At 74.3% G+C, this 55,397-nt stretch carries 53 protein-coding genes, 2 pseudogenes and 2 riboswitches (2 of these 57 running past the window's edge); of the genes and pseudogenes, 32 read left to right on the forward strand and 23 right to left on the reverse strand.

Annotation, left to right across the window (positions count from 1 at the left end; genetic code table 11):
• Positions 1-137: the 3' portion of an isoamylase early set domain-containing protein gene (locus C7M71_RS01755; RefSeq protein WP_111490137.1), read on the forward strand. It extends 139 nt beyond the left edge of the window; 137 of the gene's 276 nt are visible here — the last part of the coding sequence; the start codon falls outside the window, past its left edge; its stop codon occupies positions 135-137.
• A 90-nt stretch (positions 138-227) separates the two neighbouring features.
• Here the strand turns inward: C7M71_RS01755 and C7M71_RS01760 are convergent, their stop codons facing one another.
• Positions 228-1,856: a putative glycoside hydrolase gene (locus C7M71_RS01760; RefSeq protein WP_111490138.1), complete on the reverse strand. Its 1,629-nt coding sequence runs from the start codon at positions 1,854-1,856 to the stop codon at positions 228-230.
• A gap of 216 nt (positions 1,857-2,072) precedes the next feature.
• Here C7M71_RS01760 and C7M71_RS01765 point away from each other — a divergent pair, with 216 nt between their 5' ends.
• Positions 2,073-3,116 carry a polysaccharide deacetylase family protein gene (locus tag C7M71_RS01765; protein ID WP_111490139.1) on the forward strand — a complete coding sequence of 348 codons (1,044 nt, stop codon included), beginning with the start codon at positions 2,073-2,075 and terminating at the stop codon, positions 3,114-3,116.
• 90 nt (positions 3,117-3,206) lie between these two features.
• On the opposite strand, the gene C7M71_RS32445 is transcribed toward C7M71_RS01765, so the two are convergent.
• The 3 genes from C7M71_RS32445 to C7M71_RS31315 form a co-directional block, all read right to left on the reverse strand.
• Entirely contained in the window at positions 3,207-3,914 is a 708-nt protein-coding gene (locus C7M71_RS32445) for a thiaminase II/PqqC family protein (RefSeq protein WP_111490140.1), read from the reverse strand.
• Positions 3,915-4,170: 256 nt separating this feature from the next.
• Positions 4,171-5,133 carry a DUF2382 domain-containing protein gene (locus C7M71_RS01775; RefSeq protein ID WP_111490141.1) on the reverse strand — a complete coding sequence of 321 codons (963 nt, stop codon included), beginning with the start codon at positions 5,131-5,133 and terminating at the stop codon, positions 4,171-4,173.
• Between the two features lie 110 nt (positions 5,134-5,243).
• Positions 5,244-5,417, reverse strand: coding sequence for a DUF6401 family natural product biosynthesis protein (locus tag C7M71_RS31315; protein WP_229758471.1), 174 nt, complete (start codon positions 5,415-5,417; stop codon positions 5,244-5,246).
• On the opposite strand from C7M71_RS31315, the gene C7M71_RS31320 reads away from it, so the two are divergent.
• On the forward strand, positions 5,397-5,801 hold the full coding sequence (locus C7M71_RS31320) for a hypothetical protein (protein ID WP_229758472.1): 405 nt from the start codon (positions 5,397-5,399) through the stop codon (positions 5,799-5,801). The genes C7M71_RS31315 and C7M71_RS31320 overlap by 21 nt on opposite strands.
• A gap of 74 nt (positions 5,802-5,875) precedes the next feature.
• Here the strand turns inward: C7M71_RS31320 and C7M71_RS01790 are convergent, their stop codons facing one another.
• Both C7M71_RS01790 and C7M71_RS32450 read right to left on the reverse strand, forming a co-directional pair.
• Positions 5,876-6,538, reverse strand: a complete 663-nt coding sequence (locus C7M71_RS01790; RefSeq protein ID WP_111490142.1) for a winged helix-turn-helix domain-containing protein — start codon at positions 6,536-6,538, stop codon at positions 5,876-5,878.
• Positions 6,539-6,627: 89 nt separating this feature from the next.
• Positions 6,628-6,756 (reverse strand): hypothetical protein, encoded by a 129-nt coding sequence (locus tag C7M71_RS32450; RefSeq protein WP_265737709.1) that lies wholly within the window; start codon positions 6,754-6,756, stop codon positions 6,628-6,630.
• 471 nt (positions 6,757-7,227) lie between these two features.
• Here C7M71_RS32450 and C7M71_RS01795 point away from each other — a divergent pair, with 471 nt between their 5' ends.
• Both C7M71_RS01795 and C7M71_RS01800 read left to right on the forward strand, forming a co-directional pair.
• Positions 7,228-9,321, forward strand: coding sequence for an FUSC family protein (locus tag C7M71_RS01795; protein ID WP_229758473.1), 2,094 nt, complete (start codon positions 7,228-7,230; stop codon positions 9,319-9,321).
• A 495-nt stretch (positions 9,322-9,816) separates the two neighbouring features.
• Entirely contained in the window at positions 9,817-10,215 is a 399-nt protein-coding gene (locus tag C7M71_RS01800) for a hypothetical protein (protein WP_114914129.1), read from the forward strand.
• Between the two features lie 12 nt (positions 10,216-10,227).
• On the opposite strand, the gene C7M71_RS01805 is transcribed toward C7M71_RS01800, so the two are convergent.
• On the reverse strand, positions 10,228-11,469 hold the full coding sequence (locus C7M71_RS01805) for an acyl-CoA dehydrogenase family protein (RefSeq protein WP_111491849.1): 1,242 nt from the start codon (positions 11,467-11,469) through the stop codon (positions 10,228-10,230).
• Positions 11,470-11,551: 82 nt separating this feature from the next.
• On the opposite strand from C7M71_RS01805, the gene C7M71_RS01810 reads away from it, so the two are divergent.
• Positions 11,552-12,211 carry a TetR family transcriptional regulator gene (locus tag C7M71_RS01810; protein ID WP_229758474.1) on the forward strand — a complete coding sequence of 220 codons (660 nt, stop codon included), beginning with the start codon at positions 11,552-11,554 and terminating at the stop codon, positions 12,209-12,211.
• On the opposite strand, the gene C7M71_RS01815 is transcribed toward C7M71_RS01810, so the two are convergent.
• The gene (locus C7M71_RS01815) at positions 12,190-12,798 is read right to left on the reverse strand and encodes an RNA polymerase sigma factor (RefSeq protein WP_229758475.1); all 609 of its coding nucleotides are present in this window, start codon (positions 12,796-12,798) and stop codon (positions 12,190-12,192) included. The two genes, C7M71_RS01810 and C7M71_RS01815, sit on opposite strands and share 22 nt — an antisense overlap.
• 329 nt (positions 12,799-13,127) lie before the next feature.
• On the opposite strand from C7M71_RS01815, the gene C7M71_RS01820 reads away from it, so the two are divergent.
• Entirely contained in the window at positions 13,128-14,903 is a 1,776-nt protein-coding gene (locus C7M71_RS01820) for an ABC transporter ATP-binding protein (protein ID WP_111491851.1), read from the forward strand.
• 334 nt (positions 14,904-15,237) lie between these two features.
• On the forward strand, positions 15,238-16,827 hold the full coding sequence (locus C7M71_RS01825; protein ID WP_111491852.1) for a fused response regulator/phosphatase: 1,590 nt from the start codon (positions 15,238-15,240) through the stop codon (positions 16,825-16,827).
• Positions 16,828-17,129: 302 nt separating this feature from the next.
• Here the strand turns inward: C7M71_RS01825 and def are convergent, their stop codons facing one another.
• Entirely contained in the window at positions 17,130-17,687 is a 558-nt protein-coding gene (gene def, locus C7M71_RS01830; RefSeq protein ID WP_111491853.1) for a peptide deformylase, read from the reverse strand.
• Positions 17,688-17,906: 219 nt separating this feature from the next.
• On the opposite strand from def, the gene C7M71_RS01835 reads away from it, so the two are divergent.
• From C7M71_RS01835 to C7M71_RS01855, 5 genes are all read left to right on the forward strand, one after another.
• A complete protein-coding gene (locus C7M71_RS01835) occupies positions 17,907-19,175 on the forward strand; it encodes a MurT ligase domain-containing protein (protein WP_111491854.1) in 1,269 nt (422 codons plus the stop codon).
• Positions 19,176-19,222: 47 nt separating this feature from the next.
• Positions 19,223-19,957, forward strand: a complete 735-nt coding sequence (locus tag C7M71_RS01840) for a type 1 glutamine amidotransferase (RefSeq protein ID WP_111491855.1) — start codon at positions 19,223-19,225, stop codon at positions 19,955-19,957.
• A gap of 345 nt (positions 19,958-20,302) precedes the next feature.
• A complete protein-coding gene (locus C7M71_RS01845) occupies positions 20,303-21,328 on the forward strand; it encodes a 6-phosphofructokinase (RefSeq protein WP_111491856.1) in 1,026 nt (341 codons plus the stop codon).
• Positions 21,329-21,479: 151 nt separating this feature from the next.
• Entirely contained in the window at positions 21,480-22,448 is a 969-nt protein-coding gene (locus C7M71_RS01850; RefSeq protein ID WP_111491860.1) for a cytochrome c oxidase assembly protein, read from the forward strand.
• Positions 22,449-22,622: 174 nt separating this feature from the next.
• The gene (locus C7M71_RS01855; RefSeq protein WP_111491857.1) at positions 22,623-23,024 is read left to right on the forward strand and encodes an SSI family serine proteinase inhibitor; all 402 of its coding nucleotides are present in this window, start codon (positions 22,623-22,625) and stop codon (positions 23,022-23,024) included.
• Positions 23,025-23,033: 9 nt separating this feature from the next.
• Here C7M71_RS01855 and C7M71_RS01860 read toward each other — a convergent pair whose 3' ends face one another.
• A complete protein-coding gene (locus tag C7M71_RS01860) occupies positions 23,034-23,663 on the reverse strand; it encodes a DUF1707 SHOCT-like domain-containing protein (RefSeq protein ID WP_229758476.1) in 630 nt (209 codons plus the stop codon).
• A gap of 754 nt (positions 23,664-24,417) precedes the next feature.
• A riboswitch (cyclic di-AMP (ydaO/yuaA leader) is annotated at positions 24,418-24,610 on the forward strand.
• Between the two features lie 2 nt (positions 24,611-24,612).
• Here C7M71_RS01860 and C7M71_RS01865 point away from each other — a divergent pair.
• Positions 24,613-25,200 (forward strand): C40 family peptidase, encoded by a 588-nt coding sequence (locus C7M71_RS01865; RefSeq protein WP_111491858.1) that lies wholly within the window; start codon positions 24,613-24,615, stop codon positions 25,198-25,200.
• Positions 25,201-25,270: 70 nt separating this feature from the next.
• Here C7M71_RS01865 and C7M71_RS01870 read toward each other — a convergent pair.
• Positions 25,271-26,490: pseudogene (locus C7M71_RS01870) on the reverse strand (8-amino-7-oxononanoate synthase).
• Positions 26,491-26,578: 88 nt separating this feature from the next.
• On the opposite strand from C7M71_RS01870, the gene C7M71_RS01875 reads away from it, so the two are divergent.
• Both C7M71_RS01875 and C7M71_RS01880 read left to right on the forward strand, forming a co-directional pair.
• Positions 26,579-27,877 carry a cytochrome P450 gene (locus C7M71_RS01875; RefSeq protein ID WP_114914130.1) on the forward strand — a complete coding sequence of 433 codons (1,299 nt, stop codon included), beginning with the start codon at positions 26,579-26,581 and terminating at the stop codon, positions 27,875-27,877.
• 112 nt (positions 27,878-27,989) lie between these two features.
• Positions 27,990-30,494 carry a DEAD/DEAH box helicase gene (locus C7M71_RS01880; protein WP_111494065.1) on the forward strand — a complete coding sequence of 835 codons (2,505 nt, stop codon included), beginning with the start codon at positions 27,990-27,992 and terminating at the stop codon, positions 30,492-30,494.
• A 57-nt stretch (positions 30,495-30,551) separates the two neighbouring features.
• Here the strand turns inward: C7M71_RS01880 and C7M71_RS01885 are convergent, their stop codons facing one another.
• Complete coding sequence (locus tag C7M71_RS01885) at positions 30,552-31,361, reverse strand: hypothetical protein (protein ID WP_162824103.1); 810 nt, start codon at positions 31,359-31,361, stop codon at positions 30,552-30,554.
• Between the two features lie 190 nt (positions 31,362-31,551).
• Here C7M71_RS01885 and bioB point away from each other — a divergent pair, with 190 nt between their 5' ends.
• The 3 genes from bioB to bioD are packed head-to-tail and all read left to right on the forward strand — an operon-like array spanning position 31,552 to position 34,829.
• The gene (bioB, locus tag C7M71_RS01890; RefSeq protein WP_111494069.1) at positions 31,552-32,754 is read left to right on the forward strand and encodes a biotin synthase BioB; all 1,203 of its coding nucleotides are present in this window, start codon (positions 31,552-31,554) and stop codon (positions 32,752-32,754) included.
• A complete protein-coding gene (locus tag C7M71_RS01895; protein ID WP_111494073.1) occupies positions 32,751-34,055 on the forward strand; it encodes an adenosylmethionine--8-amino-7-oxononanoate transaminase in 1,305 nt (434 codons plus the stop codon). Before bioB ends, C7M71_RS01895 begins: the two co-directional genes overlap by 4 nt.
• 18 nt (positions 34,056-34,073) lie before the next feature.
• On the forward strand, positions 34,074-34,829 hold the full coding sequence (bioD, locus tag C7M71_RS01900) for a dethiobiotin synthase (RefSeq protein ID WP_114914131.1): 756 nt from the start codon (positions 34,074-34,076) through the stop codon (positions 34,827-34,829).
• A 104-nt stretch (positions 34,830-34,933) separates the two neighbouring features.
• On the opposite strand, the gene C7M71_RS01905 is transcribed toward bioD, so the two are convergent.
• From C7M71_RS01905 to C7M71_RS01920, 4 genes and pseudogenes are all read right to left on the reverse strand, one after another.
• Positions 34,934-35,254, reverse strand: coding sequence for a hypothetical protein (locus tag C7M71_RS01905; RefSeq protein ID WP_111494755.1), 321 nt, complete (start codon positions 35,252-35,254; stop codon positions 34,934-34,936).
• A gap of 91 nt (positions 35,255-35,345) precedes the next feature.
• On the reverse strand, positions 35,346-35,780 hold the full coding sequence (locus C7M71_RS01910) for a GNAT family N-acetyltransferase (RefSeq protein WP_111494757.1): 435 nt from the start codon (positions 35,778-35,780) through the stop codon (positions 35,346-35,348).
• Between the two features lie 65 nt (positions 35,781-35,845).
• Positions 35,846-35,956, reverse strand: a pseudogene (locus C7M71_RS01915) (FAD-dependent monooxygenase); the annotation flags it as partial.
• Between the two features lie 252 nt (positions 35,957-36,208).
• On the reverse strand, positions 36,209-38,566 hold the full coding sequence (locus tag C7M71_RS01920; RefSeq protein WP_111494760.1) for a M4 family metallopeptidase: 2,358 nt from the start codon (positions 38,564-38,566) through the stop codon (positions 36,209-36,211).
• A gap of 446 nt (positions 38,567-39,012) precedes the next feature.
• Here C7M71_RS01920 and C7M71_RS01925 point away from each other — a divergent pair, with 446 nt between their 5' ends.
• Together C7M71_RS01925 and C7M71_RS01930 are read left to right on the forward strand one after the other, a co-directional pair.
• Positions 39,013-40,260: a type ISP restriction/modification enzyme gene (locus C7M71_RS01925; RefSeq protein ID WP_162824512.1), complete on the forward strand. Its 1,248-nt coding sequence runs from the start codon at positions 39,013-39,015 to the stop codon at positions 40,258-40,260.
• Between the two features lie 371 nt (positions 40,261-40,631).
• Entirely contained in the window at positions 40,632-41,309 is a 678-nt protein-coding gene (locus tag C7M71_RS01930) for a class I SAM-dependent methyltransferase (protein WP_229758477.1), read from the forward strand.
• On the opposite strand, the gene C7M71_RS01935 is transcribed toward C7M71_RS01930, so the two are convergent.
• The gene (locus C7M71_RS01935) at positions 41,195-42,292 is read right to left on the reverse strand and encodes a DMT family transporter (protein ID WP_111493715.1); all 1,098 of its coding nucleotides are present in this window, start codon (positions 42,290-42,292) and stop codon (positions 41,195-41,197) included. The genes C7M71_RS01930 and C7M71_RS01935 overlap by 115 nt on opposite strands.
• Before the next feature lie 77 nt (positions 42,293-42,369).
• Between C7M71_RS01935 and pdxR the strand changes: the two genes are divergently transcribed.
• From pdxR to C7M71_RS01950, 3 genes are all read left to right on the forward strand, one after another.
• The gene (gene pdxR / locus C7M71_RS01940) at positions 42,370-43,824 is read left to right on the forward strand and encodes a MocR-like pyridoxine biosynthesis transcription factor PdxR (RefSeq protein ID WP_111493717.1); all 1,455 of its coding nucleotides are present in this window, start codon (positions 42,370-42,372) and stop codon (positions 43,822-43,824) included.
• Between the two features lie 27 nt (positions 43,825-43,851).
• Positions 43,852-44,715: an aspartate aminotransferase family protein gene (locus C7M71_RS01945; protein WP_111493719.1), complete on the forward strand. Its 864-nt coding sequence runs from the start codon at positions 43,852-43,854 to the stop codon at positions 44,713-44,715.
• Between the two features lie 211 nt (positions 44,716-44,926).
• Positions 44,927-46,087 (forward strand): ROK family protein, encoded by a 1,161-nt coding sequence (locus C7M71_RS01950; protein ID WP_111493723.1) that lies wholly within the window; start codon positions 44,927-44,929, stop codon positions 46,085-46,087.
• A gap of 64 nt (positions 46,088-46,151) precedes the next feature.
• Here C7M71_RS01950 and C7M71_RS01955 read toward each other — a convergent pair whose 3' ends face one another.
• A complete protein-coding gene (locus tag C7M71_RS01955; RefSeq protein WP_111493725.1) occupies positions 46,152-46,925 on the reverse strand; it encodes a GntR family transcriptional regulator in 774 nt (257 codons plus the stop codon).
• A 213-nt stretch (positions 46,926-47,138) separates the two neighbouring features.
• Between C7M71_RS01955 and C7M71_RS01960 the strand changes: the two genes are divergently transcribed.
• Complete coding sequence (locus C7M71_RS01960; RefSeq protein WP_111493721.1) at positions 47,139-47,537, forward strand: SseB family protein; 399 nt, start codon at positions 47,139-47,141, stop codon at positions 47,535-47,537.
• 89 nt (positions 47,538-47,626) lie between these two features.
• The gene (locus C7M71_RS01965) at positions 47,627-48,466 is read left to right on the forward strand and encodes an NUDIX domain-containing protein (protein ID WP_111491989.1); all 840 of its coding nucleotides are present in this window, start codon (positions 47,627-47,629) and stop codon (positions 48,464-48,466) included.
• A gap of 183 nt (positions 48,467-48,649) precedes the next feature.
• Here C7M71_RS01965 and C7M71_RS01970 read toward each other — a convergent pair whose 3' ends face one another.
• Entirely contained in the window at positions 48,650-49,132 is a 483-nt protein-coding gene (locus tag C7M71_RS01970; protein ID WP_111491990.1) for an SRPBCC family protein, read from the reverse strand.
• The gene (locus tag C7M71_RS01975) at positions 49,132-49,563 is read right to left on the reverse strand and encodes a VOC family protein (RefSeq protein WP_111491991.1); all 432 of its coding nucleotides are present in this window, start codon (positions 49,561-49,563) and stop codon (positions 49,132-49,134) included. Before C7M71_RS01975 ends, C7M71_RS01970 begins: the two co-directional genes overlap by 1 nt.
• A gap of 107 nt (positions 49,564-49,670) precedes the next feature.
• On the opposite strand from C7M71_RS01975, the gene C7M71_RS01980 reads away from it, so the two are divergent.
• Positions 49,671-50,198 (forward strand): gamma carbonic anhydrase family protein, encoded by a 528-nt coding sequence (locus C7M71_RS01980; protein ID WP_111491992.1) that lies wholly within the window; start codon positions 49,671-49,673, stop codon positions 50,196-50,198.
• A 28-nt stretch (positions 50,199-50,226) separates the two neighbouring features.
• Here C7M71_RS01980 and sugE read toward each other — a convergent pair whose 3' ends face one another.
• Positions 50,227-50,547 carry a quaternary ammonium compound efflux SMR transporter SugE gene (gene sugE / locus C7M71_RS01985; RefSeq protein WP_111491993.1) on the reverse strand — a complete coding sequence of 107 codons (321 nt, stop codon included), beginning with the start codon at positions 50,545-50,547 and terminating at the stop codon, positions 50,227-50,229.
• A gap of 36 nt (positions 50,548-50,583) precedes the next feature.
• Positions 50,584-50,649, reverse strand: a riboswitch (guanidine-III (ykkC-III) riboswitch).
• A gap of 113 nt (positions 50,650-50,762) precedes the next feature.
• Here sugE and C7M71_RS01990 point away from each other — a divergent pair.
• From C7M71_RS01990 to C7M71_RS02000, 3 genes are all read left to right on the forward strand, one after another.
• A complete protein-coding gene (locus tag C7M71_RS01990) occupies positions 50,763-51,551 on the forward strand; it encodes an SGNH/GDSL hydrolase family protein (protein WP_111492006.1) in 789 nt (262 codons plus the stop codon).
• 73 nt (positions 51,552-51,624) lie between these two features.
• Complete coding sequence (locus C7M71_RS01995) at positions 51,625-51,987, forward strand: VOC family protein (protein ID WP_111491994.1); 363 nt, start codon at positions 51,625-51,627, stop codon at positions 51,985-51,987.
• A 58-nt stretch (positions 51,988-52,045) separates the two neighbouring features.
• A complete protein-coding gene (locus tag C7M71_RS02000; protein WP_175607618.1) occupies positions 52,046-52,498 on the forward strand; it encodes a GNAT family N-acetyltransferase in 453 nt (150 codons plus the stop codon).
• 54 nt (positions 52,499-52,552) lie between these two features.
• Here C7M71_RS02000 and C7M71_RS31325 read toward each other — a convergent pair whose 3' ends face one another.
• Positions 52,553-52,747 carry a bifunctional ornithine acetyltransferase/N-acetylglutamate synthase gene (locus C7M71_RS31325; protein WP_407675845.1) on the reverse strand — a complete coding sequence of 65 codons (195 nt, stop codon included), beginning with the start codon at positions 52,745-52,747 and terminating at the stop codon, positions 52,553-52,555.
• A 476-nt stretch (positions 52,748-53,223) separates the two neighbouring features.
• Here C7M71_RS31325 and C7M71_RS02010 point away from each other — a divergent pair, with 476 nt between their 5' ends.
• The gene (locus C7M71_RS02010; RefSeq protein WP_111491995.1) at positions 53,224-53,754 is read left to right on the forward strand and encodes a DUF1990 family protein; all 531 of its coding nucleotides are present in this window, start codon (positions 53,224-53,226) and stop codon (positions 53,752-53,754) included.
• Between the two features lie 67 nt (positions 53,755-53,821).
• Positions 53,822-55,216, forward strand: coding sequence for a GNAT family N-acetyltransferase (locus C7M71_RS02015; RefSeq protein ID WP_111491996.1), 1,395 nt, complete (start codon positions 53,822-53,824; stop codon positions 55,214-55,216).
• A gap of 76 nt (positions 55,217-55,292) precedes the next feature.
• Here C7M71_RS02015 and glmS read toward each other — a convergent pair whose 3' ends face one another.
• Positions 55,293-55,397, reverse strand: partial view of a glutamine--fructose-6-phosphate transaminase (isomerizing) gene (glmS, locus tag C7M71_RS02020; protein WP_111491997.1) — the 3' end only. 1,722 nt of this gene lie beyond the right edge of the window; the window shows 105 of its 1,827 coding nt (coding positions 1,723-1,827); the start codon falls outside the window, past its right edge — the gene reads right to left on this strand; the stop codon is at positions 55,293-55,295.

Consider the following 55,397-nt stretch of genomic DNA (forward strand, 5'->3'; position numbering starts at 1 on the left):
ACGGCAGCCGGGCCGTGACGGTCGCGCTGCCGGCCAAGGAGCGGTTCGGCTTCCGGTACCTCGCGGACGGCGGCCACTGGTTCGACGAGGAGCACGCGGACGAGCACGACGGCCGCAACAGCTACCTGCTGACCTGACCCGACCCGACCCGTGCCCGTGCCCGTGCCCGTGCCCGGCACGCCGCCGCCCCCGTCCACCGAGCGGACGGGGGCGGCGGCGCGTGCGGGTCAGTGGATGACGGCCAGGGCGTCGCCCTGGTACTTGGCCCCGGCGTTCCAGAGCAGGAAGGAGTGCATGCCGTCGTCGGCTGCGGCGCGGATCTCGGCCTTGACCTCCTCGGGCCCGTAGTGGACGCCCAGCGAGAAGTCCTGCAGCCACGGGATGACCATCGACTCGCTGCCCTGGGTCTTGCGGGCGAAGTCCGCCAGCGAGCGCTGCACGATCTCGTAGGGCTGGGAGTTGGGGCTGGCGACCTTGTACTCGCCCGGCCCCCAGTGGGACGGGTAGACCATGGGCGCGATGTAGTCCGCCTGCTGGGCGAGCAGCCCGATGTCCTGGGCGATCTCGCGCGGCCGGGTGGCGGCCACGCCGAAGACCGAGACGCCGAGGAAGGCGCCCTTGGGGCGGACGACGGCGCGGGTCTCGGCGACGAAGTCGGCGATGCTCTTCTCCGGGGTGGTGGTGCCCAGGCCGACGAAGTTCATACCGGAGAGCGCACCGTCGGGGCGGCGGACGTAGTCGTAGAGGACGTCGTCGAAGCCGAGCGAGGCGGCCTCGGAGGCCAGGTCGATGTTGTACTTGCGGACCGTGGGGTCGGCGAAGTTGGTGAAGGCCAGCGACCCGTAGTTGCCGCCGCCGTACGGTTCGCCGCCGGGGGTCTGCACCACGGCGGAGCGGTGGTTGGTCCGCCAGGCGGCGTTGGCGAGCAGCGGGTCGCGGAAGGCGACGATCCGGCCGATGACCTGCGCGCCCAGCTTGTGGATCTCCTGGATGGCCTTGCGGGCGTCGTAGTAGCCCTTGGCGGCGCCGATCTGCCGGGCCAGCGGCACCTGGGAGGCGTAGCCGACCTCGCCGTCCTCGTCCTTGATGTCCAGTTCGACGGCGTTGAGCTTCTTCTGCCGGATCAGCTCCAGGACGCCCTCGCGCAGTTCGTTGGAGGTCCAGCCGATGGCGGTGAGGTGGGCGGCGCGCATCAGCGGGTGCCTGACCACCGCGTGCACATCGCCGGTGGTGGTGTTGCCGGCCTGGTCGGTGGCGGTGACGGTGACCCTCGGCGGCGGGTTGTCGACGATGGTGGAGAAGGAGCCGTCGGAGTCGAGCTTGACCTCGTGGCCGTCCACCTCGACCTTGCTGGCGCCCTTGGCGGTGCCCCTGACCGTCACCGGGGCGTGCAGCGACTTGGCCTCGGCCCTGGCCAGCCGGAGGGTCGGCGGGGTGGTGTCGACGGTGAAGGTACGGCTGGTCCGGGGGCTGGTGAAGGGGATCGAGCCGCCGGCGCCCTCCACCGAGAGGCGGTGCCGCCCCTCGCTGAGCCGGGGCGGCTGGATCTCCAGCCGGTTGCCCACGAGCCGGGTCGGTACCGGCCGCCCGTCGAGGGTGACCTTGAGCTTGCGCAGCAGCGCGGTGTCGTCGGCGGTGACGGACATCGCGAGGTTCTTGGCGTGCGCGGCGTTCAGTACCGAGTCGGTGCCCAGCCCGCGAACCGTCAGCTCCGGTGTCAGCGCCTGGACGGTGAACGCGCCGGCCGCCCCGCAGGCGACCACGACTCCGACGGCGAGCGCCACCCGGCCCTTGCGGGTGCGCAGGAAGGAGCGTTTCCGGGTCGCGGCGGCCCGGCTTGCTGATGCAGGAGACATTCGACACCAACCTGATCGATGACTGACCGTCGATGAGTCATTGACCAAATAGAGTCAGATAATCCTCTTAATCGCGGTATATCACCCGGACGGATCGGAGATTCCCACCCCCGCACCCGGCAGCGGGCAATCCTTGAGCCGTTCGGCCGCACATCGGTTGTGACGGCCCGCCGCAGCGGCAACCTCTTGCCTGTCCACCACCATCCGGGAGGTCCCGTGCGTCGCTCCGTTCCTGTCCTTTCCGCACTGCTCGTCGGCCTGCTGGCCACCTCCTGCTCCGGAGGCGCGGCCACCGAGGCCGGGGCTCCGGCGGCCACCGGGGCGGGTGCCCGCCCTGCCGGGGACGTGCGCTCCCCCGCCGCCCAGGGTGCCAAGGACCCCGCGTCCGTGCACGCCAATGAGCTCGGCGCCGTCCCGGTCATGATGTACCACCAGCTCAGCGACCACCCCGCGAGCGTCTACGACCGGACCCCGGCCGACTTCCGCGCCGAACTGGAGCGGCTGGCCCGCGAGGGGTACGTGCCGATCACCGCCGCCGAGTTCACCAGCGGGCGGATCGACATCCCGGCCGGCGCCCACCCGGTGGTGCTGACCTTCGACGACTCCACCAACAGCCAGGTCCGCCTCGGCGCGGACGGCCAGCCCGTCCCGGACAGCTCCCTCGGCATCCTGCTGGACGTCGCCCGGCGCCACCCCGGCTTCCGCGCCACCGGGACCTTCTTCGTCAATGACGACCCGTTCTCGGCGACCGGCGGCAAGAAGGCGCTGAGCTGGCTCCTCGCGCACGGCTTCGAGGTCGGCAACCACACGCTGAACCACGCCAACCTGCGCTCCATGGGCGCCGCCGAGGTCCAGCACGAGATCGCCGACAACCTGAAGGCGATCAAGCAGCTGGTGCCCAACGCCTCCGTGGTCTCGCTGGCGCTGCCCTACGGCTCGATGCCGCAGCCGGGCTCGCTGGCCGTACGCGGCGCGTCGGCGGGCGTCGCCTACCAGAACCGGGGGGTCTACCTGGTCGGCGCCAACCCGTCCGTCTCCCCCTTCGCCGCCTCCTTCGACGCCTCGGCGATCCCGCGCATCCGCTCCGAGGGCGCCCACGGCGAGGAGGCCGAGTACGGTTCCACGGCCTGGCTCGACAAGCTGGCCAAGAACCCGTCCGGCCGCTACACCTCCGACGGCGACCCCAACACGATCGCCTTCCCCAAGTCCGAGGAGTCGCGGCTGGCGCCCGCCTACCGCAAGCAGGCCCGCGCCTACTGACCGCCGGCAGGCCGGGGCCCCGGGCATTGTGCCTGCGGCCCCGGCCTGCCGATCCGGTCCTCACCCGCCGGGCCCTCAGCCGTCGGGCCCTCACCCAGCGGGCTCGGGGGTGCCGGGCAGCAGGTCGGCCAGGGTGTTCCAGAACATCAGCTCATAGCTCTCCAGCAGTCGGCCGTAACGCTCGCCCCGGGCGACCGCCCGCGCCGGATCGGGGGCCTCGCCCAGCAGCGCGGCATCCTCCGCCGTGTGGTCGGCGGGGACCTCGGTGCCGCCGGGGCGGGCGGATGGGGCGGGGCGGGCGAAGAAGTCGAAGAAGCCGCAGGACGCGTCGTCGAAGCCGTAGTGCGTGCGCAGCGCGACCGCGACGGCCGCGCAGTAGCCGCCCCAGGCGGCGGCGTTGGCACGGAACGCGAGGACGACGGCGGTCGGTTCGCCGTTGAGGGCGAGCCAGGCCAGGTAGGCGGGGTATGCCTGGCATCCGGCCAGCGGCTCGCGGCTGCGCAGTGCCTCGCCGTCGAGTCCGCAGGCGGCGCCGTAGCGGGCCAGCCGGACCAGCGCCTCCTCCTCGCCGCCGGCGAGGTCGGCGAAGTACCGTCCGGTGCGGGTGCCCGCGCAGCGGGTGGCGAGCAGCAGCAGGCTGCGCAGATCGCTGCGCACGATGTGGTGCTCCTGGGCCGCCAGCTCGGCCAGCACGCCGATCGGGGCACGCCCCTCGGTGATCAGTGGCAGCAGGCGGTTGACGCCTGGTTCGGGGCCGGTCCGGGCGTGGTCGGCCGGGTCTCCGGGAATGGTGACCATCGCGTCCTCCTGGGGTTCGGCGCAGGAGTGACCGCACAGCCGAAGGCGCGGCCGGGCCGGGTCGGCCCACGGCGCTTCCGCGGCCCGATGGGCGACGGACGGGCGGGGCGATGGTGGCGGAGCGGCGGCGGGTGGCACCGCCGACCGGGACCCGCGGCGACGCGGCGGCGGCCGCAGACCGCCCGGGGAGGGCGGCCCTGCGACCGCCGGCTGACACGGCCGCCGACGGGCGGGCCGATCCAGGGCCGTCCAGGGGTCACTCCAGGGGCCGGCGGCCCTCCTTGGGCGTCTCGGCCTCGATGCGCTCCTTGCGTACCCGGCCGCTGACGGTCTCCTGCTCGATGTGCGCCTCGGTCCTCAGCCGCACCCGCTCGACCGGCACCGTCTCGGTCTCGGCGACCACCCGCTCCTCGTGCAGCACGACCTCGCGCTCGTCCTCGGAGAGCTCCAGGCCGGACATGGCCTCGTCGCGGTTGGCGTCCGTGATGGGCTCGCGCTCGATCCGGACCTCCTCGTGGCGCACCGGGACGGTCATCTGCTGCTCCTCGGTGACCACGAACCTCCGCAGCCGGGCGCGTCCGCTCTCGTGCTGCTCGGTGGAGACGCGCAGCCGCTCCTCCGAACGCGTCATGACGGCTTCGCCGGCTTCGGCGGTCTCGGGCTTCCCGATATTGCGCATGCCCTTCTCACGGCCGCCGGCCGTCTCGGGCTTGCCCGTGCGGCGCGTGTCCTTCTCGCCGGGGGCGGCATAGCCGGTGCCCGCGACTCCGGCGGCACCGGCGGCACCGGCCGCTCCGGCCGCGTAGCCGGTACCGGTACCCGCTCCGGTCCCGGTGTCCTGCTGGCCGGACCGCGTCCAGTCGCCCTGACCGGACCGCTGCGCACGGGCCCAGGTCTCGTCCCAGTCGATGCCGTAGTAGTCGTAGAGGCGGTGCTCCTCGCTCTCCGACAGGTGGCCGCCGGCGTCGACGTCGACGGTGGGTGCGTCCTTGACCTTCTCCTTGGGATACGCGACCTGCAAGTGGTCCTCCACCAGCGTCGCGTCGTGGATCGGCACGAACGACTCGCTGGTCCCCAACAGCCCGGTGCGCACGCTCACCCACTCGGGACGACCACTGGCGTCGTCCAGGAAGACGTGCTTGGCCTCGCCGATCTTGTTCCCCTGGACGTCGTAGACGGGGTGGTCCAGCACCGTGGTGATCTGCTGTCTGGTGATCATGGGCGATCCCCTTTCGCGTTCACCGGTCGCATTACCCTCACAAGTCGGGCGAAACGGCTTGAACTGGTTTGATTCGCCCGCGACCGCGCGACACGCCGCAGCGGCGCCCCTCAGGCCAGGGAGCCGCCCGCCGGGAGGAAGCCGGCCCGGTCCGCGAGCCAGCACAGGGCGAGCAGCCGCACCGCCGGATAGAGCTCGGGGCCATGGGGCCGCCAGCCCTGGTCGTGCAGCTCGTAGAGGAAGCCGATCAGATAGTCGGCGAGATGCCCGGGATCGAGCGGCACCGCGTCGCGCAGAGCGGCGGCGTGCTGATCGACGGCGGCGACCAGACCCGGTTCCCGCTCCAGGCGGGACAGCTCGGGGCCGTAGACAGAGGTCAGCCAGGCCAGCGGGTGGCGATCACCGTCACCGTTCCGGTGCTGATCACCGTGCTGGCCACGCTCGGCGGCATCATGGTCGTCGGCATCGGCGGCGGGCTGATCCGGCCCATGCAGCAGCGCTGGGAACGCTGGCTGAGCAGCGCGGAGGAGCAGAGCGGAGCCGCCCGCAGCAAGATCGAGGCATACCAGCGCGGTCGGCTGGACGCCCGGGGAGCCGTCTCCCCGCAGACCACCGGCGGCGCCACCAGCACCGAGCACCGGGAGCAGCCGCCCGAGGCCGGGCGCTGACCGGTGAGGCACACCGTGCCGAGGCCGGGCCGGACCCGTTCCACGGGTGGGGCCCGGCACCGGCACGGCGACGCTCAGCGGCGCACCTGGGGCGTGTACTTGTAGCCCACCCGGCGCACCGTCACGATGGAGCCCCGGTAGGCCGGACCGAGCTTGCGCCGCAGCCGGGCGATATGGACGTCCACCGTCCGCCCGTCGCCGACATACCCGTATCCCCACACGGACGAGACCAGGTGGTCGCGGGAGTGCACCCGGTGGGGATGCGCCGTGAGGTGGGCGAGCAGTTCGAATTCCAGGTAGGTCAGATCCACCGGCGCACCGTCGACATGGGCGGTGCGGCGGTCCGCGTCCAGCACGATCCCGGTGGGCGCCACCGGCAGGGTCGACGGGGTCGCTGCGGGCGGGATCACTGCGGGCGGGGCTGCCGTGGGCGGAGCTGCCGCGACCGGCTCGGCGGTCCCGGCGGGCACCAGCACCAGATAGCCCACCATCGGCGCACCGGGGCGGTCGCCGACCACGTCGGCGTACTGCTCCAGCAGGTGTTCGGGCAGCGCCGTCTGCGGCAGCGCGGCCAGCACGGTGGCGCCCTCGGGCAGCCGGTGCGGGAAGGCCGCCCAGGCGGGCTCGGCGGTGGTGCGGGGCTCGGCGGTGTGCGGGCGGACCGCGCGCAGGCGCGGGACGGCGGGCGGGGCGGACGGAGTGAGCGGGGTCACCGGCAGAGTGGAGACGATCGACATGGTTCGGTTCCTTCGCGCGAGACGGGATGCGGGGCGGCGTCTGCGCGCGGTCCGGACACGGCGGCCTGACCCCGGGGCTCTGCTCCGGGTCAGGCGGCGGCGTGCCCGCGCGCGCCGAATGCGCGGCGACACGCCCGGTCGAAGTGGTGGGGCTGCCGGGACGGCCAGAACGGCTCCAGGTCGTGGCGACCCAGGGCTCCGTCCGTGGTGATGTCCATGTGTCCCATTCAACCAGAGGAACTCCCACCGGAGGAACGGGGCTGCCCGCTCTCCCGATGCGCGCCCGGTGGGGCACCGCCCCGTACGCCGGAGCGGCGCCCCACCGGGCGGACGCGTCGTCAGTTCATCGACGGCGGCGGCGGATCCGGCGCCGGGACGGGTTCCGGATCCGGGACCGGGCCCGGTGCGGGCGGCCTGGGGACGGGCTCGGGACCGGGCAGCGGGCCCGGCCGGGGCGGCGGCGTCGGCTTGGGCGGCACCGGGTCCGGGCGGACCGGGTCGGGCACCGGGATGGGGGGCACCGTACCCACGGCGGCGTCCCCTCCTCGCGAGGCTGCGCTGGTCATCGTCCTCTCCTCCGCTGGTCTCGTCGGGTCGCGCTCGGGTCGGGCCGGAACCGGCAGGCCACCGGCCGTCCGCGCTGGCCGCCTACCCGGCGGACCGGGGGCTACCCGCCGTACGGTGGTCCCGTGATCCGGCCCGCCCGCGCTCGCTCCGTGCCCTGGTCCGCCGCGCTGCGGCAGTCCGTACGGTCGGGGCTGCGGCTGGAGCGGGCGGTGAACTCGCCGACGGAGGCGGCGCGCGGTGCGGTCGGCGTGGCGGCGGTGCTCTTCCCCGCGCTGGCGGTCGGCTCCCCGGCCACCGCGACCTCGGCGGCGCTGGGCGCCTTCATCGCGGGCACCGCGACCTTCCAGCGCAGCTTCCGGCCCCGCCCGACCCTGGCACTGGGCGCGGCGGCCGCCCTGGGGGCGAGCACCTTCACCGGCTTCGCCGCCCTGACGGTGCCGGGCCTCTTCACGGTGGTGCTGGGCTGCTGGGCGTTCCTGGCCGGGCTGGCCTGGGCGTTCGGCCCGACGGCGGGGGTGGTCGCCGCCACCAGCGTGTCGGTGATGCTGGTGGTGGTGCAGCTGCCGGTGGGCCTGTTCGGGGCGCTGGTGCACGCCGGGGTCATCGCGCTCGCCGGGCTGGTCCAGGCCGTACTGATCATGATCTGGCCGGTGCGGCCATGGGGTGCGCAGCGGGACGCCCTGGCGGACGCATACGCCTCGGTGGCCGACTACGCCCGGCGGCTGCGGCACGACCCGGTGGCACCGTTCGACGCGGCGCCGCTGATGGTGGCCCGGACCGCCGCACAGCTGACGCGGCGGCAGGCCCGGCGCCGTCCGCAGGAGCTGCACGGCCTGCGCGGACTGGCCGAGCGGATGCTTCCGCTGATGGCGGCGCTCGCCGATCCCCGGGTCGGCGCCGCCGCCGAGGGACCGGAGCGGGACCGGGCCCGGGAGATGCTGGCCGCGGCGGCGCAGATGCTCGACGCGCTGGCGCGGGCGGTGCGCCGTGGCGAGCGGCTGCGGGTGCCGCCCGGCGTGGCGGGGGTGCTGGCGGCGCCGTCGGGCGGCCCCGCCTTGCAGGGCGCCGCCCGGCGGGCCGGGTCGCGGCTGGCGGCGCTGCTGGGCGAGGCGGCGGACGCGGTGGACTCCCCCGGCAACGGCGGCGGCGGGTATCTGCTGCAACCGAGCGGGCTGGACATGGTGCGGGCGGCGGTGCACACCGTGCGCTCCCGGCTGCACTGGTCGTCGCCGGTGCTGCGGCACGCCGTGCGGCTGGCGGCGACCGTGGTGGTGGCGGACCTGGCGGGGCGGCTGCTCGGCATCCCGCACAGCTACTGGGCGGCGCTGACGGCGGCGGTGGTACTGCGCCCGGACTTCGCGCAGACCTTCAGCCGGGGGGTGGCCCGGGTCGCCGGCACGGTGGCGGGGGTGGCCGCGGCGACCGGGGTGGCGGCGGTGTCGCACCCCGGTCCGTGGGCGTGTGCGGTGCTGGCGGTGGCGTTCGTCGCGGCGATGTACCTGACGATGCGTTCCGGGTTCGCGGCGGCGAGCGTCTTTGTGTCGGGGTATGTGGTCTTCCTGCTGGCCATGTCGGGGACCTCGCTGGAGTCGACGGTGCGGTCCCGGGTGGAGCTGACGCTGCTGGGCGGGGCGCTCGCCATGGTGGCGTACGTGGCGTTCCCGGCCTGGGAGACGGTGCGGCTGCCCGACCGGCTGGCGGAGCTGACGGCGGCGTGCGGGCGGTATGCCGGGGCGGGGGTGCGGGCCTTCGGCGACCCGGCCGGCTGCGACGGGAGCGGGGTGCGCTCCGCGCTGCTGGCGGTGCGGGAGGCCCGGACCGCGCTGGCGGCTGCGGAGCAGCGGGCGGCGGTGGAGCCGGTGCGGCAGCGGGGGCTCGGGGCGGAGCGGCTGTCGCGCGCCGAGCGGGCCCTGGTCGCGCTCGGCCGGGTGGCCATGCTGCTGGAGGCCCATCGGCCGGACCGCTCGGCGCCGCCGGTGCCGGGGGCTGTGGAGTTCGCGGGGGCGCTGGAGGCGACGGCGGCGGAGGCGGCGGCGGCCGTACGGGCGGGGCAGCCGCTGGCGGTGGGCGGTCTGCGCGAGGCGTACGAGGCATGGCAGCAGCAGTCGCAGGAGCGGGACGGGGAGCCGGGCGGCCAGCGGGAGGCGCTGGTGCACGCCGGCGGCCGACTGGCCGTGGAGGCCATGGAGGAACTGGCAGCAGCCCTGGAAGGCTGAGCCGCTCCCCGTACGGGGCAGTCGCAGGAACCAAGCGGCCGGGGAAAGCGCTGGGCGGCGGCCGGCGGCGGTGGACGGCCCGCACGAGACGTACGAGACACGGCAACGGCAGTCACGCGAACCGGACGGGGAACCAGCCAGCCCCGCAGGAGGCCCTACGGGCGGGACGGCCGATGGCGGAGGGCGGTCTTGCACAAGGCGTACGAGGCACGGCAACGGCAGTGACAGGAACCGAGCGGCCTGGGAAGGCGCTGGGCGGCGGTGGGCGATCCGCACGAGACGTACAAGGCCTAGCAACGGCAGTCACGCGTACCGGACGGGGAACCAGCCAGCCCCGCAGGAGGCCCTACAGGCGGGACGGCCGATGGCGCGGAGACGTACAAGGCACGGCAACGGCAGTCACGGAAACCGGGCCGGGCGACTTGGCGGCGGAGGCCAGGGAGGGCCCTGGGAAGCCGGGTAGCGCGCGGTGGGTGCGGGGTCCACGGTGGAGGGGTGAGCGATGAGGCCCGCCCGCACGCCGCGCCGCCCGGATGGCCCCCGCCGGTGCCGCCGCCGGGCGCGGAGGGCTGGGAGCGGGAGGCGCAGCGTTGGCTGTGGGAGCTGCTGCCGGTCGCGTACCGCCGCTACGAGCTGCTGCATCGGCAGCCGGTGCTGCTGGCCCGGCAGGTGCTGCTCCAGGTGGAGGCGGAGCTGGTGGCGCTGCGCAAGGGCTACCGGTCGGCCCGGGTGGACCTGGCGGGGCTGGAGATGGAGCCGGCCGTGGTGGAGGAGGCGCTGCGGCTCTACGCGGCGGAGAGCGACCGGCTGCATGAGTTGGCCCGCCAGGCGCGGACGGTGACGGACGCCCTGGTGCACGGCGCCGCGCAGCCCGGGCCGGGTGGCCCGGGCTAGGGGGCGGGCCGGTCAGCGGATGGGCAGCCCGGAGAGGGTGCGGGCGATGACCAGCCGCTGGATCTCCGAGGTGCCCTCGAAGATCGTGTAGATGGCGGCGTCGCGGTGCATCCGCTCCACCGGGTACTCGCGGGTGAAGCCGTTGCCGCCGAGGATCTGCATGGCCTGGGCGGTGACCCACTTGGCGGTCTCGCCCGCGTAGAGCTTGGACATCGAGCCCTCGGCGGCGGTGAAGGGCCTGTTGTTGGCGGCCATCCAGGAGGCCCGCCACACCAGCAGCCGGGCGGCGTCGATCCGGGTGCGCATGTCGGCGAGGGTGAAGGCGATGCCCTGGTTGTCGATGATGGGGCGGCCGAACTGCACGCGGGTCCTGGCGTAGTCCAGGGCGACCTCGTACGCGGCGCGGGCGATGCCCACAGCCTGGGCGCCGACGGCGGGGCGGGACGCCTCGAAGGTGGCCATGGCCGCGTTCCTCCCCCGCTGCCCGGCGTCGCCGCGAGACTCGGCGGCGGCGCGCTCGCGGGCCCGGGCGAGGCGTTCCTCCAGCTTCTCGCGACCGCCGAGCAGGCAGTGGCCGGGCACCCGGACGCCGTCCAGGACGACCTCCGCGGTGTGCGAGGCGCGGATGCCGTGCTTCCTGAACTTCTGGCCCTGGCTGAGGCCCGGGGTGTTCGGCGGGATCACCAGGGATGCCTGGCCTCGGGCGCCCAGGGCGGGGTCGACGGTGGCGACCACGACATGGACGCCGGCGATGCCGCCGTTGGTGGCCCAGGTCTTGGTGCCGTCGATCACCCACTCGTCCTTGGCCTCGTCGTACACGGCGCGGGTGCGCATCGCGGAGACGTCGGAGCCGGCGTCGGGCTCGGAGGAGCAGAAGGCGGCGACCTTGACGTCGTCGGGGGTGCCGAACATCTGCGGGACCCAGGTGCCGATCTGCTCATCGGTGCCGTTGGCGAGGACGCTGACGGCGGCGAGGGTGGTGCCGACCAGGGAGAGGCCGATGCCGGCGTCGCCCCAGAAGAGTTCCTCCATGGCGATCGGGATGCCCAGGCCGGAGGGGTCGGCGTACTGCTGAGCGTAGAAGTCCAGCGAGTAGATGCCGAGCCTGGCGGCCTCCTGGATGACCGGCCAGGGGGTCTCCTCGCGCTCGTCCCACTCGGCCGCCGCCGGCCGGATGACCTCGGCTGCGAAGCCGTGCAGCCAGTCGCGGACGGTGACCTGGTCGTCGTCGAGTTCGAGCGTGAAGGCCATCAATCTCTCCGGTGGAATCCGAGCGCCGTGGTGTTACCTCGGGTAACCTCGGACGCAGTCTGTTACCGGTCAGTAGGAGATGTCAATGGCGAGCGGCGCGGGCGGAGCGGCCGAGGGGCGCAGAGAGCAGTTGCTGGATGCCGCCGACCGGGTGATCCGCCGGGACGGCCCCGGGGCCAGCATGAACGCCATCGCGGCCGAGGCCGGGATCACCAAGCCCATCCTCTACCGGCACTTCGCCGACAAGCACGGCCTCTACCAGGCGCTGGCGGAGCGCCATATGGCCGGGCTGCTGGCCTCCGTACGGGCCGCGCTGGCGCTGCCGCTGGAGCGGCGGGACCTGGTGGAGGCGGTGCTCGACACCTATCTGGCCGCCATCGAGGCCCGGCCGCAGGTCTACCGGTTCCTCACCCACCCCGAGGCGGGCGACGGGCTGGGGCCGGGCGGTCCGCTGGCACCCGCGCTCCAGCGGATCGCGGACGAGATCGCCGATGCCGTCCGGCTCCAGGTCGATCTGGGGGCGGAGGCCGGGCTGCTGTCCGAGACGTGGGGGCGCGGCATCACCGGGATGGTGCTGGCCACCGGCGACTGGTGGCTTGAGCAGCGGCCCTGCTCGCGGGAGGAGATGGTCCGGGCGCTGGCCGACCTGCTCTGGGGCCGGCTGGCGGCGGCGGGGAGCCGCCCGGTCGCGGCCTCGGACGTACGGACCGGGTCGGACCCGGCTCAGCCGGGCCCGACGCCCTGACCGACCAGCACCGCGCGCACCTTGCCCATGGCCAGGCGGATGCGCGTCTTGGCCGTGCCCAGCGGGATCCGCTCCGACTCCGAGACCTCCCGGGCGGTCATCCGGTAGAGGCCCGCCATCACCAGCGCCCGCCGCTGCTCATGCGGCAGCGCGGCGACGGCGGCCCGGCAGAGCCGGGCGGACTCCCTGGCCAGCGCCTGCTCCTCAGAACTCTCCGTCAGGCTGTCCCCGAGCACCGCCAGCACCTCCGGGTCCACCGGCACGGACCAGCGGCGGGAGCGGACGATGTCCACCGCCAGGTTGTGCGCGATGACATTGATCCAGCGGCGTACGCTCCCCCGGCGCGGGTCGTAGCCGTGTGCATGCCGCAGTGCCTGCTCGAAGGTCTGCTGCACCACGTCCTCGGCCAGCGGCGGGTTGTGCAGTACGGAAGCCGCTGCGCCCCAGATCCCGGCGCGGAAGCGGCGTACGAAGACGGCGGCGATCTCGGGGTCGCGGGCTGCCAGCCCTGCCAGCAGTGCCTCATCCGACAGGTTCTCCGCTGCGGCGGCGGCCACGTACCGGGACGCTGTGCTCTCCGACGACACGGGCGACTCCTCGGTTCGGCGGGGATCCGAAATCCAGCCCCAACAAACGTGCCATGACGGATCAAATCGGGCAAATCCCTTTCGACCCTTCCGCCGTACATACTCCGGAGGTTCACCTCCACTGAGCCGTAGAAGGGAGGTCCACCATGAGCGTCTTCGCGCTGTTCGGCGGCAACCACGGTCCCGGCAGGCGGCACCACCGGCGCCACCGCAGGCACCACCGTCGGTACCGCTACTAGGCACAACCCACACACAAGATCCTCACTGCGAGGGTCGGCGGTCACTCCGCCGACCCTCGCTCCAGGTGGCAGACGTGCCAGGAGGCGCAGATGGCGGAGGAGCCGCTCCGGATCGCCGACGACATCGCCGACGACGACGACCGGAGTCCGGTGGAGCTGGCGCCTGCGGTGCCCGCCCGCGAGGTCTTCCGCCGGTTCTGGCCGTGGGTGCGCCCCGACCGGCGCTGGCTGCCGGTGAGCACCGCCCTGATGGTCGCCGGGTCGGCCGGTGAGGTGGCCTCGGTGTGGCTCTTCAAGAACCTCATCGACGACGTCCTGGTACCCCGGCGCTTCGGGGCCTTCTGGCCGCTGGCCGGAGCCATGGTCGGCACCGCCCTACTCTCGGCGCTGCTCACCTTCCTCGGCCAGTACAGCGCCACCCGGGTCGCCGAGCGCTTTCTGCTGCGGCTGCGGACCGAGGTCGTCTCCCATCTGCACACCCTTCCGCCCGACACCCTGCGGCGGCGCTGGCACGGCGATGTGGTGGCGCGGCTGACCACCGACATCGACCAGATCGAGCAGTTGGTGGCCTCCGGGGTGATCGAGGCCGCATCGGCACTGATCAGCCTGGTCTTCTTCGCGGGCGCCGCGTTCTACCTCAGCTGGCCGCTGGCGCTGGCGGCCTTCGCCGCCGCCCCGGTCTTCTGGTTCACCGCCCGCCGCTTCGGGGCGCGCATCCAGCAGCTCTCCCGCGAGGCCCGCCGCTGCGAGGGCGGGGTCACCGCCGTGGTGGAGGAGAGCCTCGCCAACTCCGACCTCGCGCATGCGTACAACCAGCAGGACCGCGAGGTGGAGCGGGTCCGGCGGGAAGGCCGGTCGCTGCTGCGCGCCGAACTCGCCACGGCCCGGGTCGCCCACGCCTATCCGCCGCTGCTCAATGTGGTCGAAGTCATCGGCGGGCTCATGGTGGTGGGCCTCGGCGCCTTCGAGCTGACCCGCGACGCGCTCACCCTCGGCGGGCTGCTCGCCTTCGCCGCGTTCCTCGCCCAGCTCTTCGAGCCCGCGCAGCAGCTCTCCGGGCTGGCCACCGTGATCGGCTCCGCCGGGGCCGGCGCCGAGCGGGTGATGGAGCTGCTGGCGACCGAGTCGCCCATCCGGGACCGGCCCGGCGCCCGCGACCTGGAGGCGGTCCAGGGCAGGCTGAGCTGCCAGGACATCCGGGTCAGCTACCCGGGCCGGCACGACCGGCCCGCCCTGCGCAGCGTCACCTTCGACGTGGAACCGGGGCAGGTCCTCGCCGTGATGGGGCCCAGCGGCGCGGGCAAGTCGACCCTGGCCAAGCTGCTGGTCCGGTTCATGGACCCGGATCCGGAGACGGGCGCCATCCGGCTGGACGGGGTCGACCTCAGGGACGTCACAGCGGCCTCCGTACGGAACGCCGTCACCCTGCTCCCCCAGGATCCGCACCTCTTCCACGCCTCGGTCCGCGACAACATCGCCTACGGCAGGCCGGAGGCGACCGAGAGCGAGGTGCGCCAGGCCGCCGTGGACGCCGACGCGCATGACTTCATCAGCGCGCTCCCCCACGGCTACCAGACCGTGCTGGGCGAGGACGGGCTCCAGCTCTCCGGCGGCCAGGGCCGCCGGATCGCCATCGCCCGCGCCTTCCTACGGGCGACGCCGGTGCTGGTCCTCGACGAACCCACCGCCGGGCTGGACGCACCGGCCGCCCGGCGGGTACTGGACCCGCTGCGCCGTCTGATGGCAGGGCGCACCACCGTGCTGATCACCCATGACCAGGCGCTCGCCCGGCAGGCCGACCTGGTCTGCCGCCTCTCGGCGGACGGCGTCGGCCGCTGCGAGCACCCCGAGGGGTGCTCCGTCTGAACTCCGGGCCGATACCGGCCGGGACGCCCTCGCCACCCGTTCGGGCCCGACTGCCCGGCTGCCGGTCGGCCGCTGCGGCCTGGTGTGGCCTGGGCGGAGACCGCCCATGACGCCGCACCGCGCGGCCCCGGCGGCGGGCCCCTCGGACGCACGCACGGGGGGCAATGGGCGTACCGGCGCTGGCGCGCGGCCCCGGGTTGGGCGAGGATCGCAAGCATGAGGCGGCGGTCACGGTGATCGGGGCAGCGGTGGGTGTACACCGGCACGCCCGGCGGGCGGTGTACGCCCCGGGCAGCAGGCCGCCCGCAGCCAGGCGGACGGGCGGCGCGGCCCCGTGAACGGGACCGGCCCCGCGACGGTCCTGGTCGTGGACGGCACCCGGGCGGGCCGCTGCGCCATCGCCGCCTGGCTGCGGCACGCCGGGCACCAGGTGGTCGAGGCCGTGGACGGCGCCCAGGCCATCGCCCTCCTCGCCGATCCGCAGGACCTGCCCGACGCGGCCATCGTCGATGTGCGGTTGCCCGACATGAGCGGCTACGAGGTCTGCGAGTACATCAAGGGCCACCCCGGCACGGCGGCGCTGCCGGTGGTCCACATCTCCGCCACCGCGACGGCGGCGGCCGACCGCACCCAGGGGCTGGACCGGGGCGCGGACGCCTACCTCACCGAGCCCATCGCCCCCGAGGAGCTGCTGGCCACCGTCGCCGCCGTGCTCCGGTACGCGCGCGCCCGGCGGCGGGCCGAGCGGCTGGCGGCCCGGATGACCCAGCTCAACCAGGCGACCCTGGCGGTGTACGGGGCGACCCGGGTGGACACCCTGGCGGCTGCGGCGGCCCGTGGCGCGGCACGGCTGATGACCTCGCCGTCGAGCGCCGTGGTGCTGGCCCCCGACGGGCGGGTGCTCCGGATGGCCTCCGCCTCGGCGACGGCCCACCCCGAGCCCCGGATGGCGCACGCGGGGCTGCTGCACTGGCTCTCCGGCTGGGCGCTGGGCGAGCGGACCGGCGCCGACCTGGCGGTGGTGCCGCACCGCGACTGGAAGGAGCAGCTGCCCGACACCGAGATGTGCGGCGATGTGTGCATGGTGCTGGCCCGTACCAAGCGCGCCCGCCCGCCGCTCTGCCTCGCGGTGGAGGCGGCCTCCGTGGAGGACGGCGAGGACCGGGAGCTGCTGAACCAGCTGGCGCACGGCTCGGCCATGGCGGTGGAGGCGCTGCGCACGTACTCCGAGGAGCACTCGCTGGCGCTGACCCTCCAGCGGAGCTTCCTGCCCAGTCGCTTCCCGCAGGTGCCGGGGGTGGAGTTGGCGGTGCGGTATGTGCCGGCGTCCTCCCAGGCGGAGATCGGCGGCGACTTCTACGAGGCGGTGGAGACCGGCCAGGGACTGCTGCTGGCCATCGGGGACGTGGCCGGGCACTCGCTGGAGGCGGCGGCCGTGATGGGCGAGCTGCGGCACGCGCTGCGCGCCTACGCGGCCGAGGGGCATGGGCCCCGCGAGGTACTGGACCGGCTGGACGCGCTGCTGGTGCGGTTCCAGCCGGGGGTGACGGCGACGGTCTGCCTGGTGCTGGTGGAGCCGGGCGGGCACCGGGTCCAGGTGGCCAATGCCGGGCACATCCCGCCGCTGCTGCTCGACCCGGCCGGCCCGGCCCGGTACTCCACGGCCCGGGGCACCCTGCTGGGGCTGGGCCTGCGCCACCCGGAGCCACTGGCCGAGCCGGTGTCCCCGGGCACCCGCGTGCTGCTGGTCACCGACGGCCTGGTCGAGGTCCGGGGCATCGACCTGGGCGACAGCCTGGCAGAGCTGCGGCGGGCGGCGGAGCTGGGGCCGACCGACCTGGAGCGGCTGTGCGACGCGCTGCTGAGCGCCTTCGGCGAGGACAAGGGCGACGACATCGCCCTGCTGGCGGCCCGCTGCTACTGACGGCCATGGGGACCGAGCGGGTTGCGGGTAGAGGGTCGGAACGCGCACCAGCGGAGTGGGGCGCAACCGGGCGGGCACGGGAACGCGGCGCGGGCGAAAACGGCGCGAGGCGCAAGCACGGGTACAGGGCACGGACGGGCCCTGGACAGGGTGCGACACCAGCGGAACGGGACACGACCGGGCGGGCACGGGAACGCGGCGCGAGGCGCGAGGCGCGAGCGGGGCCAGCAGGGCGGGGACGGGACAACGCCGCGAGCACCAGCCTGGCGAGGCGCGGGCGGGGCGTAGCAGGGCTGGGCGGGTCAGGGGGTGGGGAGGCCGGTGCGGCGGGCGGTGCGGAGGGCTCGGCGGCGGCGGAGGCCGGTGAGGTGGTCCAGGAAGACGCCGCCGTCGAGGTGGCCCGCCTCGTGCTGGAGGCAGCGGGCGAAGAAGCCGGTGCCCTCGACCCGCAGCGGCTGCCCGGCCAGGTCGAACCCCTCCACCACGGCGCGGTCGTGGCGCGGCGTGCCGGCCCGGACGCCCGGTACGGAGAGGCAGCCCTCCTCCCCCGTGACGGTCACCCCGTCGGCGGCGGTCAGGACCGGGTTGACGATGCTGCCGAGGTGCCGGACGTCCTCGTCGTCGGGGCAGTCGTAGACGAAGACCCGCAGCGGCACGCCGATCTGGTTGGCCGCCAGGCCGACGCCGTCCTCGGCGTACATGGTGGCGAACATGTCCTCCACCAGACGGGCGAGTTCCGCGTCGAACGCGGTCACCGGCGCACAGGGTTCGCGGAGCACCGGGTCACCCAGCACGCGCAGCGGATGGACGCTGCCCGAACTGCCGGGAATGCGGACGCGTGCGGTGCCGGGTGATGCCATGGCCCAAGCCTAGGCGGTGCGCCCGGATGCCCTGCGGGGGCGGTCGGCGAACGGGTGGTGAGGCACCGTACGGAACCGGATCCGGTGGATGCGAACGATCTCTGGGGGGTGCGGCGCGCGGCACCCGCAGCAGGAGTCGGTAGGCTGACGGCGTCCCTGTTGCCCCAGCGGCCGCGATGCGGCCCCGGGTGGCGCCGCACCGAGGAGGAACCACTGACGATGCCAGGCACCGGTTCGGAGGCCACGGCGCAGGGCGGGCGCGACGCGTCGCTGCCCGCGCGGGCGAAGATCGCCGTCACAGCGGGCCGGGTGGCGGCCGCCGTCTCCCGCACGGCGGGTCGCGGCAGCGGCTCGGTCATCGGCGGAAAGGTCGCGCTCCGGCTCGACCCCGACCTGCTGGCCAAGCTCGCCGAACACCTGGACGTGGTTCTGGTGAGCGCGACCAACGGCAAGACGACCACCACCCGGCTGATCGCCGAGGCGCTGCGCGCCGCCGGTCCGGTGGTCTCCAATGCGCTCGGCGCCAATATGCCGGCGGGCATCACCGCCGCGCTGGCGGGCGGCGGCGAGTCCCGCTTCGGCGTGATCGAGGTGGACGAGAAGTACCTGGCCGGGGTGGCCCGGGACACCCGTCCCAAGGCGATTGCGCTGCTGAACCTCTCGCGTGACCAGCTGGACCGCGCGGCGGAGACCCGGATGCTGGCGGAGCGGTGGCGCGAGGGCCTCCAGGACACCGAGGCCGTGGTGATCGCCAACGCCGACGACCCGCTGGTGACCTGGGCGGCGTCGTCCTGCCGCCGGGTGGTGTGGGTGGCCGCCGGGCAGGCGTGGAAGGAGGACGCCTGGTCGTGCCCGGCCTGCGGCGGTGTGATGCAGCGCCCCGGGGACGACTGGTTCTGCGGGGAGTGCGGCTTCCGCAGGCCGCAGCCGCACTGGGCGCTCTCCGGCGACCATGTGTACGACCCGCAGGGCGCCGCCTGGCCGATCCAGTTGCAGCTGCCGGGCCGGGCCAACCTCGCCAATGCGGCGACCTCGGCCGCGGTGGCGGCCGTCTTCGGGGTGGCCCCGCAGATGGCGCTCCAGCGGATGCAGTCGGTGACCGCCGTGGCCGGCCGGTACGACGTGGTGACATACGAGGGCCGGGAGCTGCGGCTGCTGCTGGCCAAGAACCCGGCGGGCTGGCTGGAGACGTTCTCGCTGATCGACGGGCCGCCCACGCCGGTGCTGCTGTCGGTGAACGCGCTGGACGCGGACGGCACCGACACCTCCTGGCTGTGGGACGTGGACTATGAGCGGCTGGCGGGGCACCCGGTCTTTGTGATGGGGCAGCGCAAGCTCGACCTGGCGGTCCGGCTGGAGGTTGCGGGCCTGCACTTCCAGGTGGTCGACTCCTTGGCGGAGGTGGCCCGCTCGGCGCCGCCCGGCCGGATCGAGGCGATTGCCAACTACACCGCGTTCCAGCAGCTGCGCCGCGCGGTGGCGGGTTGAGGCCCGGCCGACGGCCATCGGATGACCTGGGAAGATCGAGGACGAGCATGAGTGACAGCAGCCTGCGCCTGGTGTGGGTCTACCCGGACCTGCTGAGCACGTACGGCGACCGGGGCAATGTGCTGGTGGTGGAGCGGCGGGCGCGGCAGCGCGGCCTGGACGTCACCCGTATCGACGTCCGTTCCGACCAGCCGGTCCCCACCAGTGGCGACATCTACCTGATCGGCGGCGGCGAGGACCGGCCGCAGCGGCTGGCCGCCGAGCGGCTGCGGGTGGACCCGGGGCTGCCGCGTGCGGTGGAGAACGGCGCCATCGTCTTCTCGGTCTGCGCGGGCTACCAGATCCTGGGCCATGAGTTCATCAACGACCTGGGGCAGCGCGAAGCGGGTCTGGGCCTGCTGGATGTGCACAGCACCCGGGGCGAGGGCGCCCGCAACGTCGGCGACATCCTGGCGGAGGTCGACCCCCGGCTGGGGCTGCCGCCGCTGACCGGATTCGAGAACCACCAGGGCATCACCCACCTGGGGCAGGGCGTGTCGCCGCTGGCCACCGTGCAGGTGGGCGGCGGCAACGGCACCGGCGACGGCACCGAGGGCGCCTGGCGGGACACCGTCTTCGGCACCTATCTGCACGGCCCGGTGATGGCCCGCAACCCGGCGCTGGCCGACCTGCTGCTCAAGCTGGCACTGGATGTGAGCGCTCTGCCGCCCACCGACACCACCTGGTACGACGCGCTGCGGTCGGAGCGGATCGCGGCGACCCGGCAGCAGCAGAACGCCTGACGGCCGACCCGCCGTCGGAGCCCTCCCGTACGCTGGGCAGGGCTGCGCGGGACAACCGCGTGACACCTGCATGGACATCTTCATACGGAGCGTCGGTGTGACCCACCGGCGCCCCGTGTCTCCTCCAGCGCGGGGGCGCCGACGGCGCCGCCTCCGCGTCCGCCCCTGTCTGGCCGGACGCCGGGGCCGGTATGATCGGCTCGGATGACTGTGATCCGGTCCGATGCTTCCGTCACCTTGCGGCAACCTCCTCGCCAGACCGGCGTCGGAGTGGCCCGCTAGGCTGGCGGGGTCGTTCCAATGTGGTAGTCCGGCCGTCCGGTTCTGCTCGGGAGTTGCAAAGCGATGCGTATTGGTGTGCTGACCAGCGGCGGTGACTGCCCTGGTCTGAACGCCGTGATCCGTTCCGTGGTCCACCGCGGAGTGGTCGACCACGGTGACGAGATCATCGGGTTCGAGGACGGCTGGCGGGGCCTGCTGGAGGGCAGCCACCGCCCGCTCACGCTGGACTCGGTGAGCGGCATCCTCGCCCAGGGCGGGACGATCCTGGGCTCGACCCGGGTCCAGCCCAGCCATCTGCGCGACGGTGTGGCGCGGGCCCGGCAGTACTGCGAGGACCTCGGCCTGGACGGGATCATCCCGATCGGCGGCGAGGGCACCCTCAAGGCGGCGCGGCTGCTCAGCGACGGCGGGCTGCCCATCGTCGGAGTGCCCAAGACCATCGACAACGACATCGCCTGCACCGATGTCACCTTCGGCTTCGACACCGCCGTCTCGGTGGCCACCGAGGCGCTGGACCGGCTGAAGACCACGGCAGAGTCGCACCAGCGGGTCATGGTGGTGGAGCTCATGGGGCGCCACACCGGCTGGATCGCGCTGCACGCCGGGATGGCGGCGGGCGCGCACGCCATCGTGGTGCCGGAGCGGCCGTTCAACATCGAGAAGGTCACCGAGGTCGTCCGCGAGCGCTTCAACCGGGGCAAGAAGTTCGCCATCGTGGTCTGCGCCGAGGGCGCCAAGCCGGAGCCCGGCACCATGCACTGGGAGGCGGGCACCACCGACATCTACGGCCACGAGCGCTTCACCGGCGTGGCCACGCAGCTCTCCCGCGAGCTGGAGCACCGCCTCAACAAGGAGGCCAGGCCGGTCATCCTCGGCCATGTGCAGCGCGGTGGCACCCCCACGGCGTACGACAGGGTGCTGGCCACCCGGTTCGGCTGGCACGCCGTGGAGGCGGTGCACAAGGGCGCCTTCGGGCACATCACCGCACTCCAGGGCACCGACATCAACCTGGTGCCGCTGGCCGACGCCGTCGCCGACCTCAAGACGGTCCCGGCGGAGCGCTACGCGGAGGCCGAGACGGTCGTCTGAGCCACCCCCGCCCCCCCGGCTGCGGGACGGCCGGGGGGCGGATCTACCCTGGTGCGGACGAAAGTCGGACGAAGCGGACCAGGGTTGTGCCCCGCTTCGCCGCCGGTGCGAGGGAAAGCGGGATCCGCCCATGGGTGACGGCATGGCAGGGATGCACCACCACGGGGGGGTGCTCGCACCGTACTCGCTGTCGACCGCCCTCTCCTGGTCGCCGGACTGGGTCTTCCTGCTGGGCAGCCTGGTGGCGCTGCTGCTGTACGGCGCCGGAGCGGTCCGGCTCTGGCGGCGCGGCGACCGGTGGCCGGTGGGCCGGGCGGTCGCCTGGCTCTCGGGCGTGGCCACGCTGGTGCTGACCACCTGCACCGGGCTCAACGACTACGGGATGGTGCTCTTCAGCGCCCATATGCTCCAGCACATGGTGCTGAGCATGCTCTCGCCGATCCTGCTGCTGCTGGGCGCCCCGATCACGCTGACGCTGCGGGCGCTGCGGCCGGCCGCCAAGGGGCGCAAGGGCCCGCGCGAACTCGCGGTGGCGCTGCTGCACAGCCGGTACCTCCGGGTGGTCTCGCACCCGGCGTTCACCATCCCGCTCTTCATCGCCAGCCTCTACGGGCTCTACTTCACACCGCTGTTCGACTTCCTGATGGCACACCGGGTGGGCCACATCGCGATGATGGTGCACTTCCTGGCGGTCGGCCTGGTCTTCTTCTGGCCGATCATGGGGGTGGACCCGGGTCCGCACCGGCCGGGCTATGTGATGCGCATCCTGGAGCTCTTCATGGGCATGCCGTTCCACGCCTTCTTCGGCGTGGCGGTGATGATGGCCAACCACCTGCTGGTCCGCACCTTCGCCGACCCGCCGGCCGCGCTGGGCACCAACACCCTGGCCGACCAGCAGATCGCGGGCGGCATCACCTGGGCCTTCGGTGAGATCCCGACGGCGATCGTGCTGATCGCGCTGGTCTTCCAGTGGGCCAGGTCGGAGGAGCGGCAGGCCCGGCGCCGCGACCGGGCGGCGGACCGGGACGGCGACGCCGAGCTGGTGGCGTACAACGCGTACCTCGCCTCGCTGGAGGCACGGACCCAGGGCGCCGCCGGCGCCGCCCAGCAGGCCGGCTGAGCGACGCTTCGTCCGCCGCTTCGGGCGGCGCACGGACGGGGGCCGGGCGGGTACGGGCGGGCGGGTACGGGCGGGCGGCACGCCCACGAACGGGTGATCAGACGCGCTCCGGACGGCGGACTGCGGTAGGTCTGGCTCCGACGTACGCGGACCCGCCCGCCCTGGAGGAACACCATGCCCTGGACCCACGCCCTCACCGCCGCCGGGCTGGCGGTGGCAGCCGCGCTGGGGCTCCCCGCCCAGGAGGCCGTTCCCGCCGCTTCCGGGTCCCGGCTGGTCCTCACCCTGCACAGCGGGGAGAGCACCTCGGGGCGGGTGCAGGGCTCGGTGGTGCTGGAGTGCGACCCCGACGGCGGCTCGCACCCCCACCCGGCCACCGCCTGCGCGGCGCTGCGGGCGGCCCGGGGCGACCTCTCGGCGGTGCGGGCGACGCGCGGGGTGATGTGCCCGATGATCTACGCCCCGGTCACGGGCGAGGCCCGGGGCGACTGGGGCGGCCGCACGGTGCGGTTCACCCGGACGTACGGCAACCGCTGCTCCGCCGCCGGAGAGTCCGGGGGCGTCTTCGGCTTCTGAGGTCCCCGGTCAGCCCAGCCAGTGGTGGGCGTCGTACTCCGAAACGACCCGGATATGGCCCAGGACGCTGCGGCCGGTGATGCGGATCACCGGGCCGTCGGCCGCCGCCGGGGACCCGCCGACCGGGGTGGACCGCTTGCCGAGCAGCACCGTGCCGGTGTCGTACACCCGGGCGCCGTCCGGGACGACCAGCTCGACCTTGCCGCAGAAGGAACTCGCCTCGATCACCACCTCCTGCCGGGTGAAGACGGCATGCCGCAGGTCCAGCACGACCGCGCCGAACCGCGCCCGGAACGCGCTCCTCGGCGGCACCGGCCACTGGCCGCCGCGCCGCAGCTTGCTGAGGACCGCCACCACGGGCTCGGCGGCCGTCCACGGCCGCGCGGCGGTGCCGTCCGAGGGCCCGCCCGCGCCGGGCTGGTCCACGGCGGGCAGATCGCGGGTCAGCGGGGCGAGCTCGGCGAGCGTACGGGCGGCGTAGGCCGCCTCCAGCCGCTCCGCGTGCTCCTCGGGGGCCAGCCGGCCGTGGGCGAGGGCTTCGGCGAGCACGGCGGCGGTGCGGTCGCGGTCCTCGTCGGCGGCGCGCATCTCCACGGGGGCGGCGGGGGCCAGGCTCTGGGCGGGTACGGAAGCGGTCACCGGTCACTCCTGCGGCTGCGGGCGGGCTCGCGTCCAGAACACGATATATCGCGTGATGCGCGGGGGTAAACGCGCTACCGCGACCCAGTCGCGAGTGGCAACCCGGACTCCGCTTGCGGCGAGCGCGCATGGAGGCGCCCACAGCGCACAGAAGCAGAAGGAGCGCGAACCCACGCGCGGAGACCCTGGGACGGGCCGCTACGGGCGTCGTGGGGACAGCGGGGACTGCGGGGGCTGCGGGTGGCGCATCGGGCGAGCGCATCGGTCGGCGTCGAACAGCTGACCCGGCCTCACTCCCCCAGCGCGGATGCCTCCCCTGACAACGCGTCGGCGCGCGATGCGTGACGGGGTCAACCTCCGCAGCGCCCCGGACGGGTGAACGGACCACCCGGACGGACCCGGATCCGGCGTGTCGCCCACCTGATGGAGTTGACTACCCCGAATGCAGGAACGGAGCGTTCCGGAAGGGCCGTCAGACGGGGTCGGAAACCCCCGCTCGGAGCCCTCGCAAGGGGGCGCATAAGCGCAGGTGAAACGCGGGTTTTCGATTTCTTCGGACCCTTCCGGGAAGGGCTCCGACGCGATGGCGCGAACTGGCCTTCAAGCTACCGATCGGCCGGGTGACAAGAGTCACAATCCCCGGCCTCAAGATGAAGATGGCTCAGAAATCTGCCAATACTGGCCGCCGAACGCGACAAGTCCCCGTCACCATGGCGGGGCGGTCCGGCCGGACGCCTAATCTCGCCACCGGTCCGGACGCCAGGCGCGAACTCGATTTCGGCGAGAGCGGGAGACCCGAGCACGGCGGGGTGGGAGAGCCTCCGTCGCGGCAGTGCCGCGGCAAGGGCCCATCACCACCCCTTGGGGTGAAGCCACTTCGGTGGCCGGGCAGCTTTCGGTGCCCGAATCCGACAGGTCATCTTTCGCAGGCGGTTCCGGAAGGACTCGCATGTCTGCGACACCTCGCACCCATGCCCCCGCGCACCACGGCGCCCAGGCCGTTCCCGCCCCCGCAGGGCAGGACGGCGCCGAGGAGGGCAGCGATAGCCCCTCCCACCAGGGGCGTCGCGTCGGACCGCAGCGGGGCCGACTGATCAACCGCGTCGGAGCCACCGCCGTGCTGACGGCGGCAGCGGTGGCCGGCGTGGGCCTGGCACCCGGGCTCGGCACCCAGGCCGACGCCGCGACGCTGTCCGCCAAGGCGCTGCGGATCGCGGCGGCCAAGAGGGGGGCGCCGTATGTGTTCGGGGCCGCCGGACCGAGCCGGTTCGACTGCTCCGGTCTGGTGATGTGGTCGTACCGGAAGGCGGGCAAGAACCTGCCACGCACCGCCCAGGCGCAGTACAACAAGACGCGCCACATCGGGCAGAACAGCCGTCGGCCAGGGGATCTGGTCTTCTTCCATCGGGGTTCCAGCGTTTACCACGTCGGTATCTATGCCGGGTCGGGCCGGATCTGGCACGCACCGCACCGCGGCGCACGGGTGCGGCTGGAGCGGATCTGGACGAAGAGCGTCTGGTACGGCCGGATCGGCTGAACCGGAATGCTGATATCCACGTGGGCTCCATTCGGCCGAATGGAGCCCGCCGAATGGCGCGTTCATGGGTTTACCGGGGATCGGCATTCCATGGCGCTGTGCGGGAAATCACGTTTACGGCCAGGTCGAGCTGAGCGTCGGTCAGGTCGCCACGGGCGGTCAGGCGCAGCCGGGAGTGACCGTCGGGGACGGACGGCGGCCGGAAGCAGCCGACGGCGACTCCGGCCGCCCGGCAGTCGGCGGCCCAGGTGACCGCCGCCTCCGGAGCGGGCGCGCGTACCGAGACCACGGCCGCGTCGGGGGTGTTGGCCGGCAGTCCGGCGGCGGTGAGGCGGGCGGCGAGCTGCCGGGCGGTCTGCCGGGCGCGGGCGGCGCGGTGCGGCTCCTCGCGCAGCAGCCGCAGCGCACCCAGGGCCGCCCCGGCGGCGGCGGGGCGAGCCCGGTGTCGAAGATGAAGGTGCGCGCGGTCTCGGTGAGGTGCCGGATGACCCGCCGGGGGCCGAGCACCGCCCCGCCCTGGGAGCCCAGGGACTTGGAGAGGGTGACGGTGACCACCGTGTCCGGCGTGCCCGCCAGGCCGCAGCCGGCCGGGGCACCGGCCCCGCCGGGGCCGAGCACGCCGAGGCCGTGGGCGTCGTCGATCAGCAGCGCGGCGCCATGGGCCCGGCAGGCGGCGGAGAGTTCGGGGAGCGGTGCGGCGTCACCGTCCACCGAGAAGAGCGAGTCGGTGACGACCAGTGCCCGACCGCCGCCGTGGGCGGCCAGGGCGGCGCGCACCGCGCCGGGGTCGGCGTGCGGCACCTGGCGGACCGCCGCCCGGGAGAGGCGGCAGCCGTCGATCAGCGAGGCGTGGTTGTAGGCGTCGGAGACGATCAGGGTGCCCGGCCCGGTGAGCGCGGTGAGGGCGGCGAGGTTGGCGGCGTAGCCGGAGGAGAGGACCAGCGCGGCCTCGGCCCCGCAGAAGTCGGCGAGTTCCCGCTCCAGTTCGGTGTGGAGTTCGGTGGTGCCGGTGACCAGCCGGGAGCCGGTGGCCCCACCGCCCCAGCGCAGCGCGGCGTCGGCGGCGGCGCGGGTCACCCGGGGGTGGCGGACCAGGCCCAGGTAGTCGTTGCTCGCCAGGTCCAGCACCGGGTCGTCGGCGGGACGGCTGCGCAGGGTGCGGGTCAGCCCGGCGCGGGCCCGCAGCGCCGCGCGGCGGTCCAGCCAGTCGAAGACGGCTCCCGGGTCCGGGGCTGCGGCCTGATCCGGGCCGGTGGCCGGGGCCGGATCGGTGGCGGTGGGGTGGGCCATGGAGCGCACTGTGGCATGCGCCGCCGGGGCGCGGCAACGCGTTCCTGATCACGTCGGCGGGGCGCGGCGCGCGTGTTAGCGTCCCGGCATGACCGTCGCGCAGCTCCCCGGTGCCGCGCCCGGCCCTGGGGTGGATACGCCGAGCGGGTACGGGCCGCTGGACCTCTTCGGCGAGCCGTTCGTCCACGATCCACACCCGGTGCTGGCGGCGCTGCGGCAGCAGGCCCCGGTGCACCGGGACGCGGGCACCGGGCTCTGGCTGGTGAGCCGTCATGCGGAGGTGCGGCAGGTCCTGCTGGACCCGGTGGCGTTCCGGCCGGACAACGCGCAGCTGGCGGTCTCCGCACTGCCGGTGGCGGCGCTCCGGGTGCTGGCCCGGGCGGGCTTCACGCTGCCCCCGGCGCTGGCCGACAACGGCGGCCCGAGCCATGCGGGGCTGCGCCGCCTGGTGACCCGGTTCTTCAATGCCGCGCGGGTGGCGGCGGCTGTGCCGGTGGCCGAGGAGGTCGCCGGCGGGCTGCTGGCCGGGGTACGGCAGCGGCTCGACCGGACCGGGCGGGCGGACCTGGTGCCGGACTTCGCCCGGCTGCTGCCCTGCCTGGTGATGATGCGTCTGCTCGGAGTCGACGGGGTGGACCCGCTGACCCTGGTCCGCTGGAGCGATGACTCGCTGGAGCTGTTCTGGGGGCGGTCGTCGGCCGAGCGGCAGGTGGAGCTGGCGGAGTCGGTCGCCGACTTCCACCGCTGGCTGGTGGCGCGGGTGGCGGAGGCCCCGGCGGCCTCGGACACCCTGATCGGCGCCCTGGCGGTCCACCGGCTGCCGGACGGCACCCCGCTGGACGCGGCGACGGCGGTGGCGGTCTGCTTCTTCGTCCTGATCGCCGGGCAGTCCACCACCGGGCAGTTGATCGCCACGGTGCTGCGCCGGGCTCTGGAGGAGCCGGGGGCCTGGGCTCGGGCGGGCGGCGAGGCGGGCTTCGCCGAGGCATGGGTGGAGGAGGTGCTGCGCCGTGAGCCTCCGGTGACCAGCTGGCGGCGGGTGGCGGCGGCCGAGACCGAGCTGGGCGGGGTGCGGCTGCCGGCGGGGGCGCAGTTGCTGCTGCTGCTGATGGGGGCGGGCTCCGACCCGGAGGTGTTCGCGGAGCCGGAGCGGCTCTGCCCGTACCGGGAGAACATCCGCCACCATCTGGCGTTCGGTGCCGGGCGGCACCGCTGCCCCGGTGCGTCGCTGGCGCGGACGGAGGCGGCGGTGGCGCTGCGGGCGGCGGCGCGGGCGCTGCCGGGCGTACGGGCGGACCTGGCGGGCGGCCCGCCGCCGATGCTGGGGCTGCTCTCCTTCCGGGCGCCGCTGCGGGTGCCGGTGCGGGTGCCGGTGCGGCGGGGCTGACGAGGTCGCTGGGGCCTGTTCGGGTCCGGCCGGAGTCCGCTCGGGCCCGGTCGGGCCGGGAGGCGGCTGCCGAGCTTTGCCCGGGTGCGGCCCGGCCAGGCAGTATGGGGCGGTGAGCCTCATCGACGAGCTGCCCGGCAGCGCTGATCCCGACACCCTCTTCGAAGTCTTCGCCGGCTGGGCCGAGGAGCGGGGGATCACGCTGTACCCCCACCAGGAGGAGGCGCTGATCGAGATCGTCTCCGGGGCGAACGTCATCCTCAACACGCCGACGGGCTCCGGCAAGAGCCTGGTGGCGGCGGGGGCGCACTTCACCGCGCTGGCGCGGCGCGAGCGGACCTTCTACACCGCGCCCATCAAGGCGCTGGTCTCGGAGAAGTTCTTCGAGCTGGTGAAGATGTTCGGCACCGACAACGTCGGGATGATGACCGGCGACGCCAGCGTCAACCCGACCGCGCCGGTGATCTGCTGCACGGCCGAGGTGCTGGCCTCCATCGCGCTGCGGGACGGCGAGCGGGCCGACATCTCCCAGGTGGTGATGGACGAGTTCCACTTCTATGCCGAGCCGGACCGGGGCTGGGCGTGGCAGGTGCCGCTGCTGGAGCTGCCGCAGGCGCAGTTTCTGCTGATGTCGGCGACGCTGGGCGACGTCCGCCGGTTCGAGGCGGATCTGACCCGCCGCACCGGAAAGCCGACCACGGTGGTGAAGTCGGTGGAGCGGCCGGTGCCGCTCTTCTACGAGTACCGGCGCACCACCATGCACGACACCCTGGAGGAGCTGCTCTCCACCGGGCAGGCCCCGGTGTACGTGGTGCACTTCACCCAGGCGGCCGCCGTGGAGCGGGCCCAGTCGCTGATGTCCATCAACATGTGCAGCAAGGCGGAGAAGGACGCCATCGCCGCACTGATCGGCAACTTCCGCTTCACCACCAGGTTCGGCCGCAATCTGTCGCGCTATGTGCGGCACGGGATCGGGGTGCACCACGCGGGGATGCTGCCCAAGTACCGGCGGCTGGTGGAGCGGCTGGCGCAGGCCGGACTGCTCAAGGTGATCTGCGGGACGGACACCCTGGGCGTCGGGGTGAATGTGCCGATCCGCACGGTGCTCTTCACCGCGCTGAGCAAGTACGACGGGCAGCGGGTGCGGCTGCTGCGGGCGCGGGAGTTCCACCAGATCGCGGGCCGGGCCGGGCGGGCCGGGTTCGACACCGTGGGGCAGGTGGCGGCGCAGGCGCCCGAGCATGTGGTGGAGAACGAGAAGGCGCTGGCCAAGGCGGGCGACGATCCCAAGAAGCGCCGCAAGGTGGTGCGCAAGAAGGCTCCGGAGGGGTTCGTCAACTGGGGCGAGGAGACCTTCCAGCGGCTGATCTCCGCCGAGCCGGAGCCGCTGGTCTCCCGGTTCCGGGTGAGCCACGCGATGCTGCTCTCGGTGATCGGCCGACCCGGCAATGCCTTCGAGGCGATGCGGCGGCTGCTCACCGACAACCACGAGGAGCGGTCCGCGCAGCGGCGCCACATCCGCACCGCCATCGCCATCTACCGCTCGCTGCTGGACGCGGGCGTGGTGGAGCGGCTGCCGCAGCCCGACTCCGAGGGCCGGATCGTCCGGCTCACCATGGAGTTGCAGGAAAACTTCGCGCTCAACCAGCCGCTCTCCACCTTTGCGCTGGCCGCCTTCGAGCTGCTGGACCCGGCGTCGCCGACCTATGCCCTCGATGTGATCTCGGTGGTGGAGTCCACGCTGGACGACCCCCGGCAGATCCTGGCCTCGCAGGAGAACAAGGCGCGCGGTGAGGCCGTGGCGCAGATGAAGGCGGACGGCGTCGAGTACGAGGAGCGGATGGAGCGGCTCCAGGAGATCGGCTATCCCAAGCCGCTGGAGGAGCTGCTCAGCCACGCCTACGACGTCTACCGCCGCGCCCACCCCTGGATTGGGGACCACCCGCTGCGGCCCAAGTCGGTCGCCCGCGACCTGTATGAGCGGGCGATGACCTTCGCCGACTACGTGGGCCACTACGAGTTGGCGCGCGGCGAGGGCCTGGTGCTGCGTTATCTCGCCGGCGCCTACAAGGCGCTGGAGCAGACGGTGCCGGAGGATGTGAAGAACGACGACCTCAAGGACCTGATCGCCTGGCTGGGCGAGCTGGTCCGGCAGGTCGACTCCAGCCTGCTGGACGAGTGGGAGCAGTTGGCCAACCCGTCCGAGGAGGACGGCGTCCCGGTCGCCATCGAGGAGCGGACCACGCCGGTCACCGCCAATGCGCGGGCGTTCCGGGTGCTGGTGCGCAATGAGATGTTCCGCCGGGTGGAGCTGGCTGCGCTGGAGCGGTACGACGAACTGGGCGCGCTGGACGGGGAGTTCGGCTGGGACGCGGACCGCTGGGCGGACGCCATGGACGCGTACTGGGACGAGCACGACGACCTGGGCACCGGGCCGGACGCGCGCGGGCCCAAGCTGCTGCTGATCGAGGAGGAGCGCGGGCTGTGGCGGCTGCGCCAGGTCTTCGACGACCCGGCGGGCGACCACGACTGGGGCATCACCGCCGAGGTCGACCTGGCCGCCTCGGACGACGCCGGCCGGGCGGTGGTCCGGGTGACGGCGGTGGACCGGCTCTGACGGGGGTGGACCGGCTCTGACGGCGGCGCGCTCGGTCGGTGCCGTGGAGCTCGGCGCTCAGAGCCACATGAACTGGGCGCCGGCGGTATAGGCGACCGCGCGGGTGGCCTCCGCCAGTTGGTCCTGGTCGAGCACGCCGGGCTTGTGGCCGTCGCGGAAGGCGGAGCTGGTGACGGTGACATAGCCGCGCACCGCCGCGACCCGGGTGAACAGCGCGTCGGGGGCGGGCGGCACGGGGGCCTCGGCGCCGTCCTGGGCGGGGTCGTCGGGGAGGGCGAAGGTGACATCGGAGGAGGCGGCGGCGCCGTTGAGCGCGGTGGCGGCCTTGCGCGCGGTCCCGTCGTCCTTGAAGCGGAGCACCGTGACGGTGGTGAGGACCTCGCCGTCCGCGCGGGTGTAGGTGGCGCCGACATAGCCGGTGCAGCCGAGCTTGCCCAGCTTCGATGCCGCCTTGCCCTGAAGGACCTCACCGCAGTCGGCGCCCTGCCGGGAGGTGCTGCGGCGGGCCTGGACGGCTCCCTCGTCGACGGCGTCGGTCGCCGGGAAGTAGTGCTCGACCCCGAAGGCGTCGGGGTCTGCGGAGGCCGTGGACGCCGGGTCCGGCCCGGCCGACAGGCCCGCCCCGGCGGCGTCCTGGGATCCGCCGAGCAGCCCGCCGCCGTCGGAGTGGTCCACCCAGAGCGCCGTGCCGAGGCCCACCACCACCACGCAGGAGAGCGCCGCCCAGAGCCGGGGCGAGGGGCGTCGCCGGAGGCGGGCCGGGGCTTCGGGCCCGTCCTGGGGCTGTGCCGGGTCCGAATCCGGTGCCGGGTCCGAGTCCTGTGCTGGGTCGCGGTGCGGGCCGACGCCCTCCCCCTGGTGTGTCATGGCACCGGAGTCTATGCGGACCGATCATGAACGGACACGAGGGGGGAGCCGTCCGCCGCCTGGTCCCACCTCCGTGACCTGCGTCACTACCGTGCGCGGTGGAGCTGTGACAACCGGTCAAAGCCGGGCGCCGATCTTCTGGCAGGTTCCGCTCTGGCGGGTCTCCGCCTCCGGAGGCAGGATCTGGCCCATGGATCTCCTGGACACGCTGGTCGCCAAGGGCCTTCGCCGCGAGCTCCCCACGCGGGAGGAGGCACTGGCCGTACTGGCCACCTCCGATGACGAACTGCTCGACGTGGTGGCCGCCGCCGGGCGGGTACGGCGGCAGTGGTTCGGCCGCCGGGTGAAGCTCAACTACCTGGTCAACCTGAAGAGCGGCCTCTGTCCCGAGGACTGCTCCTACTGCTCGCAGCGGCTCGGCTCCCAGGCCGGGATCCTCAAGTACACCTGGCTGAAGCCGGACCAGGCCGCACAGGCCGCCGCCGCCGGTGTCGCCGGCGGCGCCAAGCGGGTCTGCCTGGTGGCCAGCGGGCGCGGCCCGACCGACCGGGACATCGACCGCGTCGCCGACACCATCGCCGCGATCAAGGGGCAGAACGACGGCGTGGAGGTCTGCGCCTGCCTCGGGCTGCTCTCCGACAACCAGGCGGAGCGGCTGCGGGCGGCCGGAGCCGACGCCTACAACCACAACCTCAACACGGCGGGCGACAAGTACGCCGACATCTGCACCACCCATGACTTCCAGGACCGGGTGGACACCGTGCAGCAGGCCCAGGCGGCGGGCCTGTCGGCCTGCTCCGGGCTGATCGCCGGCATGGGCGAGAGCGACGCCGACCTGGTCGACGTGGTCTTCTCGCTGCGCGAGCTGGACCCGGACTCGGTACCGGTCAACTTCCTCATCCCGTTCGAGGGCACCCCGCTGGCCAAGGAGTGGAACCTCACCCCGCAGCGGTGCCTGCGCATCCTGGCGATGGTCCGGTTCGTCTGCCCCGATGTGGAGGTGCGCCTGGCCGGAGGCCGCGAGGTGCATCTGCGCAGCCTCCAGCCGCTGGCGCTGCACCTGGCCAACTCGGTCTTCCTGGGCGACTACCTGACCAGCGAGGGCCAGGCCGGGCAGGCCGACCTCGACATGATCGCGGACGCCGGCTTCGAGGTGGAGGGCACCGACCGGACCACCCTGCCGCAGCACCGCACGGACGCGGCGGAGGCGGCGGCCAGCGGGCACGGGGGCTGCGGGCCGTGCGGCGGCGAGGCGTCGGCCTGCGGTTCCGAGGCATCGGCGGCAGCCGAGCCGGTCGCGGCTGCCGAGCCGGTCACCGCCGGGGCCGCGCGTACCGACCTGGTCCAGGTGCGGCGCCGTGGCGCGGGCACCGACCTGCCGCCCAACGCCTGATGGCACCGCTGACCCCGCAGACGCTGCTGGAACTGGACCGGGCGCACGTCTGGCACCCGTATGGAGCCATGCCGGCGGCCGTCCCCCCGTTCGTGGTGGAGTCCGCCTCGGGGGTGCGGCTGCGGCTGGCCGAACCCGTCGAGGGCCACCGGGAACTGGTCGACGGCATGTCCTCGTGGTGGGCGGCGATCCACGGGTACGGGCACCCGGTGCTGGATGCGGCCGTCCGCGACCAGCTGGGCCGGATGAGCCATGTGATGTTCGGCGGGCTCACCCATGAGCCGGCGGTACGGCTGGCGGCCCGGCTGGTGGAGATCACCCCCGAGCCGCTGGAGCATGTCTTCCTGGCCGACTCCGGGTCGGTGTCGGTCGAGGTCGCGATCAAGATGTGCCTCCAGTACTGGCGCTCGCTCGGCCGCCCCGCCAAGCGCCGGCTGCTGACCTGGCGCGGCGGCTACCACGGCGACACCTTCCACCCCATGTCGGTCTGCGACCCGGACGGCGGCATGCACCGGCTCTGGGGCGGAGTGCTGCCCGATCAGGTCTTCGCCGCCGAGCCGCCGGCCGGCTTCGACGCCCCCGTCGACCCGGCTTATACGGCGCAGCTGGCCGGGCTGGTGGAGCGGCATGCGGATGAGCTGGCGGCGGTGATCGTGGAGCCGGTGGTGCAGGGTGCGGGCGGGATGCGGTTCCACTCCCCCGGCTATCTGCGGGTGCTGCGGGAGGCTTGCGACGCCCATGGGGTGCTGCTGGTCTTCGACGAGATCGCCACCGGCTTCGGGCGGACCGGGGAACTCTTCGCCGCCGACCACGCGGGTGTCACCCCCGATGTGATGTGCGTGGGCAAGGCCCTCACCGGCGGCTATCTGACGATGGCGGCGACGCTCTGCACGCCCCGCGTGGCCGACGGGATCAGCAGCGGCGAGGTGCCGGTGCTCGCCCATGGGCCCACCTTCATGGGCAACCCGCTGGCGGCGGCGGTCGCGCTCGCCTCGACCGGGCTGCTGCTGGAACAGGACTGGCGGGGCGAGGTCAAGCGGGTGGAGGCCGGGCTGCGGGACGGGCTCGCCCCCGCCGCCGGACTGCCGGGCGTGGCCGATGTGCGGGTGCTGGGCGCGATCGGCGTGGTCCAGCTGGACCACCCGGTGGACATGGCGGCGGCGACCCTCGCGGCGGCTCGGCACGGGGTGTGGCTGCGGCCGTTCCGCGACCTGGTGTACACCATGCCGCCGTATGTCACCGGCGACGACGACCTGGCCCGGGTCGGGGCGGCGGTCGTGGCGGCTGCCGCCGCCGGATAGCGGGAACGGAGCAGGGACATGGGCGTACTGGTCGTCACCGGGACGGGTACCGAGATCGGCAAGACGGTCGTCACGGCGGCCGTCGCGGCGCTGGCGCTGGCGGCGGGCCGTCGGGTGGCCGTACTCAAACCCGCGCAGACCGGCGTGGCCCCGGGTGACGCCGGGGATGTGGCGGAGGTGGCCCGGCTGGCCGGTCCGGTGACGGGCCGCGAACTGGCCCGCTACCCCGAGCCGCTGGCCCCGGACACCGCCGCCCGCCGCTGCGGCCTCCCGCCAATCGGCCCCGGGGCGGTGGCCGAGGAGGCCGCACGGCTGACGGAGTGCCACGATCTGGTGCTGGTCGAGGGCGCGGGCGGGCTGCTGGTCCGGTACGACGACGCCGGGCACACCCTGGCGGACGCCGCCCGGGCGATGGCCGATCGCGGCCTGCCCGTCGACGTCCTGGCCGTCGCCCCGGCCGGACTGGGCACCCTCAATGGCACCGCACTCACCGCCGAGGCCCTGCGCCACCGGGGCCTGCCGCTGCTCGGTGTGGTCGTCGGCTGCTGGCCTGCCGCGCCCGACCTGGCGGCCCGCTGCAACCTCGCCGACCTGCCCTCCGTCGCCGGGGCGCCCCTGCTCGGCGCACTGCCCGAGGGCTGCGCCGCCGCCGGCGGCGCAGCCTTCCTGGCCACCGCCCGGACCGGCCTGGCCCCCCGCCTCGGCGGCACCTGGGACGCAGCCCGCTTCACCGCCCACCACGCGCCAGCCCCGCTCCCGGTGGCCACCGGCTGAAGCCCCGCCCACCCGCCGGGGCCGGGCGGTTCTGCGGCCACTGTGCCCGCATCGCCGGGTTGGTCGGCCTGCCGACCAGGGGCACCCCCGTACGCGCGGCTGTGTCAGGTGTCATCGGGCGGGCGGTGCTCGGCGGTGGCGAAGGTGGCGAGCAGGTCGGCGGTCTGTTCGGCGAGTGCCTGGGCCTCCGCCGGGGTGGGGTCCACGCCGTCGGTGAGCGGTTGCAGCAGTTCGGCCGCCGCCCAGAGCGGGGTGAGCCGTGCGGCGGGGACGCCGGCGGCGGTCAGCTCGGCGAGCAGGGCGGTGAGCCGGGGCCCGAGGCCGCGCAGCCGGACAAGGCTGCCCGGCACCGGGGCGGCCCCGGTGCGCAGTACGTCGATCTCGTCGCGGACCCGATGCAGCACCGCCGCGGGTATGTGCGGCATGGCGCGCCTCCCCCCTGTCGTCGGCTCCCTGGCTGCCGGGTATGACGCTACGCGCCGCCACTGACAACGGGGGCGGGGCCGCGACGTCCGGTCAGCCGGCGGCGGTGGGCAGGGGCTTGGTCCACCTGGTCCAGGCGGCGTCGGGGGCGTAGCCGGCGGCCTGCCAGGCGGAGGCTCCCAGGGTGTTGCGGTCGAGCACCATGGCGTCGCCCCGACGTCCACCGAGGGCCCGGAAGCGGGCTTCGGCGGCGTCCAGCAGGGCGGTCGCGACGCCCTGCCGCCGATGGTCGGGGTGGACGGCCAGCCGGTAGAGGTGGCACCGCCAGCCGTCCCAGCCGGCGATCACCGTACCGACCAGGCGGCCGTCCTGTTCCGCGACGATCAGCGCTTCGGGGTCACGGGCCAGCAGCTGGGCGAGGCCGTCCTCGTCGTCGGTGACACTCTTCCCCTCGGCGGCGTGCCCCCAGAAGGCGAGCAGGTCGGGGATCTCGGCGGGACGGGCGGGGCGGATGTCGGTCTCGGTCATGGCGTTCTGCTTCCTGGTACGGGGGCGAGGAACAACGATACGAAAACTGGCGCCAAGCCTTTCTTCACTTCGGTGAGACGCTCCAGGACGGCCACCCGCGCGCCTCCGAGCCGGAGCTCGCAGGCCAGCATCAGTCCGACCGGGCCGCCTCCGGCCACCACTACGTCATAGTCCATGGCGCCCACTATGACGGAGGGTCAAAGGGGCCCTTTCACCGCCCTGACCAGCCACAACAGGCGCCGCGATGTCAAGGGGCCGGCCCCCCGAGGATGGACGGGAAGCGGGCCGTCCGCGCTCTTGCTCGGCTACCTCACCCGCCGCCCGCCGGTGTCCCGGCCGGTCCTCGATCGAGGTCCGGCCGGACAGCCGACGCAGCCGGGACGGGCCCGGCAGCGGGTGCTGCCGGGCCCGTCCTGGGGTGGTGCGGGTCAGGAGGTGGTGAGGGCGGTGTCGTCGACCACAAAGCTGGTCTGGAGCAGGGAGTCCTCGGTGGCGGTGAACTTCACCGTCACCGACTGGCCCGCGAAGGCGGACAGGTCATAGGACTTCTGCGTGTACCCGGCGCCCTTGTCGAGGTTGGAGAAGCCGGCCAGCGTGGTGGAGCCCGCCTGGACGGTCAGCTTGTCGTACGCGGTGGTGCTGGTGGTCTCGGCGGTGTCGATGTGGAGCCAGAAGGTCAGCGTCGCCTTGCAGCCGGCCGGCACCGTCACGGTCTGCGCCAGGGTGTCGGTGTGGCTGCTGCCGTAGCCGTCCATCCACGCCTTCCAGGAGCCGGAGTGCGCGGGCTGGCTGCTGCTGCTGTTGATCACGCCGCTGGTGGCGCTCCACGGGGAGGCGCTGCCGGTCTCGAAGCCGGGGTTGCCGAGCAGCTGCTGCGCGGTGCAGCCGCTGGAGCCGCCGTCCCCGACGGTCCAGCTGAAGGTGGTGCTGCCGGTGGCGTTGGCGCCGTCCTTGGCGGTGACGGTGACACTGGAGGTGCCGGCGGTGGTCGGGGTGCCGCTGATCACGCCGGTGGAGGAGTTGACGGAGAGTCCAGCGGGCAGGCCGGTGGCGCTCCAGGTGTAGCTGCCGCTGCCGCCGGTGGCCTTGACCTGGAGGCTGACGGCGGTGCCGACGGCGGTGGACTGGTTGCCCGGGTTGGTGACGGTGACGCCGCCGCTGGGCAGCGAGCCGACGTTGACGCCCGCCCAGGCGGTGGCGACCGCGTTGTACTCGGCGCTGCCCGAGCCATAGAGGTCGGCGGCGGCGTTGAGGGTGCCGGTGCGGGCGCCGGCGTAGTTGGTGGTGGAGGTGAAGTACGTGGTCAGCGCCCGGTACCAGATCGCCAGCGCCTTGTCGCGGCCGATGCCGGTGACGGTGATGCTGTTGACCGTGGGGCTGTTGTAGCTGACCCCGTTGATCACCTTGGCGCCGCTGCCCTCGGCGAGCAGGTAGAAGAAGTGGTTGGCGGGGCCGGAGGAGTAGTGGACGTCGACACTGCCGATGCTGGAGGACCAGCTGTCCTTGGAGGCGCCGTCCTTGGACGGCTTGTCCATGTAGCGCAGCGGGGTGCCGTTCCCATTGATGTTGATCTCTTCGCCGATGAGGTAGTCCGGCGGGTCGGCGGGGAGGTTGGCGTACCACTCGACGCCGGTGCCGAAGATGTCGGAGGTGGCCTCGTTGAGGCCACCGGACTCACCGGAGTAGTTGAGATTGGCGGTGGCGGAGGTGACGCCGTGGCTCATCTCGTGGCCCGCCACGTCGAGGGCGGTGAGCGGGTGGGTGTTGCCCGAGCCGTCGCCGTAGGTCATGCAGAAGCAGGAGTCGTCCCAGAAGGCATTGACGTAGTTCTTGCCGTAGTGGACGCGGTTGTAGGCGCCCTTGCCGTCGTTGCGGATGCCGTTGCGGCCGAAGGTGTTCTTGTAGAAGTCCCAGGTGGCGGAGGTGCCGAACTGGGCGTCGACGGCGGCGGACTGCCGGTTGGCGACGGTGCCGTCGCCCCAGATGTCGTCGGCGTCGGTGAAGAGGGTGCCGGTCCCCGAGGTGCCGCCGTTGAGGTCGGTGGTGTACTGGTTGCCCCGGGAGGCGTCCTTCAGCTGGTAGGTCGAGCCGGACTGGGTGGTGGTGAGCGACACCTGGCCGACGTAGACGCCGGTGCCGGTGCCGGTCTGGACGCCCTCGTACGACGCCAGCACCGCGCCCGACCGGGCATCGGTGACCACATGCAGCCTGCTGGGCGTGCCGTCCGTCTCGGTGCTCTCGACCACGCTCTCCCAGGCGAGCCTGGGGGTTCCCTTGGCTGCCCAGACGACCAGCCGGGGCGCGGTGCCGGAGGCCGTGGAGCCGGGTTCGGCGACGAGGGCGGCCTTGCCTGCGGCGGCCCCGGCGACGGCGGGGGTGGTGCTGGTCAGGTCGAGGGCGGCGGTGCTGGCGCGGTCCACGGCCTCGGCGGTGCCGTCCTTGCGCTGATGGACCACCAGGTCGCCGCCGAGGACGGGCAGGCCGGCGAAGGTCCGGTCGTAGCGGACGTGCCGGGTGCCGTCGGTGTCCACGACGATGTCCTTGACGACCAGCTTCTCCTTGGCGCCGAGGCCGAGGGCGGCGGCGACCCGGCCGCTGTCCTGGCCGGCGTCGCTGATCAGCTGGGCGCGCTGGGCCTTGGCCAGCGGGACGGCGCTGCTGGTGGGGGCGCCCGCCGGCGAGGGGGCTGCCGCGTGCGCGGTGGTGACGGGGGCGCCGGCGGCGAGCAGCGCGGTCGCCGCGGCCAATGCCACCGTGGCGACGCGGGCGGGTGTGGGGCGGTGCATACGGACTCCTTCCGGTCGGCCGTAGGGTGACGGCCGATCAGGAACCTGGCCGCAGGGTGGCGGCCGGAGAGATCCCGGCCCACGGGTGAGCGGGCCGGGGCGGAGCGGCGGAGCGCGGAGCCTGGCGCGGTGCGGACGGTCGAACAGTCGACCGACCGTACGGCCGGAGGAGATCGTGGCAGGAAATCCTGCCTTGATGACAGGTACAGAACATAGAATGTCCGGGAATCGACTCCGGGACTTGCCTGTGCGCGGATCGGTTCAGCAGGCTTTTAGGCGCCTTTTGCTTCTTCCGGTCGGCGGCGGGCCTGCGGTGACCCGATCCGGCCGTCGCGGCCCGGTGCCGGGGCGGCGCTGCTCGGTACCATGCCGGGGACGGTGGCGGCGCAGGAGTCGAAGGGGACGCGCAGGTGGCTTGGAGCAGTGACCCCCTGCTGCCCGAGCTGATGCCCTGGTCCGCACCCGCGCCGCGCACCGGCCGGGACTGGGTGCGGGCGCCCGCCGCCGACACCCTGCGGGCCCGCTGGCAGCGGCTGATGGCCGCCACCGGCGACGAGCGGTCGGTGCTCTTTCGGCCAAGCCGCTCCCGTACGCTGCGCAGCGCCGTCACCCAGCTGCCCGGCCGGGCGTCCTCCACGGTCCGGCTGGTCCGCGAGCAGGGGCCCTGCCCGGAGCCGGAGTTGGTCCGGCACGGCGCCTTCGACCGGCAGTGGCTGCTGCCCGACCACCGGCTGCTGGACGCCGCGCGGCCCGAGCTGTGGCGGGTCGCCGACGGCAGCCAGCTCTTCGCGGTGGCACAGGAGACCCCCGGGCCCGCCGTCGTCTTCAGCGCCGAACTCCCCGACGGCCACCGGGCCCGGGGGCGCGTCACGGTGCACCCGCTGTACCGGCGCCCCGGCGGTCGCGAACCCAATCTCGCCCCCGGCCTCACCGCACTGCTCTCGGACCGCCTCGGCTGCGCGGTCACGGCGGAGGACCTGGCCGCCTGGACGGCGGCGGTCGGCTGCCACCCGGCGGCGCCGGAGGCGGCCGGGTCCGGTGGCGTACCGGTGCCGCTGGCGGCCGATCCGGAGCTGTGGCGGCGCGGGACCGCCCTCGGCCGCCGGGTGCTCTGGCTGACCACCTTCGGGGCGCGGTGCGCCGACCCGGCGGACGGACGGCCCGGCGGACGGCCCCGGATGCCGGGCGGGCAGCGGCCGTTCGTCCGCCGCCCGGTCCCGGACAGCCCGGGCGGGTTCCCGGCCACGCTGGCGTATGACGCTCAGGAGCGGGCGCTGCTGGTCGGCGGCGGCCGCATCGCCCCGGTGCCGGAGGCGGCCTGGGCCTACCGGGCGGGCGGGGAGCGGGTGTTGGAGACCTGGTTCGCGGAGCGGGCCGCCGCCGCCCCGGCCACGGCGGACCCCGGCTCCCCCGGCTCCCCCGGCTCCCCCGACTCCCTGGAGGCGGTGCGGCCCGTCTCCTGGCCTGCCGTCTGGACCACGGAGCTGATCGATCTGGCCACCGTGCTGGCCCTGCTGGCCGAGCTGCACGGCGCACAGGCCGAGCTGCTGCGTGATCTGGCGGCCGGGCCCCGGATCGGCACCGACGAACTGCGCGCGGCCGGAGTACTGCCCACCCCCGGCTGGGCCTCCCGGCCCGCGTCGGTGCTGGCCCATCGGGAGGAGGGCCCGGAAGGTCAGTTCGCCCTGCTCTGACCTGCGGAGCCCGGATGACCCCGAGCCGTCCGGTCGCCACCCGCCGAGTGCTGCCCGCCCCCGGCCGGGCCTCCCAGCCCATCGGGAGAAGGCCTCAGAGGCCCGGTTCGCCCTGCTCTGACCACCAGAGCCCTGCTGGCCCCGGACCGTCCGGCCGCCACCCGCCAAGTGCTGCCGACCCCCGCCCGGCCGGGCCTCCCAGCCCATCGGGAGGGCCCAGAAGGTCAGTTCGCCCTGCTCTGACCGCTGGGCCTCCCAGCCCATCGGGAGGAGGGCCCGGAGGGCCGGTTGGCCCTGCTCTGGCCGCCGCACTCGGCCAGGCGGGCAGGTAGGGTCGGGGCATCGGGGGCGTGACCAGTCCTGGAGGGGCCTTGTCGAGTGCCGTGGGGTCTGCGGGCGCTGTACGGTCCGAGGAGTTCGTCCGGGCCCACACCCGGGTCGCCGCCACGCCGTATGTACCGGAGGTGCTGCTGCACCAGGCGGACGAGGCGATCGGGCTCTGGGAGCGCACGGAGCAGGCGCAGGGCGGGGCGCGGATGCCCCCGCCGTTCTGGGCGTTCGGCTGGGCCGGGGGCCAGGCGCTGGCCCGCCATGTGCTGGACCACCCGGAGGCCGTCGCCGGGCGGACCGTCCTGGACCTGGCGTCGGGGTCGGGCCTGGTGGCGGTGGCCGCCGCGCTGGCCGGGGCGGCGACGGTGACCGCGAGCGACATCGACCGGTTCGCGGCGGCTGCGGTGAGCCTCAACGCCGCGGTGAACGGCGTACGGGTGGCGCCCCGGCTCGGAGACCTGCTGGACGGTGACGGCGACGGCGCCGAGGTGGTGCTCGCCGGGGACGTCTTCTACGAGCGGCCGATGGCCGAGCGGGTGCTGCCGTTCCTGGAAAGGGCCCGCGACCGGGGCGCCCTGGTGCTGGTCGGCGACCCGGGGCGGGCCTATCTGCCGAGGGAGCGGTTCGAGGCGGTGTCGCTGCACGAGGTGCCGGTGGTGGCGGACCTGGAGGACCGTGCGGTCAAGGCGACCACCGTCTGGCGGCTCACCGGCCGCTGACGCCTGGTCTGACGCGTCGTCAGTGCGCCGAGGACCACCCCGGCGGCCACCAGGGCACTGCCCGCCACCTGGGCCGGGCCGAGGCCGCCGGTGCCGACCAGCGGTGCGGTCAGCGCGGCGGCCACCGGGATGAGCCCGGAGAAGAGGCCCGCGCGTTCGGCGCCGAGCCGCTGCATGCCGGTGTACCAGCAGCAGAAGGCCACCACCGTGACCGGCAGGGCGTACCAGGCGAGCGCCGCCGCCTCCGTGGCCGTGGGCATCCGCAGTGCGGCGGTGCCGTCCAGCACCACGCCCAGCAGCGCCGCCTCGGCGGCGGCCGTTGCGCAGGCCGCCGCCGACAGCAGCACCGGGCCGAGCACCCTCAGCAGCTCCACCGCGACCAGCGAGAAGGCGACCTCCCCGGCCAGCGCCAGCACCGAGAAGAGCAGGCCCCCGCCGTCGGTGCGGCCCAACCCCTGCACCACCGCCGCTCCCCCGGCGACCAGCACCCCGGCTCCGGCCAGCCGCCCGGAGGGGCGGCGGCCCGCCAGCAGCGGCGCGAGCACCGCGATGACCAGCGGTGCACAGCCCACCACCACGCCGGGTACGGCGGGCTCCGCCGTGCGCTCGGCGGCCAGCACCGCGACATTGAAGCCGACCATGCCGGTGGCGGCCAGCGCCGCCAGCCGCAGCAGTTGGCGCGGCGGGAGTCGGCGCAGCGCGGACGGCAGTCCCTCGCCCCGGCGGGCGGCGATGACGGCGAGCAGCAGGGCGGCGAGGCCGTAGCGGACGGCCTGGCCGCCGAGGAACGGGTAGTGGGAGAGCAGGCTGCCGGCGGTGAAGGAGGTGCCGACGATCAGCGTGCCGACGGCCGCGAGCAGGGCGGCGGCCGGAGCACCGACCCGGGGGGCGGCCACGGACGCGGGGCCAGGATCGGGGTCGGAGTCGGAGTCGGGGTAAGGATGGGTCGGCGGCGCCGGCGGGGAGTCGGGGTGGGAGTCCATGATCCGATGCTGGCCCGGTGGACGGTCTACCGTGAGGTCCAATCCGGCGGGCGGTTGGTGGACCAGTGGGAGGGGCCATGCAGCAGGAGGGGGTCCGCCGGTGGGCGGGCGCGGCGTGGGAGCTGCTGCTCCCTGCGGCGGAGGCGCCCGCGAGGCGGCGCGGGCAGCAGCTACAGGCGGCCTTCCGGGAGGCGGTGCGGTCGGGGCGGCTGGCGACGGGCACGCTGCTGCCGTCCAGCCGGGAGCTGGCCCGCGACCTGGGGGTGTCCCGGGGGTTGGTCACCGAGGCGTATGCGCAACTGCTGGCCGAGGGCTATCTGATCAGCCGTCAGGGAGCGGGGACCTGGGTCGCCGGGCTCCCCGCACCGCGCGGGCGCCCGACCACCCCGGCACCGGGCGGGCAGACCTCGGGGCGGTCGGCGCCGCTGGTGGACTTCCGGCCGGGGCTGCCCGATCTGTCGGCGTTCCCCCGGGCCGGGTGGGCGGCGGCGCTGCGCGGCGCGCTGGACCGGCTGCCGCACACCGCGCTGGACTACCCGGACCCCCGGGGCCTGCCGGAGCTGCGGGAGTCGCTGGCGGAGCTGCTGGCCCGGCGGCGCGGAGTCGCGGTCGACCCGGACGGCCTGGTGGTCTGCTCCGGGGTGGCGCAGGCGCTGACCCTGCTGGGCCGGGTGCTGTACGGGCGCGGGCAGCGCCTGGTGGCGCTGGAGGACCCGGGCAGCCCCAGCCAGGCGAAGCTGTTCGAGGCGGCGGGGCTGCGCTGTGTGCCGCTGCCGGTCCGGGAGGACGGTCCGGACCTCGCCGCGCTGGCCGGGTGCGGGGCGAGGGCCGCCGTGGTCACTCCGTCGCACCAGTTCCCGCTGGGGACGGCGCTGGGGCCGGCGGGCCGGGCGGGGCTGCTGCGCTGGGCGCAGGACTGCGACGGGCTGGTGGTGGAGGACGACTACGACGGCGACTTCCGCTATGACCGGGCGCCGGTCGGGGCGTTGCAGGGGCTGGCGCCGGAGCGGGTGGCGTACACCGGGTCGGTGAGCAAGTCGCTGGCGCCGGGGCTGCGGCTGGGCTGGCTGGTACCGCCGCCGGAGCTGCTGGCGGCGGTGGTGGAGGCCAAGCGGGTGGCCGACCTGGGCAATGCGGTGCTGGAGCAGGCGGCGTTCGCCGAGTTCGTCCGGTCCGGGCGGTACGACCGGCAGCTGAGGCTCTGCCAGCGCCGCTACCGGCAGCGGCGGGATGCGCTGATCGGTGCGCTGGAGCGGTACCTGCCCGGGGTGCGGGTGGCCGGGATCGCCGCCGGGCTGCATCTGATCGCGGAGTTCCCCGCCGCGTACGGACCGCAGCGGAGCGTCCTCGGCGCCGCCGCCGGGGCGGGGGTGCGGCTCCGTCCGCTGAGCGACTGGACGGCGTCCGGGGCCGACCCCGAGCCGGACGGCCCGGCCCGCTGTGTGCTGGGGTACCCGCATCTGGCACCGGCCGAGATCGAGCGCGCCGTGGCGGCGGTGGGCCGGGCGCTGCGGCCACTGCACATGGGGTGACGGTATGTCGGGCGGGCCTGGGTCGATGTGCTGGCGGTCTTCAACCGGCCCGCCGCCGACGAGGTCGGCCCATACGACGCCCCGGCAGCCCTCCCGCACTCCCCCGGCATCCCGGCGGGCGTGGTCGACGATGTCGTGGTCTGCCCCTGGAACGACGCCGACGCCCTCCGCTCGGTGTCCGACGCGCACCGGGGCGAGATCGCCGCCGTGATCTGCGAGCCGATCGTGACCAACAACGCCTGCACGATGCCGCGGCCCGGATACCTGGAGACGCTGCGTGAGGGGTGCACCAGGCGCGGCCTCCTGCTGATCTTCGACGAGGTCTGCACCGGATTCCGTACCGGCCCGGGGGGCGCGCAGGGCCTCTTCGGCGTGCTGCCCGACCTCGCGGTCTACTCCAAGGCGCTGGGCGGCGGGCTCCCCATCGCTGCCTTCGCCGGCCGGGGGGACGTCATGGTCCGCATCGCCGACAACCAGGTCGAGCACGGCGGCACCTACAACGCCTCGCCGCTCTGCGCCACCGCCGCGCTGGTCACCCTGACCGAACTGGCCGACCCGGCGGTCACCGCGCGGATCGATGCCTCCGGCCGCCGGGTGATGGAGGCGATCCGCAGGGCCTCCCGCGACCACGGTGTCCCCTGCGCGGTGCAGGGCGTGGGGGCGATGTTCCAGGTGGTCTTCTCCGCCGACGGCGCACCCACCCGGCAGTACCGCGACACCTTCGCGCTCGACCACCGCCGCTTCGACGCGTTCCAGCACGCGCTGCTGCAACGCGGAGTCCACCTCAGCGGGCATGGGCTGGCCTGCTGGTTCATATCGTCCGCGCTGACCGACCAGGACCTGGACCACACCTGCGCGGCGGTCGAGGAGGCGTTTGCGGCGATCCGCTGACGGCCCGGCGGGCGGGCCGCGTCGCAGTGGTACCCGATATCCTCTCCTTTGGTCCTTTGGGATTCCTTTGGATTCCTTTCGATACCGAAGCTGTGATGAGCTGCGATGACGGTCGCGGCGCTGCCGGGCCGCCGGTACGATCCGCCTCACGCCGTCCGGTACCCGACCCGGGCGGGCGGCGACGGGCGGACGCGGCGGAGAGGGCGGCTTGGTGGATCGGCTCACCGGAGGGGACTCCTCGCTGCTGCGCCGGATCAACTCCGCGGTGACGCTACGTGCCCTGCGCGACGGCCATGCCCTCACCCTCACCCGCCTGGTGGGCGACACCGGTCTCTCCCGGCCCACCGTCGAGGGGGTGATCGAGGGGCTGATGGAGTCCGGGCTGGTGGTCGAGGTCGACCAGAGCCAGGACAGCACCCGGCAGCGCGGCCGACCGGCCCGCTGGTTCCGCTTCCGGGCGGAGGCGGGCCATGTGATGGGGGTGGAGATCGGCGTCCACTCGGTGCGGGCGGTGCTGGCCGACCTCACCGGCCGGGTCACCGGCTCCTGCTCCCGGCCGGTGGACGAGGCGCTGGGGGCGGACGAGCGCCTCGCCGCCGCCCGGGCGCTGGTCGCCGAGCAGTTGCGCCGCGCCGGGGTCTCCCGGGACAGCCTGTGGGCGGTCGGGATCGGCACCCCCGGCATCCTGGACGGCGAGGGCACCGTGCGGCTCGGCGCCGCGATGCCCGGCTGGACCGGGCTGGAGCTGGGCGCCCGGCTGCGGCGCTCGTTCCGCTGCCCGGTGCTGGTGGAGAACGACGCCAATCTGGCGGCCATCGCCGAGCACTGGCAGGGCGCGGCGGTGGGGATGGGCGATGTGGTCTTCGTCCTGGCGGGGCTCAGCCCCGGGGCGGGTTCACTGATCAACGGGCGGCTGCACCGGGGTTTCGGCGGCGCGGCGGGTGAGATCGGCGCACTCCATCTGCTGGGCCGGGAGGCCACCCCGGAGCGGCTGCTCTCCACCACCGGCAGGCCGCTGAACCCGCTGGACGAGGCGGCGGTGGCCCGGGTGCTGCGGCTGGCCCGGGAGGGCGACGCGGTGGCGCGGGACGCCATGGACCGCTTCCTGCAGCGGCTGGTGCATGACGTGGCGGCGCTGGTGCTGGCGATCGACCCGCAGATCGTGGTGGTGGGCGGCTGGGCCGCCGGGCTGGACGGGGTGCTGGAGCCGCTGCGGGAGCAGTTGGGCCGGTTCTGCCTGCGGGCGCCCGAGGTGGCGCTCTCCGCCCTCGGCGAGGAGGTCATCGCGCTGGGGGCGCTGCGGATGGCGCTGGACCAGGTGGAGGATCAGCTCTTCGCGGTGGAGCAGGCGGCCGGGCCGGGCCGCGGCTGACCTGCCGACCGGCCGATACGGCGGGGGCGGGGGCGAGGGTGGCGGGGCCGGGCGGGCGTCCGGCTCAGGAGGCGGTGCGGACCTCGGCGAGGCCCGCCCCGACGGGGGCGACCTCGACCAGGCCGGTCTGCCCGAAGGTGAGCCGGCAGGTGTCGGCGCGGTAGGTGGAGACGGCCAGCGCGGCGATCCGGCCCTGCGCGGCGTACTGGGTGGTGACCACCAGCACGGGGGTGCCGGGCGGGCGCTCCAGCAGCCGGGCCTCCTCGGCCTCGGCGACGCCCAGCTCCACGGCGCGGGACTCCCCGGCCAGCTCCAGGCGCTGGAGCTGGCGCAGCACCGAGCGGCCCCGGCCGGTGTCACCGACGAAGCCGGGCAGATGCGGCACTGCGGAGTCGGGCACGTGCAGCGCCTCCGTACCGACGACCTGACTGCCCGTCATCCGCAGTCGCCGGACGGTGTGCACCTGCTCGCTGGCGGGGATGGCCAGCGCCCTGGCCAGAGCGGCGGAGGGGGGCGCGGTGACGCAGTCGACGATCCGCCAGGCGGCGTCGCGCCCGGTGCCGGGCCAGCCCTCCTCGGCGGGGCTCACCGGCACCGCCGTACGGGGCGCCGCGACCAGGGTGCCGATGCCCCGGCGGCGCACCAGGCGGCCCTCCAGCTCCAGCTGGTCCAGCGCCTGCCGCAGCGTCGCGCGGGCGACCCCGAACCGGGAGGCGAGCTCCCGCTCATTGGGGATGACCTGGCCGGTGGCGAACTCGGAGTCGATGGCGCGCAGCAGCACGGTACGCAGGTGCCAGTACTTGGGCTCCGGTGCCGTCGCCTGCTCCGTGGTCCCCACCATGTCCTCCACCGCGTGGACGGCCGACCGAGGCCGGGCTTTTTGCGTCCTTCTTTATTAAAGGTCTTTGCAGTAAGGGACAGTAGGGCGCTGCGGAGAGATGGTCAAGACCAATGGCGACCGGCCGCCGACGATCCGGCGGGCCTGGGACGCATGCGTCCGGGGTGGGCGGGTACCCGAGTCCATCGGACCCGCAACCAGGGAGAAGGAACCATGAGAGACAACTCCGCCTCCGACGGCCTGCTGCCGAGCGAGGCCGCACTCCACGAGATCGCGCAGGGCGGCGACAAGCAGTCCGCGCTGACGACACTGGCGCGGAGCGAAGTCCTGCTGCCGGTGGCCGACGAGAACGGCGAGCCGGACCCGCAGGTGGTCCAGCTTCCCGTCTACGAGCAGCAGGACGGCACCCGGCTGGTGCCCGTCTTCACCTCCGAGACCCGGCTGGCGGCCGCCATGCCGGATGTGCGGCAGTACCGCAATGTGCCGATGTCCGCGCTGGGCGGCGGCTGGCCCTCCGACGACCTCTGGCTGGCCGTCGACCCGGGCTCCCCGGACGCGCTCAACCTGCCGGCCGACGGCGTCAAGGCCCTCCCGGCCCTCGCCGGGGCCTGAGGAGCCCCGTCCCGGCCCGGAGCGGCGGGGGCGGTCCCGCCACCGGGACCGCCCCCGCCGCTCGCTGCGGCTCTGGCAGGATCGGCGCCATGACGGCTGAAGCGGTGGGCGAGGAGACCGGCGGGGACCGACCTGCGACGACCTGGGACGGGCTGCCGGTCGCGGCGGACCTGCCGTACGGGGCGGCGGTGGTGGTGCGGCGCCCGGCCGGCGGCGCCTTCGAGTACCTGCTGCTGCACCGGGCGCACCAGGGCGCGCAGTACGAGGGCGACTGGGCGTGGACGCCCCCGTCGGGGGCGCGGCAGCCCGGGGAACCGCTCTTCCCGGGCGCGCTGCGGGAGCTCCAGGAGGAGGCCGGGCTGGTCGGCCTCACCGTGGACGCGGTGGACCTCTCCGGGCAGTGGGCGCTCTACCTCGCCGAGGTGGCCGAGCACGCCGTGGCGCTGATCGACCCGGAGCACGACCGCTACGCCTGGACGACCGCCGAGGAGGCGCTGCGGCGCTGCGCCCCGGACACCGTACGGGAGAACCTGCGCCGGACGGCGGTGCTGCCGCCGGTCCGGATCGCCTTCGACCAGGCGCTGCGGGAGCGCGGCCGCACCGTGCACGCCCTGCGGGTGGACGACGCGGAGTGCGGGTCCTTCGGCTACACCGTCTCCGGGGCCGACCACGGCGGTGGCGGACGGGCGGAGCTGGACTGGACGGTCGGCGAGTCGGTGCACGGGGTGCCGGGGCTGCTCACCCGCGCCCTCTGGCGCCACCTCTGCGAGGTGCTGACCGTGGCCGAGCCGGGGGTGGCGCAGGTGGCGGTGGAGGCCGGGTCGGCCGTGGACCGCCGGGCGGCGCTGGCGGCCGGGTTCCTGCCGACCGGCGGCGACGGCAGCGGTCCGCTGCTGACGCTGGATGTACGGCGGGTCTTCGGCGGTTGACCGGCGGGCCGGGGCGATATCCAGGTGAGCGGTCCCGGTCCCGCTCGGAAGCGTGGGGCCATGGACCATGTGAGGGCCGCACAGGAGATCGCCGCTACCCCGCCTCCTGCCCGCCCGGGCCGGTGGGCCTGCTCTGGTCGGGGTACGCCCGCCGCTGACGGCTCCATGGCGGGCGTACCCCGGTCAGCCCTCGGGGGCTGCGGAGTGCCCGCGGCCGACGGCGTACCCCGCCAGGTAGGCCCGCAGGCCGCGCCGCCCGCTGCGCATCATCAGGGCGTGGTTGGCGGTGAAGGCGGGCCGGGCGGGCAGGGCGAGGCGGCGCATCAGCGGCCTGCCGGGGCGCACGTCCTCCTCGAAGACCGCGCGGCTGCCGCCCGGGCAGGCGGTCACCGTCCACCGGGACCAGCCCCGCAGATCCCCGGCCATGGCCGCCTCCAGCACCCCGGCCGCCGGGTCCCGCCGGGACTCCTCGACGGTGAGGACCAGGTCGTAGGGGAGCACCGAGCGGACCGTGAGCTCGCCGTGCCGGTCGTCGAGGCGGCGGATCCGGCGGACCTCGGGCCACCACAGCGGGTAGCGGCCGATGTCCTCCAGTGCCCGGTAGACATCGTCGGGGGGCGCGGCCAGCTCCCAGCTGCTGGTGAACCGGTAGTGGTTGGGGTCCATCAGGGCAGGTCGAGCCGGCCCTCGGGGGTGAGCGGGAAGAAGGGGTTGTGGGCGAGCTCCCAGAGGTGGCCGTCCGGGTCCTCGAAGTAGCCGGAGTAGCCGCCCCAGGAGGTGGGCTGCGGAGGTTTGACCACGGTGGCGCCGGCGGCCACCGCGCTCTGGAGGGCCCGATCGACGGCGGCCTCGTCCTCCAGGTTGACGGCGAGGGTGACACCCCGGAAACCGGACTCCGGCTCGGCGGGGATTCCGGCGTCGGCGGCCAGCTCCTCCACCGGGAAGAGGCCGAGCGCGGAGTCCGCCGTGTGGAACCACACGATCTCCGGGCTGGAGGCGCTGGAGCGCTTCCAGCCGAGGTCCTGGTAGAAGCGGGCACTGGTCTCCAGGTCGGAGACGCCCAGCGTGACAATGCTGATCCTGGCGGGAACGGTCATGCTCGGCAGCGTAGGCGCCGGGTCCGACAACGGCCCACCGCAGCGCCGAACCACCGGGGAGCCGGGGCGGTACGGTACGGCGACGGGTCGCCCGGAGGAGGAGCAGGATGGCAGAGGCGCTGATCGCGGCCGTGGCGGACCGGGTGCCGGAGGTGGACCCGGCGGCGTTCACCGCGCCGACCTCCGTGGTGGTGGGCCGGGTGCGGCTCTCCGCCGGGGCGAGCGTCTGGTACCACGCGGTGCTGCGCGGCGACGCCGAGGACATCACCGTCGGCCGGGATACCAATGTCCAGGACAACTGCACGGTGCACGCCGACCCCGGGTTCCCGGCGGTGCTGGGCGAGCGGATCTCGGTGGGGCACAACGCGGTGCTGCACGGCTGCACGGTCGAGGACGATGTGCTGATCGGGATGGGCGCCACCGTGCTCAACGGGGCGCGGATCGGCGCCGGCTCGCTGGTGGCGGCCGGCGCCGTGGTGCCGCAGGGCATGCAGGTCCCGCCCGGTTCCCTGGTGGCCGGGGTGCCGGCCAGGGTGAAGCGCCCACTCGGCAAGGACGAGATCGCCGGGATCAGGGCCAACGCCGAGGGGTACCTGCTGCTGGCACGGGCCCACCGCGACTCCCTCCGGCAGTGACCGGGCAGTCGGCGGGGGCCCGCCCGCCTCAGTGACCCGAGGTCAGCTTGAGGCCGATGATGGCCACCACCAGCAGGCCCAGGAAGGCCAGCCGCGCGGGGTTGGCGCACTCGTCGAGCACCAGGATGCCCAGCAGCGCCGCGCCGGTGGCGCCGATGCCCACCCAGACCGCGTACGCGGTGCCGATGGGCAGGCTCCTGGCGGCCAGCGAGAGCAGCGCCATGGAGGCGACGATGCCGGCGCCGGTGAGGAGGCTGGGGACGAGGCGGGTGAAGCCCTCGCTGTATTTGAGGCCGATGGACCAGCCGACCTCCAGCAGACCGGCGACGACGATATACAGCCACGCCATGACGACGCACCTCCGATGACGGATCTCGTACAGGGATCCGCGCCGTCTTTGCATGACCGGGTACGCCGCGCCTCGTCCGGGGCCCCGCAGTGCGGGGTACCGCCGCCAGTCTGCCCACATCCGCACCCAGGATGGCAACCAGCCCGCCGGTGATCCGGATCACCGGGGGTGCGGCGGCGGGGCCCGGCGGGGCGGACATTATGATCGTCCGCGCCATGGAGAAGACCACCGCACCCGCATACCGCAGCCTCACCGCCGTCGGCGACTCCTTCACCGAGGGCATGTGCGACGAGCTGCACCCGGACGGCAGCTACCGGGGCTGGGCCGACCTGGTCGCCGCCCGCCTCGCCGCCGCGACGCCCGGCTTCCGCTACGCCAACCTGGCGGTGCGCGGCAAGCTGATCGGCCAGATCTGCGACGAGCAGGTCGAGGCCGCCGCCGCGATGGGGGCCGAGCTGGTCACCCTGGCGGGAGGGCTCAACGATGTGCTGCGGCCCGGCTGCGATGTGGCCGCCGTCGCGGCCCGCCTCGGCGAGGCGGCGGAGAAGCTGGCCGCCGGGGCACGCCGGGTGGTGATGTTCACCAGCACCGACCCGAGCCGGCGGCTGCGCGGCAGTGCCCGGCTGCTGCCGGCGATCCTGCGGATGAAGGAGTTCGTGGAGGAACTGGCGCGGCAGCACCCGGAGATCGTGGTGGTCGACCTCTTCTCCGCGCCCTGCTTCGACGACCCCCGGCTCTGGGCCGAGGACCGGCTGCACCTCTCCCCGGAGGGCCACCGGCGGGTGGCCGAGGCGGTACTGGAGGCGCTGGGCACGCCCGCCGGGTTCGACTGGCGGGCGCCGCTGCCACCCGCACCGCCGGAGGGCTGGGCGGCCCGCCGCCGGTTGGACCTCAGCTGGCTGCGCATCCACCTGGGCCCGTGGATCGTCCGCCGGCTCACCGGCCGCTCCTCGGGCGACGGCCGCTCACCGAAGCGCCCGCAGCTGGCCCCGTACGAGGGCTGACCTCCCCCTCTCGGCGGGGACCGCCGCCGCCGGAATGCGGGCGTTGTCGGTGGTGCCCTCTAAGGTGTCGGCCATGACCACCTTCACCGCGGCTGCCGCGATCCTGCCGGTCGGCGACCCGGCCGCCGCCGCGGCGCACTACCGCGCCCTGGGCTTCGCCGTGGACCTCTCGGGCCCGCACTACGCCTTTGCCCGGCGGGATGCGGTGACGCTGCATCTCGCGGTGGTGGACCGGCTGGATCCGGCGACCAGCAACTCGGCGGTGTACCTCTATGTGGAGGATGCCGATGCGCTGGCCGCGCAGTGGGCTGCGGCGGGGGCCGCCGGGCGGCTGGTGGATACGGTGGACACGCCGTACGGCATGCGCGAGGGCGCCCATATCGACCCCTGGGGGAACCTGCTGCGGTTCGGCTCCCCCGGCCGGGCCGGCGGGTGAGCGCGGGGCGGCCCTAGGGGAGGCTGCGGAAGCGAGTTACTGGTCAGGAGGGACAGCGGTGATCATACGGGCGGCACAGGCCGGTGAAGCCGGGTTGCTGAGCGAGCTGGCGATGTGCTCCAAGGCGTACTGGGGCTATGACGAGGCGTTTATGGCGGCATGCCGGGAGGAGCTGACGCTGCCGACCGCCGAGGTGACGGCGCGACGGGCCCGGGTGGCGGAGGACGGCGGCGCGGTGGTGGGGTTCGCGACGCTGGAGGGCGATGCACCGGAGGGTGAGGTGGGCCTCTTCTTCGTGGCGCCCGAGGCGATGGGGCGGGGTGTGGGCAGGTCGCTCTTCCGTCATCTGGCCTCGGATGCTGCGGAGTTGGGCTTCCGGCGGCTGACCATCGACTCCGACCCGAACGCCGAGCCGTTCTACCGGGCCATGGGGGCGGTGCGGATCGGCAGCACCCCCTCGGGGTCGATCCCGGGCCGAATGCTGCCGCTGTTGGAGTATCAGGTGGTGTAGCCGGTGGCAGCGGCGGTGGTGCTGCCGCTGCCCAGCGAGGCGGCGATGGGTCCCTCAGGGTCGGCGCCGTGGACGGCGCGGTCCCTCAGGGTCGGCGCCGTGGACGGCGGTCTCGACCGGCGGGGAGTTGACGACCGCTTTGGCGACCCGCTTGGCCTCTGCTCGGTCGCGTGCGTCGGCGAGGGTGCTCTCGACCGGCTTGGTGGCGCCCTCGCCGTCGGCGCCAACTGCCGGGCGAGGTCCCGGCATGCCTCGGTTCGGGCGGGGGTGAAGGCGTCCGGGTCGACCGGGTCCGGCGGGCCGTCGGCAAGCAGCGCGACGGGGTCGGAGGTGCAGATGTCGGTCTCCACGCTGAGGTAGGCCGGGGCCCGGCGGCAACCGATCCGGCGCGGGGCGGAGCCCGGTCGCCTGCCGCAGCGCGGGGCGGGTAGTGTGAACGCGGGGGTGGCCGTGATGACTGTTCCAATGAGACCGATCGCCATGCGGGGCAGGTCGGCGATGGTGTCGGCCTACGCGGGGGCATGTGAGCCTCAGCACATGGGAGCGCTCCCACGCCTGCCCCGGCTCGGCCGATCGGGCGACACGCGCACCGCTTGCCGTCTCCGCACCGGCCCCGGCCGCCACCATGGTCCTGGCCCGGACGGCGCCACCCATGGAGTGGGCAACGCCCCGGGCTGCGCGGGCCGGCCCGTACCCGCCCGGCGCCGACTGGAGGAGGCGGAGTGATGACCGGGTTCACCTACCCCGAGGTGGGCGCGACGGCCGCAGGGCCGCTGCCCCCGGGCTACCACCATCTGCGGCACCGGACCCTGCTCGGCCACGGCCGGGACGTCCTGGAGGCCGCAGGCGAGGCCGTGCTGACCTGGCGGATGCACCGGGCCGCCGGCGCGGGCGTCCGCGCGCAGGCCGGGCGGGCCGCGCCCGGCGTGACGGTGGAGGTGAGCCTGGGCGTCGGTCCGCTGCGGCTGACCGCGCCCTGCCGGGTGGTGTGGACGGTCGGCGAACCTGACCGCATCGGCTTCGCGTACGGCACCCTCGACGGCCACCCCGAGCAGGGCGAGGAGTCCTTTGTGGTGCGGATGGGTGACGACAAGGCGGTGTGGTTCGCCGTGACCGCCTTCAGCCGTCCGGCCCGCTGGTTCAGCCGCGCCGCCGGACCGGCCGTCCCGGTCGCCCAGAAGCTCTACGCCCGACGCTGCGGCCAGGTGCTCCGGCGTCTCTCCGTTTCCGGCACACATCAGCTCAGAAGGTCATGAAGAGCCCTTTACCGACTGGTCATCACCCGTTCGTGATCGTGAAACACCGGGGCGGCAGCCTGATCACATGGACTCTCTATCGAAGCATCACCGCTGGCGCCGGGAGGCCGTGGAACTCTCGGCCCTCTTCCTCGCCGTGGCCACCGCCGACCTGGTCGCCGATGTCGTCGTGCACGGCCATGACGGACCGGTACTGCTGGTCACCGCCGCAGTGGCGCTGCTCGGGTCGGCACTCTTCCACGCCTGGTGGACGCACCGTCACCGCCATGCGCCGCCCGGCCCCGATCCCACCGACCGGCCGGTGGCAGCGGTGAGCCCGGCCGAGGCGGAGCGGGCCGCCACTCCGGGACGGATCGCCGCCGGGGCCACGCTGTGGCGGATCCGCACCACCGTCGCTGACGCGCCGGGCAACCTGGCCTCGCTGTCCGGCGCCCTCGCCCGGCTGCGGGTGAACATCATCTCGTTGCAGACCCATCCGCTGGCCACCGGCACGGTGGACGAGTTCCTGGTGCAGTCGCCCGCCGAGGTGGAGCGCGCCCAGCTGGCCGGGGCGGTGGTGGCGGCGGGCGGCCGGGACACCTGGATCGACCGGGCCGACGCCCATGACCTGGTGGACGTTCCCACCCGCATCCTCGGCCTGGCCACCCGCACCGCGCTGGACGCCGCCGAACTGCCGGTCGCGCTGCGGCAGCTCCTCGGCACCTGCTCCATCCGTACGCTGCCGCCCGCCCCCGAGCACGAGCAGCCGGAGGGACCGGCGGAGCCTCAGGAGCAGCCCCCGCACGCCGTGGACGGGGAGGTGATGCGGCTGCGCGAACCCTCCGGCGGCGTCATCGAACTCTCCCGGCCGCATCTGCCGTTCACCCCCACCGAGTTCGCGCGGGCCCGCGCCCTGGTGGAGCTGGACGCGGTCCTCGGCCCCCGGGTACCGGCCGGCCGAGAGGTCGTCACCCTGCCCGCCGGCAGCGAGATCACGGTGCGCCGGGTCGGCCCGGACGACCGGCCGGCCGCCCTGGAGATGCACGGCCGCTGCTCGGCGGAGACCCTGCGCCGCCGCTACCACGGCCCGGTCGGGGACGCCGACCGCTACCTCGGCCATCTGCTGGAGCCCCGGCATGGGCAGACCCTGGCGGCGGAGCTGCCGGACGGCCGGATCGTCGGCCTGGCCCACCTGATGTGGGACGGCGAGGACGCGGAGGTCGCCGTGCTGGTGGAGGACGCCTGGCAGCGGCGCGGCCTGGGCGTGGGGCTGCTGCACCGGCTCGCGGCCCTGGCCGCCGAGGCGGGCGTCGGCAGTCTCTACGCGGTGACGCAGTCGGCCAACACCGCGATGGTGGCCGCCATGCGCCGCCTGGATGTGCCGCTCGACTACCAGGTCGAGGACGGCACCCTGGTGGTCACCGCACATCTGGAGCGCCCGGCCCAGCGGGTGGCGGAGCCCTGGGCGCCGCCGAGGAGTTGACGGGTCGTCACCTCGCGGTCGGGCCGGGGAGCCACGCGGCTCCCCGGCCCGACTCTCGACTCATGCGGCGGTGCGGCTACTCGACGGTGACGCTCTTCGCCAGGTTGCGCGGCTTGTCGACGTCCCGCTCCAGGGCCACCGCGGCGTGGTACGCCAGCAGCTGCAACGGGATGGAGAGCAG

The organism is Peterkaempfera bronchialis (genome assembly GCF_003258605.2).
Classification (GTDB): Bacteria; Actinomycetota; Actinomycetes; order Streptomycetales; family Streptomycetaceae; genus Peterkaempfera; species Peterkaempfera bronchialis.

Coding starts and splice junctions, on each gene's coding strand:
- C7M71_RS01840 (WP_111491855.1), top strand. CDS start 19,223: ATGAGTGACAGCAGCCTGCGCCTGGTGTGGGTCTACCCGGACCTGCTG.
- C7M71_RS01865 (WP_111491858.1), top strand. CDS start 24,613: ATGTCTGCGACACCTCGCACCCATGCCCCCGCGCACCACGGCGCCCAG.
- C7M71_RS01980 (WP_111491992.1), top strand. CDS start 49,671: ATGGCAGAGGCGCTGATCGCGGCCGTGGCGGACCGGGTGCCGGAGGTG.
- C7M71_RS01960 (WP_111493721.1), top strand. CDS start 47,139: ATGAGAGACAACTCCGCCTCCGACGGCCTGCTGCCGAGCGAGGCCGCA.
- C7M71_RS32445 (WP_111490140.1), bottom strand. CDS start 3,914: ATGGTCACCATTCCCGGAGACCCGGCCGACCACGCCCGGACCGGCCCC.
- C7M71_RS01920 (WP_111494760.1), bottom strand. CDS start 38,566: ATGCACCGCCCCACACCCGCCCGCGTCGCCACGGTGGCATTGGCCGCG.
- C7M71_RS02015 (WP_111491996.1), top strand. CDS start 53,822: ATGGACTCTCTATCGAAGCATCACCGCTGGCGCCGGGAGGCCGTGGAA.
- C7M71_RS01995 (WP_111491994.1), top strand. CDS start 51,625: ATGACCACCTTCACCGCGGCTGCCGCGATCCTGCCGGTCGGCGACCCG.
- bioD (WP_114914131.1), top strand. CDS start 34,074: ATGGGCGTACTGGTCGTCACCGGGACGGGTACCGAGATCGGCAAGACG.
- C7M71_RS01850 (WP_111491860.1), top strand. CDS start 21,480: ATGCACCACCACGGGGGGGTGCTCGCACCGTACTCGCTGTCGACCGCC.
- def (WP_111491853.1), bottom strand. CDS start 17,687: ATGGCATCACCCGGCACCGCACGCGTCCGCATTCCCGGCAGTTCGGGC.
- C7M71_RS01790 (WP_111490142.1), bottom strand. CDS start 6,538: ATGTCGATCGTCTCCACTCTGCCGGTGACCCCGCTCACTCCGTCCGCC.
- C7M71_RS01885 (WP_162824103.1), bottom strand. CDS start 31,361: ATGACACACCAGGGGGAGGGCGTCGGCCCGCACCGCGACCCAGCACAG.
- pdxR (WP_111493717.1), top strand. CDS start 42,370: ATGCAGCAGGAGGGGGTCCGCCGGTGGGCGGGCGCGGCGTGGGAGCTG.
- C7M71_RS31325 (WP_407675845.1), bottom strand. CDS start 52,747: ATGCCGGGACCTCGCCCGGCAGTTGGCGCCGACGGCGAGGGCGCCACC.
- C7M71_RS01905 (WP_111494755.1), bottom strand. CDS start 35,254: ATGCCGCACATACCCGCGGCGGTGCTGCATCGGGTCCGCGACGAGATC.
- C7M71_RS01775 (WP_111490141.1), bottom strand. CDS start 5,133: ATGATCACCAGACAGCAGATCACCACGGTGCTGGACCACCCCGTCTAC.
- C7M71_RS02010 (WP_111491995.1), top strand. CDS start 53,224: ATGACCGGGTTCACCTACCCCGAGGTGGGCGCGACGGCCGCAGGGCCG.
- bioB (WP_111494069.1), top strand. CDS start 31,552: ATGGATCTCCTGGACACGCTGGTCGCCAAGGGCCTTCGCCGCGAGCTC.
- C7M71_RS01835 (WP_111491854.1), top strand. CDS start 17,907: ATGCCAGGCACCGGTTCGGAGGCCACGGCGCAGGGCGGGCGCGACGCG.
- C7M71_RS01855 (WP_111491857.1), top strand. CDS start 22,623: ATGCCCTGGACCCACGCCCTCACCGCCGCCGGGCTGGCGGTGGCAGCC.
- C7M71_RS01935 (WP_111493715.1), bottom strand. CDS start 42,292: ATGGACTCCCACCCCGACTCCCCGCCGGCGCCGCCGACCCATCCTTAC.
- C7M71_RS01845 (WP_111491856.1), top strand. CDS start 20,303: ATGCGTATTGGTGTGCTGACCAGCGGCGGTGACTGCCCTGGTCTGAAC.
- C7M71_RS01965 (WP_111491989.1), top strand. CDS start 47,627: ATGACGGCTGAAGCGGTGGGCGAGGAGACCGGCGGGGACCGACCTGCG.
- C7M71_RS01810 (WP_229758474.1), top strand. CDS start 11,552: ATGGCGAGCGGCGCGGGCGGAGCGGCCGAGGGGCGCAGAGAGCAGTTG.
- C7M71_RS01820 (WP_111491851.1), top strand. CDS start 13,128: ATGGCGGAGGAGCCGCTCCGGATCGCCGACGACATCGCCGACGACGAC.
- C7M71_RS01975 (WP_111491991.1), bottom strand. CDS start 49,563: ATGACCGTTCCCGCCAGGATCAGCATTGTCACGCTGGGCGTCTCCGAC.
- C7M71_RS01875 (WP_114914130.1), top strand. CDS start 26,579: ATGACCGTCGCGCAGCTCCCCGGTGCCGCGCCCGGCCCTGGGGTGGAT.
- C7M71_RS01970 (WP_111491990.1), bottom strand. CDS start 49,132: ATGGACCCCAACCACTACCGGTTCACCAGCAGCTGGGAGCTGGCCGCG.
- sugE (WP_111491993.1), bottom strand. CDS start 50,547: ATGGCGTGGCTGTATATCGTCGTCGCCGGTCTGCTGGAGGTCGGCTGG.
- C7M71_RS01760 (WP_111490138.1), bottom strand. CDS start 1,856: ATGTCTCCTGCATCAGCAAGCCGGGCCGCCGCGACCCGGAAACGCTCC.
- C7M71_RS01910 (WP_111494757.1), bottom strand. CDS start 35,780: ATGACCGAGACCGACATCCGCCCCGCCCGTCCCGCCGAGATCCCCGAC.
- C7M71_RS31320 (WP_229758472.1), top strand. CDS start 5,397: ATGCCCGGGATCGAGCGGCACCGCGTCGCGCAGAGCGGCGGCGTGCTG.
- C7M71_RS01990 (WP_111492006.1), top strand. CDS start 50,763: ATGGAGAAGACCACCGCACCCGCATACCGCAGCCTCACCGCCGTCGGC.
- C7M71_RS32450 (WP_265737709.1), bottom strand. CDS start 6,756: ATGGACATCACCACGGACGGAGCCCTGGGTCGCCACGACCTGGAGCCG.
- C7M71_RS01925 (WP_162824512.1), top strand. CDS start 39,013: ATGCCCTGGTCCGCACCCGCGCCGCGCACCGGCCGGGACTGGGTGCGG.